This is a genomic window from Embleya sp. NPDC005971 (assembly GCF_040629175.1).
Taxonomy (GTDB): Bacteria; Actinomycetota; Actinomycetes; order Streptomycetales; family Streptomycetaceae; genus Embleya.
Map to the genome: position 1 here is coordinate 1 of NZ_JBEXUX010000048.1, position 56,075 is coordinate 56,075.

The window sequence follows — 56,075 nt, forward strand, 5'->3', positions numbered from 1 at the left end:
CTTCTTGCGGACCAGCAACTGGGCCTGGCCGCTGTTGCCGTCGGCGTCGGTCACCGTGAGGGTGTGCGCGCCGTTGGCGACGTTGTCGGCCAGCTCGCGGCCCCGCCGTCTCGTTTCGCACCGGTGGCCCCGGGCCCGTTCCGGACTCAGAGGTGATGCGGCGGCTTGTCGTCCAGGAACCGGCGCAGGTCCGCCGGGTCCGAGGCCGGGCGTTCGTCGCCCCAACCCGCATCGGTCTCGTCCGAACTCACCTCGGGAAGCAGGTCGTCCCAACCGAACCGGTCCCGCCGCCTCGGTTCGCCCGGTCCACTCGTCGCACGCACATCCGCCTCGGCCATCGCATCAGTGTGCCGGCGCTCCGGCGGCAACCCGCTCACGCGGCTTCGAGCCCCTGGGCGGTGGCCAACTCGCGCAGCTCGACCAGGGCCTGCTTCTCGATCTGGCGGATCCGCTCACGGGTGAGCCCGAGTTGCTTGCCGACCTCGGTCAGCGTGTGCTCCTTGCCGTCCGCCATGCCGTAGCGCGCCCGCAGGATCGTGGCCGTGCGGCCGTCCAGCCGACCCACCAGGCTCGCTATCTGCTCGCGCCGCAGCGTCGCCAGGGTGATGTCCTCCGGCGTCAACGGATCGGTCTCCTGGACCAGTTCGCCCAACTCGGTCTCGCCGTCGTCACCCACCGGGGTGTCCAGGCTGATCGGATCGCGCGCCCAGCCGATCACGTCCACGACGCGCTCGGGCGTGGAGCCCACCGCCTCGGCGATCTCCGTCATCTCGGGATCGCGCCCGTGGTCACGGGCGAACTCCCGCTGCACCCGGCGGATCTTGCTCAGCTCCTCGACCAAGTGCACGGGCAGTCGCACGGTGCGCGCCTGATCCGCCATCGCCCGGGTGATCGCCTGCCGAATCCACCAAGTCGCGTAGGTGGAGAACTTGAAGCCCTTCGCGTAGTCGAACTTCTCGACCGCGCGGACCAGGCCCACGTTGCCTTCCTGAACCAGGTCCAGGAACGGCATCCCGCTACGCGGGTAGCGTCGGGCGACGGAGACCACCAGTCGCAGGTTGGCCTGGATGAACAACTCCTTGGCCGCCGCGCCGCGCTCGATCAGCCGCTCCAACTCGGCCCGGTCGACGCCCTCGGGCACCGCGTCGTCGTCGATCAGCCTGCGTGCGTACAGCCCGGCTTCGATGTCCTTGGACATTTCGACCTCGCGCTCCGCGTCGAGCAGCTTCGTGCGGCTGATCTCGTCCAGGTACACACCGACCGTGTCGCGCTCGACGTCGGCAGCCTTCCGCGTGCGGGAAGCCGCCACTCGCTCGGCGCCCTGTCGGGCCACACCACGTGTAGTCGGCATGCTCTAGCCCTCACTTTCATTCGCATTCGTCAATATTTCGAACGAACGAGAAGCCTGTGATATTCCGTCCGAAGATGTAGTGTTGAAAGGTTGGCCGATAGCGGCCCTTGAGAGCGCCTGCCCGGCGTCGGGCCCCGCATGCACATTCGGTGTGCCTACGTCCCGCTCAACGGTCGACGAGGCCCGGATGTTCCGATCTTCCGGACCCGACGCCCCCGCGCACCCCCGGGAGGGACCGCTTTCGGCCGGCCGTCAGTGCGCGTCCGGCGCGGGCTCCAGGTCGCGCGGGATCAGCCGCCAGGCCAGTACGGCGGCGACCAGCGCGACCACGCCACCGACCAGGAAGGTCGGCGTCATCGCGGCCGTGAAGGCGTCGCCGGCCCGGCCCAGGAGAGCGCTCGCGCCGAGTCGATCCGCGACCACGGACGCGTCCCCGATCGACTCGCGCACCGCCGCCGCGTCGGCCGAGTCGAGGTCGAGGTCGGGCAGGTCGGCCCGGTAGAGCGCGGACGCCATGCTGCCCAGGATCGCGACGCCGAGCGCGGCGCCGAGTTCGTACGCGGTCTCGTCGATCGCCGCCGCGCCACCGGAATCGGCGGCGGGCGCCGAGGACATCAGCACCACCGACGCGACCGTGGCCAAGGTGCCCACACCCAGCCCGACCACCGCGAGCGAGGTGCCCACCAGCGCATAGTCCACCTCCCGGAAGTGCTGCCCGATCCACGGCAGCGCGAGCCCCAGCGCCATCAGCGCCAGGCCGATCGCGAGCACGTTCCGAGGTGGGAAGCGGTGCATCAGCGAGGGCACGAACATCGACGCCAGGATCAGCGCGATCGGCGCGGGCAGCAGGTGCAGACCGGCGGAGACCGGGCTGTAGCCCTGCACGTACTGGAACCACTGGCTGAGCAGGAACAGCGCCGCACCCAGCCCGAGCATGCCCAGGAAGATCGCGGTCGCGGCCATGCTGAACGCCCGATCGGTGAACAGCCGGACCTGGAGCAGCGGATTGGCCAGCCGCAACTGGCGACGGACGAACACGGTCAGCGTGAGCGCGGCCACCACGAGCAGGACCCACGCGACCGGATCGCCGACGCCACCCTTGCCGAGCTGCTTGACGCCGCCCGCGAGGGTGCCCATGCCGACGATCGACAGGCCGACACCGGGCCAGTCCCACGCGCCGGAGCGCGGCGAACGCGACTCGGGCAACAACCACAGGCCGAACCCGATCACCGCGACCGCGATCGGCACGTTCAACAAAAACGCCGACTGCCAACCGTGCGACTGCACGAGCAGCCCGCCGACCACCGGCCCCAGCGCCATGCCGCCGCCGAAGACCGCCGACCACACGGCGTAGGCGAAGGCCCGCTCGCGGGCGTCGGTGAACACCTGGCGCAGGATGGTCAGCGTGGACGGCATGATCGCCGCACCGCCCACGCCGAGCAGCACCCGGGCCGCGATCACGTGCCAGGCGGCGGTCGCCGCCACGGCCAGCAGCGAGGCCAGCGCGAAGATCGCGAAGCCGACGAGCAGCAGCCGCTTGCGCCCCCAGCGGTCCCCGAGCGCGCCCGCGGTGACCAACAGGCCGGACAACGCGAGCGCGTACGAGTCGATGATCCACAACTGCTCGACCGAGCCGGGCCGCAGATCGGCGACCAGGGACGGGAACGCGACGTTCAGGATGGTCGCGTCCATCGAGATGATCAGCAGGCTCCCCGACAGGATCGCGAGCACGGCCCAGCGCAACGGGTCGGGCGCGGGGCGAAGGGCGGTGGAGCCGGCCATGAGACATCCTCAATCCTTGTGAGACACAAATGTCTCACGTCATCGAAGGACTGTCTACCGCTCCCCTCCCGGCAGCACGATTGTCATGAACGACTCGCCCGGCCGGAATCCGAGCCGCTCGTACACCGCCCGGGCCGGATTGCCCTCGGTGACCGCGAGCCCGATCGAGGGCAGCCCGTCGAGCAGCGCCAGGCCGAGCGTGTGTCGCAACAACCGGCCGCCGAGCCCCGCGTACTTGGGATCCGGGTCGCGAAAGACCTCGGTGATCCACGGGCCGAGCAGTTCGGCGTCGTTGACCAGCACCGCGCCGACCACCCGCCCCTCGTCGAACGCGACCGTGCTGAACCCGAACAACGGCCCGAGCGCGCGGCCGTCGAACAGACCCGCCAGGTTCTCCGGGCTCGCGTCGTCACCGCCGTCCGGGTGCTCCGGCGGATAGGCGGCGATCCAGGTGTCGTACAACTCCGAGGACGGCACGGACGCCGCCGCGCGCACCTCGATCCCGGGCTCGGCCCACGTGGCGTCCCCGAGATCCGGACCCAGATCGCGGAAGTACTGATGCAGATGGCGCATCAACCGGCCGCCCGCGGCGACCAGCACCGCGCCGGTGTCCGCGCGGGCCGACACCACCCACCCGGGCAGCGCGGTCAGGATGGCGGGCGCGGCGAGTTCGGCCGGAAGCCGGTGCAGGCGCAGGTCGAGCGCGGCCGGGCGCCCCGAACGATTGCCCAGCCGGTAGTCGGCGACCAGTGCCCCGTCCCGATCGAACACGGTCCCCCGCGTACGAACACTTTCGTCTGTGGTCATGAGCTTCATTCTTCGATGCCCGAGCAAGTGGTTATCCCCTCTCAGCGGCCTCGATCCCGACCGCCGGGCAGCGCCCGCGGCGGCCATCGTGGGCGTCTCGGCACAGGCCACGCCCATCCGCCCAGCATCGCCCGACCCGCCGAACCGCGCACGCCCGGGCGCATCCAGAACATGCGCGGAGAGTGATCGCCCGCGAAACTGGCATACATGGACAAAATCTCGCTCCGGACGGCCACCAAGGAGCAACTCGCGTCGGCCCGCAGCACCTCGTCCGGCCGCAGCTCGGTCACCATGCTCGGCGGCTCCCGCCAACACCTGCGGCAGACCCTGATCGCCTTGACCACCGGCAACTCGCTGGCCGAACACACCAGCCCCGGCGAGGCGTCGCTGATCGTGCTGACCGGCCGGGTGCGACTGACCGCCGACGACGAGTCGGTCGAGGGCAGCTCCGGCGACCTCCTGGTCATCCCCACCGAGCCGCACACCCTGGAGGCCCTCGAGGACTCCGCCGTCATCCTCACCGTCGGCAAACCCTGACCGGCCACAAAGCCGCCGGCCACCCCGGCAACCGTTCCGCTACCCTGTCCTGCGGGACCACACGGCCCCGAAGCCTCCATAGCTCAGGGGATAGAGCACCGCTCTCCTAAAGCGGGTGTCGCAGGTTCAAATCCTGCTGGGGGCACCGTGCCCGTACGGGTGGGAAACCCCGGCTTCGGCCGGGGTTTCGGTGTTTGTGGGGTCGCCTCAGGTCGTGGGGCTCACCTCGGCGGTGCCGGCTCGGTCGTACAGGGCGGCGATGTCGGGGCCGAAGTAGCTGCTGTACGAGGTGAGGTCGTCGCCGCCCTGCTCGTAGCCGCCGATCACGCCGATCACCGTGCCGCGGTCGTTCGCGGGGTCGATGTCCGTGATCATCGGGCCGCCGCTGGTGCCCGCCGGGAAGCCCGCGCAGTCGAAGCGCAGTTGGGTGTCGGAGTAGGCCGCGGTGGTGTTCTGGCAGCCGATCGGCTCGTCCTCGTCGTCCGGGTAGCCGACCAGCCGCGCCGGCCGCGAAGGCGAGGAGCCGAAGGCGAGTCGTTCGGCGCCCGTGACGGTCTCGATCCGCTCGTCCGAGCCCGGGCGGCGGACCTGAAGGAAGGCGACGTCGTAGGCCGGGTCCCCGTCGGTGACCCAGCGCGGATCCACGTCGATCCGGGACGGGACCCACACGCCGTACGGCATCACGCCGTCGTGATAGCCGGGCGCGAAGGCGATGTCGGTCGTGAAGGCGTCGCCGTACACGCAGTGCGCGGCGGTGACCACCAGGTTCCGATTCGGCGACTGCACCACGGTCGCGGTGCAGAAGTGCTCCGGGTCCTCCCCGTCGCCCGCACGCAACAGCGCGCCGATCGCCGGAGTCGCCGCGATCGTGCTCGCCTGGAGCGGTTCGGACGCCGGCAGCGGCTCGACCTCGGTCGAGGACTCGGTGGGCACCGGGGGCGCGGGCGCCGAGGGCGCATCGGTGGGCGCCGCGCCCAGCAGGTTCGCCGCGGTCCGGTCGCCCTCCGCGGGGTCCGGGAGGTGGTAGCCGCGGGAGGTGTCGCCGGTGCCGCGCGCTCGCGGATGGCCGGAGATCCGCCCGCCCGACGCCAAGGCGACCGCCACCAGCACCGCGAGCACACAAAGGGCGATACCGATCGCCGGTCGACGCCTGCGCGGGTTCGCCCGGGCATCCGCAGCCAGTCGGGACACTCGACCACCAATCTCAGCGGGTTACGGCCTCGGTTGTGGACGCTACCGGCTGGGTGGATACCCCGGTGGGGAGGAATCAGACCGATTGCCCGCACGGTCACCGGGTCGTGACGAAGTGTTCCTCCGACCGTCGCCCCAACGGGTGGGAGGTGGGCGACGGTCGCAGGAATCCCCCGCTTTTCTTCGTGTGCCGGCCCGGCGCCGTCTCTCCAAACGCGCCTGGCGACCCTGCGACCGTATCCCGAGGGCCGGCGACATCGGCACCCCGGTATGGGTGATTTATGACTGCCTTAAGAAACTTCCATGGTCCGTGCACCCTTTTCGAAGGCGCGTCCGGACCGGCCCGCCCGCATCCGGGCGGCCGGATCATGCCCTCGTGCCCCGGGCCCGGCGCTGCCACACTTTCCTTGTTCCACGAGGGCGGCCGGAGAGGCGGGGGTACCGATGGCTGGGTCCGAGGACTCGTGGTGGACGGTGCGTGCTCGGCTGCGGCTGATCTGGGTGCCGTGCGTGGCGGTCATGATCGCCACCGTCGCCGCGCTGGTGGTGGGCCTGACCCTGGACGGCGACGCGCGCTCACGCGGCCTGCTCCTGGTGCTGGGCATCGATCTGCTGCTCGTGGTCGGGTCGACGGTGCTGATCGAGAGCGCCTTGCGGCGTACGGTCGAGCAACCGCTCGCCCGGTTGGCCGATCCGACCCGGGAGCCGCCGGCCGGGCGCTACGACAGTCGCGAGTTCGACCGGATCGCCGACGTCATGGCGGCCCTGCGCGACCGGGCCAGGGACGGCGAGGACCGGGCGCACCGCGACCGCGCGAGGGTCGCCCGGCTGACCGAACTGCTCGCCGAACGGGACCGGACGCTGGACGGCGAGCGCGCGCGGTCCCGCGAGCTGGTCCGCGAACTGGCCGAGCTGCGCGGCCGGGTCGAGGAACACGCGCGGCGGGCCCGGCTCGCCCAGGCCGACCTGGATCGCTTCGCGTACGCCGCGACGCACGACATGCAGGACCCGCTGCGGCGGATCGTCTCGTTCGGCCGGATGCTCCAGGAGCGCTACGAGGACGTGCTGGATCGACGCGGCCGGCAGTACATCGACTTCACCATCGACAACGCCCGCCGGCTGCAGATGCTGATCGACGAGATGGTCACCCTCACCGAGGTGGGCCGCTCACGCGCGGAGAACGCCGAGGTCGACCTGGGCGAACTGGTGCGGCAGACCTGGCTGGACATGGCGGACCAGGTGGAGGACACCGGCGCCGAGCTGGAACACGGGCGACTGCCGGTGGTCGAGGCCGATCCCGGGCTGCTGGCCACGCTGATCCGGCATCTGCTCGGCAACGCGGTGAAGTTCCAGCGCCCGTACGAGCAGCCGCGGGTGCGCGTCGACGCCGAGCCCGCCGCCGCCGGGTGGCGGATCACCGTGACCGACAACGGGATCGGCATCCCCACCGAGGCGGCGGAACGGGTGTTCGCGGCCTTCCAACGCCTGCACCCACGCGAGACCTACACCGGCAGCGGCATCGGGCTCGCGATGGCCAAGCGGATCGTCGAACAGCACGGCGGCCGGATCGCCGTGGACACCGACCACACCGAGGGCGCCCGAATCGCCTTCACCCTGCCGGGCCACGTCGACGAACCCGACGGACCCAAGTCGGGCGGCGCCGGCCCGGACCCGAACGCGGTGCCCGGCCACCCGGTGGATCCGGCCGAAATCGCCGAGCCGATCGGGCCCGCCGAACCGGTCGTGGCGAACTCCGCACTCGTTGAACCCGTTCGCTTCACGGATCCGTCGAACCACGAGCCGCTCGCGTACGTTTCCGTTGCATCGGCGCCGCGTGACCGGCCGGCGTCGGGGACGACGACGGAGGCACCCGATGCGAACGACCGACCCGAACACCGAGCCGACCGGCACCCCACCGACGACCACGGTCGCCCGGACCGGTAGGGCCGAGCCGACCCGGCGGGTCCTGGTCTGCGGCGCCGTCGTGGCCGCCGCCGGAGCGACCCTGGTGGCCTGCGGCAGCGACGACGGCGACTCGAAGGACAAGTCCTCCGACGGCTCCGGCGGCGACAAGACGCTCGGTCCGGTCGGCGACGTGCCGGTCGGCGGCGGCAAGATCTACGACGACGCCAAGGTCGTGGTCACCCAGCCCACCGCCGGCGACTTCAAGGCGTTCACCGCGGTGTGCACCCACCAGCAGTGCCTGGTCGGCAGCGTGGCGGCGGGCAAGATCAACTGCCCGTGCCACGGCAGCAGTTTCGACGCGAGCACGGGTGCGGTGCTCGGCGGCCCGGCCCCGCGCCCGCTCGCCGCGAAGCAGATCACGGTCACCAACGGCCAGGTCGTCCTCAAGCCCGCGTAGGTCGGGGCGCCGAGCCCGGTGGGCCGGTCCGCGCCGCGCGGGTGGTGGACCGCCCGCGCGGCTATGGTTTCCGCTCCCGCTTCGTGATTGCGTACCCGAGCCCGTCCCGGGCCAGGACGCGATGCGGAGGACCCCACCCATGACGACGACACCGCCGACCCCGCGGCCGAGCCTGGATCTGCTCGACGGCGACTGGTACGCGAACGGCCCCTATCCGGACTACGCGTGGTTCCGCGAGCACGAACCGGTCGCCTGGGACGCGGGCAACGAGCTGTGGGGCGTCTTTCGGTACGCGGACGTCAAGGATGTCGAGGCGCGCAGCGACCACTTCGTCAACTCCGACCGGAGCAAGGGTGGTTACCGCCCGAACCTGCCCGCCGACCCGGCGATCATCGGCCTGGACAACCCGCTGCACAACAAGCGGCGCAGGCTGGTCAGCAAGTGGTTCACCCCGCGCGGCGTGCGCGAGTGGGAGGAGCACGTGCGCGCGACGTGCGTGGAGATCCTGGACGCCGCCGTGGCCAAGGGCACCGTGGAGGTGGTCGGCGACCTCGCCTCGGTGTTGCCCGCGAAGATGATCGGCCGCCTGCTGGGCTTCCCGGACGAGGACTGGCCGCGACTGCGCGACTGGTCCGAGCGCACCATCGCGCTCGGCGGCGGCCCGCGCTACCTGAGCGAGGACGGCCGGGCCGCGGCGGGCGAGTTCATCCGGTCGGCGCTGGGGCTGTACGAGGCGAAGAAGGCGTGTCCGGCCGACGACGTGATGTCGGTGTGGACCACGGCCCACATCGACGGCGAGCCGGTGGGGCCGGCCGACGTGGCGAGCGACTGCCTGCTGCTGCTCGACGGCGGCGCGGAGACCACCCGCACGGTGATCGCGCGCACCTTCCTGTATCTGCTCGAACACCCGGAGCAGTGGGAACTGCTGCGCGCGGGCGCCGACCTCGCGGTCGCGACGGAGGAGTTCATCAGGTACAGCACGCCGATCCACAACATGTGTCGGGTCGCGGTCGGGGACCAGCGCATCGGTGACACGGTGATCCCGGACGGACACCAGGTGGTGCTGATGTACGGCTCGGCCAACCGCGATCCGGCGGTGTTCGCCGAGCCCGAGCGGTTCGACGTGACGCGCACGCCCAACGACCACATCACCTTCGGTTTCGGCACGCACTTCTGCCTGGGTGCGCCGTTGGCCCGGCTGGAGATCCGGGTCTTCTTCGAGGAATTGCTCGCCCGGGTGCGCGAGCTGCGGGCGGTCCCGGACAGCGCGGTGGTCCAGATGCCGAACGCGTTCGTGTACGGGATCCGCGAGGCGCACGTGGAGCTGATCGGCTGAGTCGCCCGCCCGCCCGTCCGCTTGGGGCGTCGAACGAGTCGCGTGCGGCGTCGAACGAGGCGCGCGGGGTCGAACAAGTCGCGTGCGGCGTTGAACGAGTATTTCCGGGAAAAGGGATAGAGGGGAGTTTTCACCACAAAATTAAGTGTTGGGAGGCGACCATGACGGGCTTGTTGGACGAAGGATTGCCGGTCGATCACCGGCTCGGACAGGTCTACCGGTACGGCGGCGGGTTCATGGGGCTCGTGCTGATCACGTTCGGTGTCCTGGGCTTCACGAACAACGTCGGTTTCTTCTCCACCACCGGGCGCCAGGTCGCCGGGATGTCCACCAACGGCGCGCTGAGCCTGATCTCGGTCGTGGTCGGCGCGATCCTGATCATCGGCGCGATCATCGGCGGCAACACCGCCTCGACCGTGAACATCGTGGTGGGCGCGCTGTTCGTGATCAGCGGTTTCGTCAACCTGGGCCTGATCGGCACCCCGGACATCAACTATCTGTCCTTCGAGATGCCGAACGTGATCTTCAGCTTCGTGGTCGGCCTGCTGGTGATGACGTTCGGTTTGTACGGGAGGGTGAGCGGCCATCTGCCGCACGACAACCCGTACTGGCGCTCGCGCCACCCGGCGCAGGCGGCGCGCGAGGACGCCTTCCGCAATCGGGCCTCGGTGCTCTCCCGCGACGGGGCATCGGCGCTCGGCGGCGGCCCGACCCGACCCGGCGTCGCGGGTGGTCACCGGTAGGACCGCGGCGGGTCCGGCGGGTGGGCAGCGGACCGCATGTGCGTCGGCGCCGGATCGGCTCCATCGAGCCGATCCGGCGCCGATCCGCGTCCGGTGGCAGCGCCGGCTCAGTGGCCCGCGCCGCCCTCCGCGCCGAGCGGACGCTCCCACCGCGGCATCAGGAAGGCGAGCCCCCACGCCGCGGCCAGCGCCAGTGCACTGGCGGTGAGACCGATGGTGAACCCGTCGTCGAACACCGCCCGCACCGCGTCCGCCCCGCGCGCCGCGCCCACGTGGTCCTCCACGTGGCCGAAGAACAGCGTGCCGAACAGCGCCACCCCCAGCGCGCCCGCGAGCTGCTGGACCGCGTTGAGCACGCCCGAGGCGGAGCCGATCTCGTGGTCGTCCACCCCGGCGAGCGCGATGCCGAAGAACGGCGCCATCAACAGGCCGAAGCCGAAGCCCGCGAGCGCCGTGGCCGGCAGCAGGACCCAGGCGTTCACCGGGCCGTCGTGCATCGCGATGGTGCCGCCGATGCCGATCACACCGAGCAGGCCGAGCAGCAGGCCCGCGTGCAGGACCCGACGGCCGTACCTGGCGGCGAGCACCGCGCCGGCCAGCCCGGCGCCGACGGTCGAGCCGAGCGACCACGGGATCAGCGCGAGCGCCGCGTGGGTGGCGGTCCAGCCGAGGCCGACCTGGAGGTAGAGGCCGAGCACGAGCATCAGGCCGATCATCGAGCCGAACATCATCAGGCCGACCGCGAGGGCGCCGGTGTAGGCGCGGTTGCGGAACAGGCTGATCTCCACGAGTGCGTCGCGGCCCGCGCGGCTGCTGCGCACCTCGTACCAGGCGAACAGCGCGAGCACCGGCAGCGAGCCGGCCATGCAGGCGAACGTCCAGCCGGGCCAGCCCTGTTCGCGCCCCTGCACCAGCGGATAGACGAGCAGCACCATCGCCGCGGTGACCAGGATCATGCCCACGACGTCCAGGCCCGGCCGGCGCGCACCGGCCGCCTCCGGGGTGGGTCGGGGCACCACCGCGGCGCCGGCGAAGAAGGCGAACAGCCCCAGTGGCACGTTCACCAGGAACACCGCGCGCCAGCCCAGACCGAACAGGTCGGCGTCCATCACCACCCCGCCCAGGATCGGCCCGAGCACCGCGGCCAGGCCCATCGCCGGCCCGAACACCGCGAACGCCGCGCCCACCTCGCGCTCGTCGAACATCTCCCGGATCAGCCCGAACGCCTGCGGCACCATCAGCGCCGCGGCGAGCCCCTGCAGGCCGCGGGCGCCGATCAGCATCTCCGGTGACTGCGCCAGGCCGCACAGCGCCGAGGTGAGGGTGAAGGCGAGCACCCCGCCCAGGAACATCCGTCGCCGGCCGAGGATGTCGCCCAGTCGGGCGCCGGTGATCAGGAACATCGCGAACGCCAGGGTGTACGCGGCCGAGAACCACTGGAGGTGGGTCGAGGAGCCGCCCAGGGCGTCCCTGATGCCGGGGCCCGACACGTTGACGATGGTCGCGTCGAGCAGGTCCATGATGTCGGCGCCCATGACCACGGCGAGGCCGATCCACCGGAGCGGGTAGGCCGGCCGGCGCTCCCCCGGCTCGGCCTCGATCGGCACCGCCTTGCTGGTGTCGGTTTCCATCGTCTCCCCCTGCTGCTCGAACACCGTTCGCACATCGAACGGCGTTTCATCCACGAACACTGTTTTAGCTACGAACACTGTTCGCGTCAAGTACAGTGTTCGTAAAGCCGAGTGACGCGATCGGCGAGGGTTGGTCGAGGAGGTGGCGCCGTGTCCGAGGTTCCCGAGGTTGCCGAAGTGCCCGTGCCGCCGTGGCGCACGTCGCCCAGGAGTCGGTCGCCGCGCAAGCCGACGCTGACCCAGGAGGCGATCGTCACCGCCGCGCTGGAGATCATCGACGCGGAGGGCATGGACGCGCTGAGCATGCGCCGGGTCGCCCAGCGCTTCGACACCGGCGCGGCCTCCCTGTACGCGTACGTCGCGAACAAGGAAGAGCTCGTGGAGCTGGTGGTGGACCGGGTCAACGGAGAGGTGCGGATTCCGCTCGCGGATCCCGATCGCTGGCGCGAGCAACTACGCGAGGCGATGTTCGCGATCCGCGACGTCTACGCCGCACACCGCGATCTGGGTAGGGCGTTGATCGGCGCGGTGCCGATCGGGCCGAACTCGCTGGACTCCAGCGAGCGGCTGCTGGCGATCCTGCGCGCGGGTGGACTCTCCCCGAAGGTGAGCGCGTTCGCGGCCGATCTGCTGTCCATGTACACGGTGATGTCCGGCCTGGAAATGGGCGGCCAGAACACCATGCACGGGGCGACCGACGAGGAGCGCGGGGCCTATTACACCGCCCTGCACGACTACTTCGCGTCCTTGCCCGCCGCCCGCTTCCCCACGTTGACCTCGCTCGGCGACGCGCTCACCTCGGGCGACGGCGACGAGCGCTTCGCGTTCGGCATCGACGTGTTGTTGCTCGGCATGATCGCGTACACCGACCGGGAGTCCTGACTCGGCGTCAGGAACCCGGCCAGGATCGGGATCACCGCACAGATGGTGTACGCGACGGGATAGCCGCCCGGGCCGCCGATGAGCGCGCCGAACACCGGCGGCCCGGCGGCGGCGGTCAGGTTCTGGCCGGTGTTCTGGATGCCCATCACCCGTCCCGCCCACGCGCTGCCCGCGAGTTCGGCGACCGCGGTGAAGGCCAGTCCGTTCCAACTCACCGTGGCCACCGAGGCGAGCAGCAGGAAGACGATCGCCGACGGGCCGCCGATCGTCGAGGTCACCGCGAGCGCGCCGACCACCACGGCGTTGACCACGCACAGCGTGCGCATCGGCCGCAGCCGGGAGCCGACCAGGTCCGACCAGCGGCCGACCGCGATCCGGGAGCCGGCCGCCACCAGTTGCACGGCCGCGAGCAGCCGGCCGGCCGCGGTCGCGGTCCAGCCGTGCTCGGACACCAGATAGTCCGCGGCGAAGGACACCACGACGAACTGGGACACCACCAGCAGCGCGCTGGCCGCGTGTATTCGGTACAGCACGGGCGAGTCGTACGGCGAGGCGGTTCGCACCGAGCCGGCCGCCGGCGCGGGTCGGGCCGGATCGCGGACGAGGACCGCGACCAACGCCGCGCCCACCACACACAACACGGCCGGGAAGACCAACGCGGCCCGGAAGCCCGCCTGGGTGCCGATCGGCGGCAGCACCAACGCGCCGGCCACCATGCCCAGCGGTTGCGCCATCTGCCGGATGCCCATGGCCAGTCCGCGCTGCTCGGGCGCGAACCAGCCCAGCACGACCCGCCCGCTGGCCGCGTTCACCGCCGCCGAGCACGCGCCCGCCACCGCGAGCCAACCCCCCAGCCACACCGCGCCGTCGCCGGCCAGGGCCACCGCGATCGCCGTGCCGGCCAGCACCAGACCGGTGGCCATCACCCGCCGCTCGCCCCAGCGATCCGCCGCCGCGCCCCACAACACCAGGGTCAGCAGCAGACCGAAGGTCGGACAGGCCACGACGGTGCCGGCCTGCGCGAGCGACATGCCCTCGTCCACGCGCAACACCGGAACGAGATAGGCGAGGCCGTACAGGAACACGCAACTCGCCAACTGTGCGCACATCCCGATGGCCAGCATCAGCCAGCGCCGGCTCTCCCCCATCGCGCCACCTCCACGTCAATATCTGTGCACCATACAAGCTTTCTCAGGGACTGAGACGAGAATCTCGCACTTCGAGACATGCGCCATGGAGCAGCATGGGAACAGGACCACCGCAACACGTTCCACCACTCTGGGGAGAGACATGTTCGATGTCGAGGAATGCACGGCCGGGCCCCGCAACGCGATCACCGACGTGGCCGGCCTGCGGGTCGGGCACGCCGCCTACACCGATGCCGGTGCGATGACCGGAACCACCGTGCTGCTCGGGCCGGTCGGCGGCTTCGTGGCCGGCGTGGACGTGCGTGGCGGCGCACCGGGCACCCGCGAGTTGCACGCGCTCGACCCGCGCAACCTGGTGCCCCGGATCGAGGCGATCGTGCTCGGCGGGGGCAGCGCGTTCGGCTTGGACGCGGCAAGCGGGGTGGTGGCGTGGCTGGCCGAGCGGGGGCGGGGGTTCCCGGTGGGCACGGAGCCGCACCAGGTGGTGCCGGTGGTGCCGGCCGCGGCGTTGTTCGACCTCGGGCGCGGCGGCGACTGGGCGCGGCGTCCCGACGCGGCGCTGGGCCGGGCGGCGATCGCGGCCGCCGACGCCGAGCCGGAGCACGCGGTGGTGACGCAGGGCAGCGTGGGCGCGGGCACCGGTGCGATGGTCGGCGGACTGCGCGGCGGGGTGGGCACGGCGAGCGTGGTCCTGCCCGGCGGGGTCACCGTCGCGGCGCTCGCGGTGGTCAACGCGGCCGGGTCCGCGGTGGACCCGATCGGCGGCCTGCCCTACGCGGCCGGCCTCGGCCTGCCCGCCGAGTTCCCGCTCGCCGCGCCCGAACACGCCGAGCACGCCGCCGCGTTGCACCGCGCCGCGGCCGCCGCCCAGGCGCCGCCCACGCTCAATACCACGATCGGGATCGTGGCCACCGACGCGGTGCTGACCAGGTCACAGGCGCAGAAGGTGGCCGGCGTCGCACACGACGGGCTGGCCCGGGCGATCCGGCCGGTGCACACGCTCTACGACGGCGACACCGTCTTCGCCGTGTCCACGGCCCGGGTGCCGCTGCCCGCGACCGATCCGGACACGCCCTACGGGGTGAACGCGGAGGCCGCCGCACTGACCATGATCCACGCGGCGGCGGCCGACGTATTCGCCCGGGCGGTACTGCACGGCGTGTTGACCGCGAAGGGCGGCGGTGAAGTCCCGGCCTACCGAGATCTTTATCCGAATTCCAGCTCCGCATACGGGCGGTAACGATCTTGATCGCTGTTCACGAATAGGGAAACCCGCCCGAGAGACGCCAACCGGACTGCCCTATCATCGGCGATTCGACGATGAGGTTTCCCCGCTTCAGAAGGGGCCCGAAGCAACGGAGCGGTTCGCCGACATGGGACACGTTGATCATTTTGCATACGGAGCCGTCACTCCCGGTATCGCCTACCTCATGTCCTGCGTCGGATCGGCTCTCGGGCTGCTCTGCACGACACGGGCGCGGGCGGTAAGCGGTTGGGTGCGCGCCCGTTGGTTGGTACTGGGCGCGACCTCGATCGGTGGTACCGGAATCTGGGTCATGCATTTCATCGGCATGCTCGGATTCTCGGTGCGCGAGACCCCGATTCGATACGACGTGGCCAAGACGTTGACCTCGCTGGTGCTCGCGGTGGTAGTGGTCGGCATCGGCATGGCGGTCGCGGGTCGGCGCAAGGCGGGCGCCGTGGGGCTGGTGCTCGGCGGGATCATCACCGGCGGCGGCGTGGCGATCATGCACTACATGGGCATGGCCGCGATGAGCCTGGACGGCTCGGTCGAATACGACTCGTTCCGAGTCGGCCTGTCGATCCTGATCGCGGTGGTCGCGGCCACCGCGGCGCTGTGGGCCGCGCTCAATGTGAGCGGATTCGCGGCGACCGGGGGCGCCGCGTTGATCATGGGCCTGGCGGTCAGCGGAATGCACTACACGGGAATGTCCGCGATGAGCGTGCGCACCGAGGGTCGGCACGGGATGGTGCACGGGGTGGAGGCGTCCCAATTCCTCGCGCCGTTGATCACCGGCATCAGCCTTTTCACGGTGATCACGCTGTTCATCGTCGCGCTGTCGCCGTCCGCCGACGAGATCAAGGAAGAGGACGAACTCAACGCCAGGTTGGCCCGGTTGGAGGACAACCGGATCGGCGCGACGCCGACCGACCGGGTCGGCACGCGCCCCTCGCACCGCCGCACGGAAAACGACCCGCGCGATTACTTCCACTCGGGTCGCTGATCCGGAATTTCGAATTCCGAATTCCGGCGCACTCCGCACGACGGCCCCGTACCGGCGCAGAGCGGCGGAGCGACACGGGAACGACCCGGCGCGGAGCGACCGGCCCGCGGTGCCGCGCCGCCCGCTCCCGCCGGGCCGTGCCGTGCTCGTTATTGGGTCGGTTCGAGGACCGGGCCCAGGGCGGCGACCGCGTCGAAGGGGCGTTCGCGCCGCTCTCGGCGCCTGTCCGCGAGCCGTCGGCGCAGGCCCGGTCGCGGTTCCTCGTCTCCGCGTGCCCGCTTTCGGGCGGTGCCGAGGTTGTCCCGGGCCTGGCCCTCGCGGTCGTGGTCGCCGAGTTTGCCGAACAGGGTCGCGGCCTGCTCGTGTGCGACGGCGGCCTCGTCGAACCGGCGCACCTGCTGGAGTGCGGCCCCGAGGCTGTTGAGGGCCTGGCCCTCGCGGGGCTGGTCGCCGAACTTGGCGAACAGGGCGGCGGCGTGTTCGAGCGCGGCGGCCGCCTCGTCGAACCGGCGCACCTGGTGGAGTGCGGCGCCGAGGTAGTCCAGCGCCTGGCCCTGGCGGTGCGGGTCGTCGAGTTCGGTGAACAGGGCGGCGGCCTGCTGGTGGACCTCGATCGCCTCGACGAATCGGCGCATCTCCCGAAGGGCGACGCCGAAGTTGTTGAGGGCCTGGCCCTCGCGGTGGTGATCGTCGAGGTCCGCGAACAGCGCGGCGGCCTGCCGGTGCACCTCGATCGCCTCGACGAATCGGCGCACCTCCTGGAGGGCGATGCCGAGGTTGTTCAGCGCCTGGGCCTCGCGGTGGTGGTCGTCCAGGTCCGCGAACAGGGCGGCGGCCTGGCGATGGGCGTCGATCGCCTCCTCGAACCGGCGCAGTTCCTGGAGCGCGGTGCCGAGGTTGTTGAGGACCTGGGCCTCGCGGTGGTGGTCGTCCAGGTCCGCGAACAGCGCGGCGGCCTGCCGATGGGCCTCGATCGCCTCGTCGAAGCGCCGCACCTGCTGGAGCGCGGTACCGAGGTTGCCCAGCGCCTGACCTTCGCCGTGGTGGTCGGCCTGCTCGCGGCACAGGGCGAGATCCTCCTGATGAGCATCGATCGCCTCGTCGAAGCGCCGCACCTGCTGGAGTGCGGTACCGAGGTTGTTCAACGCCCGACCCTCGCCATTGCGGTCGCCGAGTTCGCGGCAGATGACGAGGTCTTGCTGGTGACTCATGGTCTCTCCCGACGCGTCGCGGACTTCCGCCCCGACCGCCGTTCCTTCGATGGGTGGAAAGCGGCGTGGTCCGGCGGTGCATCCCTTCACATGGACACCTTCAGTAACCCGCTTATCACGGAGCGTGGCAACCGCACGGAAGTCGGAGCGGCCAACCGGGTGGCTGATTGAGCCGCATGGACGGCACGCCCGAGGGGCACGGGCCGGTGCGACCGACCCACCGACGGCCCGTCGAGACGCTTGATTGCGTCAATGATTTGGCGCAGACTCGCACGACGTCTCAACCAGCGCCTACGCGTCGGCGGGTCGCCGGCGCGTGGTCAGGAGGAACCGATGCCGATCCCCGTACCCCTGGACGAATACCCGGTCCACCAGGTCCCGTTGTTCCACAGCGAGGTCGGCTCGACCGACCGGAACTTCTACGACCGCTGCATCATGCACGCCTACGACCGTGCGGGCGGCGTCCAGATCGCGACCGGCCTCGGCGTCTATCCGAACCTGGGCGTGATCGACGCGTACGTGGTGATCCGCAAGGACGGCCGCCAGCACGCGGTGCGGATGTCGGGCGCGCTCGGCCCGGATCGGCTCAAGCAGGAGGTCGGCCCGTACCGGATCGAGGTGTTGGAGCCGCTGGCCAGCGTGCGCGTGGTGTGCGACGCACCGGAGCAGGGCATCTCGCTCGACCTCACCTTCACGTCGCCGTTCGCGCCGCTGCCGGAACCTCGACACGTGCAGCGCAGCGACTTCAAGCCGCTCCTGGACGCGTCGCGCTTCGTGCAGATCGGCGACTGGACCGGCACGGTGACCCTGGACGGCGAGGAGATCGCGGTCACCCCGCAGACCTGGTCCGGCTCGCGCGACCGCTCCTGGGGCATTCGCCCGTCGGGCGAGGCGCCGCCGGCCGGGCGGCCCGCGCAGACCGCCGGATTCTGGTGGAACTGGATCCCCATCCACCTCGGCGACCAGGCGCTGATGATCATCGCCCAGGAGTCGGCCGAGGGGCACCGCTTCCTGACCGAGGCGATCCGGATCTTCCCGATCGCCGACGGCAGGGCGCCCGAGCAACTCGGCTGGCCGGAGTTCGACGTGCGCTACACGTCCGGCACCCGGCTGCCGGAGGGCGCCGCGATCCATCTGACCGACCGCAAGCGCAACGCGTTGACGCTGCACCTGGACAACCACGGCTACATCGCGCTCAACGTGGGTGCGGGTTACGGCGGCGACCCGGACTGGGGCCACGGTCAGTGGAAGGGCGCGGACTACCTCGACGGCGCGGTGTACGAACAAAAGGACCCCGAGGTGGCCAAGCGCATCCCGTTCAGCGTGATCGACCATGTGGCGACCGCCCGACTCACCGGCCCCGACGGCGCGTTGCTCGCCGAAGGGGTGGGCATCTTCGAGCACGGCACGTTCGGCCGGCACGACCCGTCGGGCTTCACCGGGTGGGATTCGGTCGCCCCGTAGGGGTCACATCGGGCGAAGCCGGCGAATTTTAGCGGATATCCGTCGCCGACATTCCAAAAACGCATAAGTTGCGGAAGTACCGGGACAGTTCGCGATACCCATAGGCGCGGGACCGGTGTCACTCACTCCCGTGACCCGCCGACCGCCGGGCCGTGCACGCGAGTCCTCCCGCGCGCCCGGCCCGGCAGGTCCGCGCCCGCGCGGGTGTCGGCCCGCGTGGGTCTGCGCCGGATGCGATCCGGTGGGCTCAGTCCTCGGCCAGGAACGCGTTCAGCCGCTCCGTGGTCTCGATCCACTCCTCGACCAGGGACAGGACGACCTCCTGGGTCGGCCGCACCTTGTCGAGCATGCCCACGACCTGGCCCACCGGCCAGCCGTTGAGCTCCTTGTTCCTGGTTCGGGTGAACCGTCGGGACGCCGCGTTGAAGATGATGCCCTGGAGCGGCATCGGCAGCGGGTCGGGGTTGGCCGGGTCCTCCCACGCGTCGGTCCACCCGGACTTGAGCTGACGGGCCGGCTTGCCGGTCATCGCCCGCGAGCGCACGGTGTCGGTGGACTTGGCCTCCAGCAGGTTCTGCACCGACACCTCGTGGGTGTCCGCCTCGGCGACGGTCAGCCACAGGCTGCCGGTCCACACCCCCTGGGCGCCGAGCGCGAGCGCCGCGGCCATCTGCCGGCCGCCGCCGATGCCGCCGGCCGCGAGTACCGGGACGTCCGGGCCGACCGTGTCCACGACCTGCGGGATGAGCACCATCGTGGAGATCTCGCCGCAGTGCCCACCGGCCTCGGTGCCCTGCGCGACCACCACGTCCACGCCCGCCTCGACCTGCTTCTGCGCATGCCGCGGGCTGCCGCACAACGCGCCGACCAGGACACCGGCCGCGTGGCACGCGTCGATGATGTCGGCCGGCGGCGGGCCGAGCGCGTTGACGAACATCTTGACCAGCGGGTGCTTGAGCGACACCTCGATCTGCGCGCGCGACTCCAGGTCCACGTTCAGCCCGGCGGCCTTGACCGGCTTGTCCGCCAACTCGGCGGGCAGCGGCGGGATCCCGTGGCGCTCCAGGAGTTCGTCGACGAACTTCCAGTGCTGCTCCGGGATCAGCTTCTCCAGGTTGCTCGGCAGCGCGGCCTCGCCACCGCCCTTGCCGATGTACGCCATCGGGATCGCCAGGTCGACGCCGTACGGCTTGCCGTCGGTGTGCTCGTCGAGCCAGGCCAGTTCGACCTCCAACTGCTCGGGATCGAACGCGAGCGCACCGAGCACGCCGAAGCCGCCGGCTCGACTGACCGCCGCGACCACGTCGCGGCAGTGGGAGAACGCGAAGATCGGGAAGTCGATCCCGAGCTTCACGCAGATGGGGGGCTTCATCGCCAGAACCTCCGGTCACCGGGTGAAGGCCCCAGACTAGGAAGGCTCCTTGACCAAATCAAGGTCAAGGAGCCTTACCATTTTTCGCGCGAGCGCCGCAGCAGCGGGCGCACGCGCGCCGAACCGGGCGGCTACGGCTTGTCCGACCCCACCGCCCACATCGCGAAGTACTGCGCCGCCGCGCCGTACGCCTGCGCCAGCGCGACCTTGGCCCCGTCCACCTGATGCTCCCCGGCCGCGCCCCGCACCTGGAGCGCCGCCTCCAGGAACCGCAACATGCCGGAGGCGCCGATCGGGTTGGAGGACAACACACCGCCCGACGGGTTCACCGGGAAGTCGCCGTCGAACGCCGTCTCGCCGCGGTCGACCATCTTCCAGCCCTCGCCCACGGGCGCGATGTCGTGGCCCTCCAGCCACATCGGCTCGTACCAGGAGAAGGGCACGTACAGCTCGGCCACGTCGATCTGCCGCCGCGGGTCGGTGATCCCGGCCTGCTTGTACACGTCCCACGCGCAGTCCACGCCGGCCTGCGGGCGGATCGGGTCGCGGCCGTTGAAGGACGACGGCTCGGAGCGCATCGAGGTGCCCAGGATCCAGGCCGGGGCCCGGCCGTCGGCCGCCGCCGCGTCGCCGCCGGCCTCGTCGGTCAGCACGATCGCGCCGGCGCCGTCCGAGGACGGGCACGACTCCAGGAAGTGCAGCGGGTCCCACATCATCGGCGACTCGCGGACCTTGTCGATCGAGATGTCCTTGAGCTGGAGGTGCGCGTACTGGTTGCGCAGCGCGTTCTGCCGGTCCTTGACGGCCACCTGCCAGCCGATGTGCTCGGGCGCCCCGGACTTTTGGATGTACGCCCGAATCCACGGCGCGAAGGCGCCACCCGCGCCGATCGACCCGGATTTGCCGCCGCCGAGCCCGAATTGCGCGTTGCCCTCGGACTGCTTCTCCCACGCGACGGCCAACACCCGCTTGTGCACCCGGCTGCTGACAAGGTGCGAGGCGACGATCGCGGTGGATCCGCCCACACTGCCCGCGGTGTGCACGCGGAACACCGGCTTGCCCGCCCCGCCGAGCGCGTCCGCGAGGTAGAGCTCGGGCTTCATCACGCCCTCGAAGATGTCGGGCGCCTTCCCGATCACCACCGCGTCGATGTCGCTCCAGGTCATCCGCGCGTCGTCCAACGCGCGCTGGGCGGCCTCGCGGACCAGGCCCGCGATCGACAGGTCGTCCCGCCGCTTCTTGTGCTTGGTCTGGCCGATGCCGACGACGGCAACGCGCTCATGGGTCATCGGTTGTCACCTTTCGCGGCGGAGTCGCCTTCCAGGACACAGACGAGGTTCTGCTGGAGTGCCGGGCCGGATGTGGCGTGCCCGAGCGTGCGCGAGCGCCCGTTGATCAGGATCTGGTCGGCCGCGGCGGCGATCCGCACCAGGCCGGTGGCCATCAGCGGGTTGCCGGTGAGCGCGCCGCCGGAGGGGTTGATCACCACGTCCTCGGCCAGGCCCAGCGACTGACGCAGGATCACCTCCTGGGCGGTGAACGGCGCCATCAGCTCGGCCACCTCGACGCCGGCCACGCCGCCCGCCCGCTGCCCGGCGATCCGGGTCGAGGACGAGTCGGTCAGGTCGCGCAGCGCCGGGTTGTGCACCTCGCTGCGGTGGTCCAGGCCGGTGATCCAGGCCGGGCGCTCGGTCAGTTCGGCGGCGCGCGGGCCGCGCACCAGCACCACCGCGCACGCACCGTCCGAGATCGGCGGCAGGTCGCTCTTGCGCAGCGGATTGCGCAGGTAGCCCTCGGCGAGCAACTTGTCCACGTCCTGCTCGGCGCCGCGCACCTGCTGCTTGGGGTTGCCGGCCGCGTCGCGACGCGAGCGGGCGGCGATCTCGGCGAGTTCGCGTTCGGTGGTCTTGCCCGACTCGATCAACTGCCGGGCCTGGAGCGCGGCCAGCGAGACCGGGTCCAGACCGAGCGGCGCGAGGTAGTACGGGTCGAGTTCCTGCGGGTAGATCGCGGCCGGGTCGCCGGTGGAGGACTTGCCCGAACCCATCGCGACCGCGATGTCGATGTCGCCGTGCTTGAGGCGCACCCACGCCTCGTACATCGCCCACGCGCCGTCCATCTCGACGTGCGACTCGTGGATCGGCGGCCACGCGCCCATCGCGTCCAGGTTGGGCACGAAGGAGAACGTGCCGCCGGAGATGTAGTCGCACGACCCCTGGCAACTGAAGCCGATGTCGGAGCGCTTGAGCCCGACCTTGCCCAGGGCCTCGTCCACGACCATCAACAACATCTCGGTCTCGGTGAGCTCCTGCCGGCGCACCGCCGGGAGCTGCGCGGTCGCGACGATCGCGATGTCGCTGTCCTGCCGCACTGCCGTCTCCCTTGTCTCGCCCGCGTTTCGACGCGCCGTCATCAGAACACCCGGTTCATGTACTGCTCGGCGGGCTCGTCCGGCTCACCGGTGGGCCGCCAGCCCTTGACGAAGCCGGAGACCGTGCCCCAGCCCTTGCTGGTGATCTCCGCCGCGTCCCGCTCGGCCTCGGGCATCCATTCCGCCCGGACCCGCATGCCGACCCTGATCTCGGACACCGGGATGTCCAGGATCTGCTGCTGCGCGATCACCATCTCGTCGCCTTCGAGCACGACGGAGGCCCGCGCGAACGGCTCGGTTTCCTTCTGTCCGGGATAGGGCGTGGGCGTGATGATCGTGTAGTTGGACACCACGCCGCGGTCGGGCAACACCTCGTCCAGCTCGGGTCCGAGCAGGATGGCGTCCACCGAGCAGTAACCCCGGCCCAGGAAGACCCGGTTGCACTTCGGACAACGCTGCCCGGTCAGTCGGCCGGCCCGCAGGTTGCTCGCGTAGCGGACCAGCGTGGGCGAGAGCACGTCGGTGTAGGTGATCTTGGAGAAGTACTCCATCGTCGTCACGTCCTGCGCCTCGCCGGGCTCCCCCTCGGGGCTCTCGGCGTGCTCACCGGGGACGAAGCAGACGATGTCGTCGATCCGGCCGACCGGCTCGTCGCGCCAGCGCGGGGCGACCCGCATGCCGGTGCTCACCGCGTCCTCGCTGCCGGCGTCCAGCACGTGCACCAGGTCGGTGTCCGCACCGTCCAACCGCACCAGTACGAAGGCGAACGGGCGGTCCAGCGGGTGCGATTCGATGGGTTCGGCGACCCAGGTCCAGGACCGGACGGTGCCGGCCGGGCCCACCTCGACGAAGTCGTGCGCGAGCTCGTTCCCGGTCTCCGGGTCGTACTCCATGGGCGGCACGATCACCCGCTCACCGGACCGGATCCCGACGATCCGACGGGCGGTCAGCTCCGAGAAGAAGCGACCCATGACCGGTCCGAGTGTGCGCTTGTAAGGGAACTGGATAGTACTGACGGTCTGTGTCGACACGGTCATCCTCTCGGCCTGGGAACGAGGTCGGCCACCGGCCGAACGATAGGTAAGGTTCCTTGACGAGGTCAATGGATGGCGAAAACATGTTGTCGTTTGGGTCGTATGGCGATGCCTTCGGCATCCGCCGCGGTCCACCACCATCCGCCACCTCCGAGGGGAAGCCGCAGATGTCGTACGACCTGCCCGCCGCGCTGCACCGCCCGGTCTTCGTCCCCGATCTGCTCCTGCACGCCCTGACCAGGCACGCCGACAAACCCGCGATGTACATCGGCGACCGGGTATTGACGGCCAGTCAGGTGCGCGACGAGATCAGCCGATACCAGCAGGCGTACGCGTCGCTGGGTGTGGTCAAGGGCACCATGGTCTCGGTGTTGTCGGCGAACCGACCCGAGGTGTTGTTCGCGACCGGCTGCAACATGTTGACCGGCTGTCGCGCGACACCGCTGCACCCGATGGGCTCGCTGGAGGATCACGCGTACGTACTGGCCGACGCCGGCGTCGAGGCGCTGATCTACGACCCCGGGCCGTACGGCGAGCGGGCGGCGGCGCTCAAGGAGCGGCTGCCGCACCTGAAGTTGTTGGCCTTCGGGCCGGCGTCGGACGACCTGGGCGTGGACCTGCTCGCGCTGGCCGCGAAGTTCGAGCCGGGGGTGCTCACGCCGCCGGAGGTGAACGCCGAGGACGTCTCGGGCTACGCGTACACCGGCGGCACCACCGGGCGACCCAAGGGCGTGATGTCCACCTACCGCTCCGGGGTGACCCTGCCGACCGTGCAACTCGCCGAGTGGGACTGGCCGGACGAGGTGCGCTTCCTGGTCGCGACGCCGCTGTCGCACGCGGGCATGTCGGCGTTCATCCCGACGCTGTTGCGCGGTGGTTCGATCGTGGTGTTGCCGCACTTCGACCCCAAGCAGGTGCTCGCGGCGATCGAGAAGTATCGGATCACCGCGACGATGCTGGTGCCGACGATGTTGTACGTGCTGCTGGATCACCCGGACCTGGACAAGCACGACCTGTCCAGCCTGGAGACCGTGTTCTACGGCGCCTCCGCGATGTCGCCGGCGCGGCTGAAGGAGGGCATCGAGCGGCTGGGGCCGATCTTCTTCCAGTACTACGGTCAGGCCGAATGCCCGATGACGATCACCGTCATGCGCCGGGACGAGCACGACCCGAACGACCCGGCGCGACTCGCCTCGTGCGGTCGGCCGGTGCCGTTCCTGACGGTGAAGCTGCTCGACGAGGAGCTGAACGAGGTGGCCCAGGGCGAGCCGGGCGAGATCTGCGTGCGCGGCCCGTTGGTGATGGCCGGCTACCTGAACAAGCCGGAACAGACCGAAGAGGCGCTGCGTGGCGGGTGGTTGCACACCGGCGACATCGCCCGGGCGGACCCGGACGGGTTCCTGACGATCGTGGACCGCAAGAAGGACATGATCATCACCGGCGGCTTCAACGTCTTCCCGCGCGAGGTGGAGGACGTCATCTCGGCCCACCCGGCGGTGGCCGCGGTCGCGGTGGTCGGGGTGCCGGACGAGAAGTGGGGCGAGGCGGTCAAGGCGGTCGTGGTGCTGCGGCCGGGGCACGAGGTGGATCCGGCCGAGCTGATCGCGCTGGTGAAGGAGCGCAAGGGCGCGGTGCAGGCGCCGAAGTCGGTCGACTTCGCCGACTCGATTCCGCTGTCGCCGCTGGGCAAGCCGGACAAGAAGACGTTGCGGGCGCGGTATTGGGCGGAGGGTGAGCGGCAGGTGCACTGAGGCGGGGCGGGGGTGGGGCCTTCCGGGCCGGTCGCGTGGGTCGCGTGGGTTTTGTAGGTCGCGCGGGTCGGTGCGGGTCGGTGCGGAAGGCCCCGTTCGGGGGCGGGTTCGGGTGGTGGGCCCGGTCACGGGCTACTTCGCGGTTACGCGCTCGGCGAGGAAGTCCTCCCAGGTCCGGGTGCCGACGGTGGCGCCTTGCAGGGTCAGGTTCTCGCCGGCGCGGTAGGCCCGGCCGGCCTTTCCCGGGAAGCGCACCGGCATCATCGGCCGCCGCCGGCCGCGCGCCTGGAGGTAGGTCCGGCTCAGTTCGCGCATCCCGTACACCTTCGGCCCGGCCAGGTCCGCCACCAGGCCGGCCGGGTCCCCGAGGGTCAACTCCACCATCCGCGCGGCCACTTCGCGCACGTCGACCGGCTGGAGCCGAACCCCGCCCGGTACCGGGACGACCGGCAGCCTGGTCATCTTGTCCACGGCGGTCAGCATCAGGTCGTGGAACTGGGCGGCGCGCAGGGTGGTCCAGGGCAGGCCCGACTCGGCCACGGCCTGCTCGGCGGCGAACTTGGCCTTGAAGTAGCCGAGCGGGACGCGGTCGGCGCCGATCACCGAGATGTAGACGAGGTGTCGTACGTCGGCCGCCCTGGCGGCCCGGACCAGGTTGCGGGCGGCCTCGTCGTCGCCCTTGGGGCCGCCGGCCAGGTGCAGCACGGTGTGGATGCCGGCGACGGCGGCTTCGACGCCCTTGTTCTCGACCAGGTCGGCGGTCACGTACTCGACGCCTTCCTCGGCCGCGCCGCCGCTGCGGCTGAGCACCCGGACGCTGTGACCCGCGTCGCGCAGCAGCGGGACGACCAGGCGGCCGAGGGTGCCGGTACCGCCGGTGACCAGGATCGACTTCGTCATGACTGCTCCCGTTGTTCGGACCGGGGTTTCGGTTTCCGGTCTCGGCCGGGGCCCTCGCCGGGCTCCTGCTTCCCTGACGGACGAGCCGAAAAAAGTGTGACGGGCGGTGGGAGACATGGCCGGGTGTCCACAGGGTGTGCACGACGGCGGGTCCGGCGGCGGTGGGATCCGGAGAGAGGCGTCAACTCCCACGGGAAGTTGTCCACAGGCTGTGCACAACACCTGGGATTCGAGCGTGCCCCGAGCGGGCGGGGGCCGATACGGTCGTGGCCTCCGCCCGCCGGTGGCGGTGAGTGGGTCGGGGGTCAGCCGGCGATGGGTGTGTCGATCAGGCTGATCCACCAGGTGTCGCGGCCCGATGTGTGGCCGATCATCGCGTCCGCGAGGGTGCGGCGGGCGGCTTGTGGGGTGCGGCGCCACTCCGGGAATCGCCACATCCAGCGACGGATCTCGCCGAGGTTGTGGCCTTCGTGGTGGAGGACCGCACCGAGGTGGCCGACCTCCACCCAGCGTGGGCCGAGGGCCACCTGGCCCCAGTCCAGGACGGAGAGTCGGCCGTCGGGTCGGATGATCATGTTGGCCGAGGTCAGGTCGGTGTGCAGGAGGCGATTGCCGCACAGCGGGCCGCTCCGGGCGGGCGGGAGGTGTTCCCGGAGCCGGCCGACGAGGGTGGGCAGGCCGGCGCTGCGGCCGGGTCGGATCCGCCCGATGCGGTCCATGGCCCCGACGACCTGGGCCAGGTCGGGCGAGTCGAGGCACATCCGCACCGGCCGCCCCTCGACGTGCTCGAACACGAGGAAGCGCCACCCGTCGACCGCCCCGTGCTGCAACAGGCGCGGCGACAGGACACCGGTGACGGCGCTCGCGGCGATCTCACTGGTCTGCGCCCGAGCGGACAACGGCGCGGTGGCTTCTTCGGCGGCTTTGACGAACACGAGTCCGGTCGGGGTCGTGACGGTCGCCGCGAAGGAACTGGTGTGCGGCCCGACGACGGGCTCGACCGACTTGACGCCCCCAACTGCCTTGCCGACGAACTCACGTACGCGTACCGGGAGTTCACACCACGCATAACGCCGACTCACGACGCCCTCCGCACGGACTCCGCCGCACCCCGAGCCGGGACACCCGCCATGGGCAACCGAACCGTGCCCACGTCCCGCCCGAGCGCATCGACCCGCATCAACTCCCGGACGCAGCCGCTCAATTCGCTCTCCAGATCAAGCACCTCAAGATGCCCGATCGGACACAGATACGGCGACCGGCCGCCCTCACGCGGCTGCACAACGGCAACCCGCTCGGACGCCGCCGGCAACGCAACCACGGTCCCCTCCGGCAACTCGGCATGCCCGTCCACATGCCGCACCCGAGAACCCACAACCAGCCACGGCCGGCCGTCGGATCGATATTCTTGAATCTCCATCACTGCCTCACGGTGGATCGATGGAGACAGCGGCCGGGCTCACGCCTGGAATCGAGACGCCCGGCTGCTGTCGCTTGAAGAGGGCGGCAAAGTCCCCAGCCGCCCGCGTACTTGCCTCGCCGGCTATGAATCGCGCTCACGAGGCGCAAGGTTTGTAGGTCCCGCCTTGAGCGGCGGCACGTAGACGGACGCTGGAACACCTTCCGAAACCACGGTCTCGACACCGACGAGCCAGGCGCAACACCACCTGCCTGACACGCCCCTCGCAGCCGAAGGGCGCATCGCGCAGGATTCGACACCCACCTGAAGTCCCAAACAGCCTCCGGCTCCTCGCCTTTGGGGAAGTGGGAACGTCTTTCACCGGTCATGTAGTCGACAGAGCTCAGTCACACGGTCGGCCCTCCGTCCGGAGCACGAGCAGATGCGAGGAACAGAGACGAAGTCACCTTCCGTGGCCGTGTGATCACATTGACACGCAACACTTGTTCCGGCAATGTCGCATCAGAAAGTGCGTATTGAGAAGGGCGTCGAAGATGGAGCGCGTCATGGACGCGGCCGCAACGTTGCGAGCACTGCGCCGAGAGCGGGGCATGACTGTGGACGCCGTCGCCGCGCAGGCGGGGTGGGCCAAGTCGTCACAGTCAAGGCTGGAAACCGGTCACATGGCCATCGCGTGGAGCCACGTGGTCGCGCTTACCGGTCCACTCCAGTTGACGCCTGTGATGCTCGCGCGGTTGGCGCGAATGATCGGTGCCGAAGACACAAGCGGGCCACACGCATGGTGGACGCAGTATGAGTCCGTACTGAGCACACAGTACGAAGAGTTGATCCACCTCGAATCGCAAGCCTTGGGCATGGTTGCTGCATCCACCCTCGTGCCCGGCATCATGCAAGCCGAGGAATACGCCCGCGAAACCATCATGAGGTCTGCCTTCGTGCCCGACCCCGACGACGCCGAAGCTCTGTTGGCCGTGCGTTTGCGGCGCCAGGAAACCGTGAGCACCGGGCAAGCCCATCTCGCTGTAACGCTCTCGGAAGCCGCCCTGTGGAATGCCTTCTGCGGTCGGCTAGCCTTGCGCCGACAGTTGCGATATCTGCTCGAACTCGGCCAGTTGACGAACGTGAGCCTACGAATCGTGCCATACGACGCGCGCTCGCTGCCGTTCCTGGGGGCGGTCACGATTCTGGACCTGCCCGCGCCCTCGACCTCCGTCACACATGTGGAGTACGAAGCAGGTGCCCAACTCATAAGAGGTGAACGCGTCGTCAAGCGATACCGGCGTGATCTCGCGCTCTACCGGGACACTGCGGCTTCGGAAGATGTCTCGGAACAGATGATCCTTCAGAGAGTGGAATCACTATGACTTCTATCGACCAACACTCATGGCGCAAGGCCACCGGCTCTCAGGCACAGGAGGCATGTGTCGAGGTGGCGCCTCTGCCTACCACGACCGCTGTGCGCGACACCAAAGAACGAGCCCGCGGCCACCTCGAAATCGGCCCCAACGCGTGGACCGCGCTCGTGCGTGGGCTCAAGAACTGACCGACGGAAGATCGCGAACCTCGGAGCCTCGGCCCGGAAACTCGGGCGGTGCGTCCAGAGCGCCCATGTGGGGCACAACCATGGTGCAACAAGCGGGCATGCTGCGGGCAGGGGGCAACGGCCCGGAGGCGTAAAAGGTATGCGTGGAGCTGGTGGCAGTCCCACAAAGTCGCCTGTGCGCAACATCCCGGGAGGACACGGATATGACCGGCATCGACGCCGCACCGTGGCGAACTGCCAGCTACAGCATCGACAACAACGGGTGCGTCGAAGCGGCCCCCCTGGCGACCAAAACCGGAGTCCGCGACACCAAGAACCGAGCGTGCGGCCACCTCGAAATCGGCCCCGCCGCGTGGACCGCGCTCGTGCGTGGGCTCAGGAACTGATCGGCACGAGATCGCGCGGTGCCCGGAGCCTCGGGGACGGGTAACTGCGCGGTATCTGAACGGGCTTGCTCAGGTGTCGAGCATCGTAATGGCGCTGCTCCACGGCTATCTGCTGCAGCGCGTCGCCTTCGGGCCCATCGACGCCGGCCCCTTCGCGCAAGCCGCCCGCACGCTGCTGTCCCTGCCCTGAGCATCCCCGCACCGAGGGGACGAGGATGGCAGCGTGCATCGGTCGCGGTCGGCGAGAGAACACATTTCGCCACGCATTGGCCTCGTCGAGGAATCGGATCGATCGTTCGCGCGGTGACGACCGTCCGAGACGACCGGCACCCGCACGGCCGCTCGGCGCCGACTCCATTCGGCGCGTGGAGCAATCCGCAGCGTCCGCTTCTTCCGGGATCGACCCTCGAGACGCAAGCGTCTACGTGGAGGCCGCAACTGCGCTGGTCACATCTCCAGGACCGTCTGGCGATCCAGACGACCCGACGAGTGCGCTCGCACGAGGTCGCCGACGCTTGCGTGGCAATCCAGGCCCGCCTGCTCCAAGGGCACGCCCCCCCGGGAGGGGCACGGCGCTCAATCCGAGTTCCCACACGTCTCCGTCGTCGCCGACCGACACTGCGACGACTGCCAACTTGCCGCCGAGCGGGAGTTGCGACATCACCCAGGCGAGGGAATCGGAACAGACGGCGCATACGACCAGGACGGGCCCTCCGTCGTAGGTGTCGTCATCGGAGATGCGACCGGCAAGAGCCACGGCCTTGGCCATCAAACGACGAGCGACCTCATGACGCTCACGTTCATGCTCGTCGGCGGCGATGTGGAGTTCCAGCGTCAGGCCGAGGTCCTGCCGTGGGAAGGCGAGAGCATAATCGATGGCGGCCATTTCTTCGCGGCTCGGCAATTCGATCGGATCGCCAAGGTCGATGGTGCGTAGCCATGTGTTGACTTCCGACCACAACCAGACGCGAGAACAGCCGACCACGCCATCGGGCGACGGGAACGGCTGTTTCGAATGGCGGGTGCCGTGCGTCCACTGGGTGACATTCTGGCGCGTTCACTTGGTGCGTTCGGCGATGTCGGCAATTCCGACCAGATCGCGATCCAGGCGGATCACCCGCATGCCGGGCGCGACGGTAGCCGGCGCTGCGACGGCGGGGCCGCTCTGATCGCACCCGGCCCCTCGGCGCTCAGGGTGACGAAATGCCGGCCTGCGGTTCGAACCAGCATGGCGTCCAGAGAGTCCCCGTGAGGCGTCAGGCGGTGGGCGGTGGGGGTGCGAGGGCGGTGGCGACCTCTGTGGCGATCTCGATGGCTCTGGTCGTGAGTGGGGATTGGGTGCGGCCGGCCTGCCAGTGCAGGTAGATCTCGCGTGGCGGCACGGCGGGTCGTAGTTCGTGGATGCGCAGTCGGTCGTCGGATGCGACGTCGGCACCGCGGATGGCGAGCCACGGGAGTATCGCCGACCCCATGCCGGCGCGCACCATCGACAGCAGGGTGTCGTTGACCGCGCTGCGGAAGACGATCTGCGGACGGGCGCCGCTCCGGGCGATCGCCTGCTCCATTCGGGGCTGATCGCAGGTCAGCGGCCAGGCCACCAGCGGCACACCGTCGAGCCGGGCCGGCGAAACCGGGCCGTCCGGGAAGGTGCCGACGCCTGCCACCAGCAGGTACGGGTCGTCGAGCAGCTTGAGGTGTTCGGCGTCGCCGTCGATGCGGCCGTCGTAGAACAGCAGGTCGAGGTCACCGATCCGCGGCTGGTCCGGCTCGTCTTCGGACAACCGGATGTCGCAGCCGGGGTGCTCGTCGCGCAGTCGGCGGACCAGCGGCGGCAGGATCGCGTTGGACACGCTCTGGAACGTGCCGATCTCGATGCGGCCTTCCCCGGCCTGGAATCGGTCCACGGCGTGGGCCAACGCCTCGGCCCTGGCCAGCAGTTCGCGACCGTGGCCGAGGACCACGGAACCGAGTGGGGTGAGTCGTACCGGCTTGGGACCGCCCGGCCGGTCGAACACCAGGCCGCCGACGGCCCGTTCCAGCGCGGCGATCTGTTGGCTCACCGTCGACTGGGTGTACCCGAGACGGGTGGCGGCCCGGCCGAACGAGCCCTCCTCGGCAACGGCGGCCAACGCCGCCAGGTGGCGCAACTCGACGTCGGTCATGTCCGCCAATCTAGCGAGGAGCATCGCGATTCCCGATCGATCCGATCGAAAATCATCGCTTTTCACGATTGAGCCATCGACCCTAACGTTCCGGACATGACCTCTTCTCAAGCACACGGCGAGCAACTCCTCCACATCAACGGTGTCGAACTGTGCGTCGAGACCTTCGGAGACCGCACGGCCCCCGCGGTCGTACTGGTCGCCGGGTCGTCCGCCTCGATGTTGTGGTGGGACGCCGATCTGTGCGAACGCATCGCCGCCCACGGCCGGTTCGTGGTCCGCTACGACCACCGGGACACCGGCCGGTCGACCACCTACCCGCCGGGCCGACCCGCCTACTCGTTCACCGACTTGACCCTGGACGTGGTCGCGCTCCTGGACACCCTGGGCATCGAACGCGCCCACGTGGTCTGCCAATCGATGTTCGGCGGGGCCGGACTCATCCTCGGCGTGGACCATCCCGATCGGCTCGCGTCGCTGACCTTCCTCTCCTGCTCGACCGGCGCCGACGACCTGCCGCCACCGTCCGCCGACCTGGCCATGCCGGCCGAGCCGGACACCTCCGACGCCGCCGCGCTCGCCGAATACGTGATCGCCGGCGCGCGGGCGTGCGCCGGCGGCTCGCCGTACTTCGACGAGACCGCGATGCGAGCACTGGCCGAACACGATGTGGCACGCACCAAGAACTACGCGTCGACGCTGGTCAACCACTACGCCATCGACCAGGACGGCCCGACCCGAGGCGGCTTCGGCGACATCGCGGCGCCGACGCTCGTGGTGCACGGCGATCACGACCCGCTGCTGCCGCTGCCGCACGGCGAGGCGCTGTGCGCGGCGATCCCCGGGGCAAAGTTGCTGGTCCTGGCGGGAGCCGGGCACGACCTGCCGAGGCCGGTGTGGGACGAATTCGTCTCGGCCCTGATCCGGCACACGCAAGGCGGCCGATCGTGAGCCGGTTGCGGTCGGCACTGTGGTTGCCGCTCTTCGACGACCTGGCCGACCCGAGGGTGGTGGCGGGGCTCGCCGCCGACGCGGAGGAGGCCGGGTGGGACGGCTGCTTCGTGTGGGACCACCTGTCCTGGCAGGCGCCGGTAAGCCGGGTCGCCGACCCGTGGATCGTGCTGGCGGCGATCGCGACCGCGACCGAGCGGCTGCGGCTCGGCCCGATGGTGTCGCCGCTCTCCCGCCGACGGCCGGCCAAGGTCGCCCGGGAGACGGCGACGCTGGATCGGCTCGGCGACGGCCGCCTCACCCTCGGCGTCGGCCTCGGCGGCGACCGGTTCGGCGGCGAGTTGTCCAAGACCGGCGAGCAACTCGACGACCGGCGGCGCGGGCGCATGCTCGACGAGTCGTTGGCGATCCTGGCCGCCGCCTGGTCCGGCGAGCCGGTGCGCCATCACGGCGAGCACTACACCGTCGACGACCTCACCTTCCTGCCCAGGCCGATCCAGCGGCCCGGCGTGCCGGTATGGGCCGCCGGATTCCCGGGCCGCCCCAGGCCGATCCGTCGGGCCGCCCGGCTCGACGGCTTCTTCCCGATCAACCTGGAACACCCGGACCGGCTCGCCGAGACGGTCGCCACCCTCACCGAACTACGCCGGGGCGAGATGGCCTCGTACGACATCGCCGTCGCACTGCCGCCCGGTGTCGATCCCGAGCCGTACGCGCAGGCCGGCGCAACATGGTGGCTGCCGGAACTCGACCCGGGCGTACCGCTCGACACCGTGCGCGGTGTGCTCCGCGACGGCCCCGCACGGTAAGGAATCGATCGCCTTGTTCGACTACGACGCGGAACTCGCCCGGTACCACGAACACCTTTGGGAGGCCCTCGACGTCCGCCCCGGCGATCGTGTCCTCGACATCGGCTGCGGCACCGGCCAAATCACCCGCCGCGCCGCCCGAGCCGCTTCCCCGGGTACCGCGCTCGGCATCGACATCTCGGACCCGATGTTGACGCAGGCCCGCCGACAGGCCGAAACGGAAGGACTCGCCAACCTCGACTTCGTCCGGGCCGACGCCCAGACCCACCCCTTCCCGCCGGGGCAGTTCACCGTAGCCGTCAGCCGATTCGGCACGATGTTCTTCGCCGACACCACCGCCGCGTTCGCCAACATCGCACGCGCCCTGCGCCCGGGCGCACTCTTCGCACAACTCGTCTGGCAGCCCCGCGACCACCAGCAGTGGGACACCGAGATCCGAGCGGCACTCGCGCCCGGCCGATCGGCGACCACCTCGACCGACAAAACCGAAGCCGCCTTCACCCTGGCCGATCCGGACGTCGCAACCAGCGCCCTGACCACGGCCGGCTTCACCACCGTGCGGGTCACCGACGTACGCGAACCCGTCTACTACGGCCCGGACGCCGACCACGCGCAAGCGGCCGTACTCCACCTGCAACCGGCCCGCGACCTGCTCGGCGGCCTGACCCCCGCCGCCACCGAACACGCACTCGCCCGCCTGCACACGATGCTCGCCACCCACACCACCGCCGCCGGCGTATGGCTCGACTCCCGCGCCTGGCTGATCACCGCCCGCCGACGTTGACGCCGGGGTTCACCCCTGGGCGGTGAGGTGTTCGGCGCGGCGGCGGTGGAAGGTGCGGCGGTAGGCGTCCGGGGGAACGCCCACGGTGCGGTTGAAGTGGCGGCGGAGGGTGGCTCCGGTGCCCATGCCGGTGGCCTCGGCGATGGCGTCGACGCTGTCGTCGGTGGTTTCCAGGAGTTCCTGGGCCCGGTGGATGCGCTGGGTCAGCAACCACTGCAGCGGGGTGGTGCCCGTCATCGATCGGAAGTGCCGGCCGAGGTGGCGTGAGCTCATGTTCGCCCGGCGGGCCAGGTCCTCCACCGTCAGCGGCCGGTCCAGCCGTCCGGTCGCCCACGCGAGCAGTTCGCCGAGTGGATGGTCGGGCTGTTCGGGCATCGGGGTGGCGACGAACTGGGCCTGCCCGCCCGCCCGGTGCGGCGGTACGACCAGCCTGCGGGCAACCGCGTTGGCCACCACCGAGCCGTGGTCGCGGCGGACCAGGTGCAGGCACAGATCCATCGCGGCGGCCTTGCCCGCCGAGGTGAGCACGCTGCCGTTGTCGACGTAGAGCACGTCCGGGTCGACCTCGACCCCGGGATGGCGCGCGGCCAGCACCTCGGTGTGCGCCCAGTGCGTGGTGGCCCGCCGCCCCTCCAACAGACCGGCCGCGGCCAGCACGAACGCGCCCGTGCACAGCGAGGCCACCCGCGCGCCCGCCTCGTGCGCGGCCCGCACGGCGTCGACCAGGTCCGCAGGCGGCTCCCGGTCGACATCGGCCCACCCGGGGACGATCACGGTGTCGGCCACGAGGAGCCGGTCGAGGCCACAATCGGGTTCGAGCAGGAAGCGCCCGTCGGCCCGCACGCTGCCCGCCCCGCAGATCTCGAGCCGGTACCAGTCCTCCACCGGAACCGGCGGCGCGGTGCCGAACAGCTCGCAGGCCAGGGCCAGTTCGAAGTGCAGGATCCCGTCGGCGACGGCTATCGCAACTGTTCTCACGTCCGGAATTGTATACATCATGTCGTTCCGGACGCTCGTCTCGGCGTCGACCCGGCCGCCACGATGTGCGGGTGGATCCTTCGGACCGGGAGAGAAGTCGCATGCGCGCTGTCAGTCAGGACGTTCTGGGCGGTCCCGAGGTGCTGAAGGTGATCGAACCGGAGCGCCCGACGCCCGGCCCGAGCGAGGTGCTGGTCGAGGTGCGCGCGGCAGGCGTCAACCCGACCGACTGGATCCACCGCGCCACGGGTCTGATCCTGGGCAGGCCACCGTTCGTACTCGGCTGGGAGGTGTCCGGTGTCGTGGCGGCGGTCGGCCTGGGAGTGACGATCCACCGGCCGGGCGACGAGGTGTTCGGCATGCTGAAGTACCCGTACGGAAACGGCGCGCACGCCGAGTACGTGGTCTCCGCGGCCCGCCACCTGGTGCGCAAGCCCACGAACATCGACCACGTGCAGGCCGCGGCACTGCCTCTGGCCGCGACCACCGCGTGGCAGGCCCTGGTGGACACGGCGGATCTGCGGGCCGGACAGCGGGTGTTGATCCACGCCGCGGCGGGCGGGGTCGGTCACCTGGCCGTACAGATCGCCAAGGCGCGCGGCGCCTACGTGATCGGCACCGCCCGCGCGGCCAAGCACGACTTCGTCCGCGAGTTGGGCGCCGACGAGATGATCGACTACCCGACGACCGACTTCGCCGCGGTCGTACGGGACGTGGACGTCGTCCTGGACGGCGTCGGCGGCGAATACGGCCCACGCTCGTTGCCGACCCTGCGCCGGGGCGGCATCCTCGTCTCGATCGTGAACCAGGTCGGAGACTTGGAGGTCGGGCGATACGGGGTCCGCGCCGCGGAGATGCTGGTCGAGGCCGACCACGCTGCCATGCGGCAGATCGCGGCCCTGGTCGAGACGGGGCGGCTGCGGGCCGCGATCGACTCGGTGTTCCCCCTGGCGGACGCGGCCAAGGCACACGAACGCGGGGAAACCGGCCGGGTCACCGGCAAGATCGTCCTGACGGTCTGAACCGCAAGGGCCGGCCGGTGGCGCACATCACGACACGCACAACCGACCGGCCCCGCGCCCGCAACCGCCCGCTACCCGCGTCGGTACGGCGAACCCCGGTGCGGGCAGGGCCGATGCGGGCGGGCGGCCACGAAGCTCCGGCGGCCCGTACACACCGACGACGTCGACGCCGGCGGCCGATCCGGGGCGGTGAGCATCGGGTCCTGGCGCAGGATGGCCGCCTGGAGGTCACGCAGCCGCGGGCCCGGATCCAGACCCAACTCCTCCGCGCACAACCGCCGACCGGCCTCCAGCGCCGCCAACGCCTCCGCCTGCCGCCCCGATCGGTAGAGCGCCAGGGCGAGTTGCGCCCGGGGACGCTCCCGCAGCGGATGCTCCCGGACCAGGGTCATCAGCTCCCCGATCACCGACGCGTGCGCACCGAGCGCGAGTCGGCACTCGGCCGCCTCCTCCGACAACGCGGTGTGCTCCTCGGCCAGTCGCGCCCGCTCGGCCTGCGCCACCTCGTGATCGCCCAACTCCGCGAACGCGTCCCCGATCCACAACGCCAATGCCGCACGCAACAATTCGTCCGCCCGGCCGTACGCGCCGGCGGCGCTCGCGGCCCGGCCCGCCTCGGCCAGCGCATGCCACCGCCCGGTGTCCAGCCGGCCGGCCGGCACCTCCAGGGCGTACGAGTCATCGCGCGTAGTCAAGACCCGATAGGGCGCCCGCCGCCCCGGCTCCAACACTCGGCGCAGGCCGGACAGATAGGCATGCAACGTCGATCGTGCGCCGGGCGGCGGGCGGCCGTTCCACAGCTCCTCGGCCAAGCGGTCCACCGGCACCGCGACCCCCGGCCGCAACAACAGCAGGGTCAACAGCTCGCGCTGCCGCCTCGGTCCGATGTTCAGCACACTTCCGTCGGGACCCAAAACCCGGGTCGGTCCCAACACTTGGAAGGACAAGCCCCCCGACTCATCGTTGCGCGGTGGCTCCCCAACCTGCCCGCGCGACGGAATCCCCCTCGTCATATGGAAAGTGACGACACATCACCAGATGGGGTTCCGCTCCGCCGCGCAGTCGAGGGACCCTCAGGCTCTCCCGTCCCGCCGCCCGGCTTCCCGGGAAGGCGCGGGCCCGGCTCCCGGGAAGGCCCGGAGGCGGGCTCCCGTAAGGCCCGGGCCCGGAAAATAATCCCTTGTCCCGCCCGATGGACCGACATACATTGAGCCCCGCGAATCGCGGCGTGTAGCTCAGCAGAAGAGCACCGGGCTTGATACCCGGAGGGCGCGGGGGCAGGACCCGCCATGCCGGCCATGGATCAAACGAACAAGCCCGACGCCGTGCGCGTCGGCGAAGCGTATCCGCAGCTCCGATCCGCCCGTGCACTGCACACGGCCCTGACCCACGAGGATCCCGACACCCGGGCCGGCGCGGTTGAGCGCCTACGGCGTTGGCAGGACGTGGTTCGCGGCATGCGCGACGGCGTGCTGGACATCGGCTCGCGCAGGCCCGTGCGCGAGTTCCCCGAATGGGTCACCCCGGAAGTGGTCCGGGGCGGCTTCGCCACCGGACACCCGGCCGCCGGCGGCGAGTTGCGGCCGCACGAGATCGACCTCGCGGGGCGGATCGGGCTGCCCGCCGAGCGCGGCGCGCTGTTCGCGCACCACCTCTCCGTGGCGGGCCTGGCCGAATTGACCGCGCTGTTGGAAAGCGGCACCTACGACGCGGAGTTGCCGGAGGAGACGGCGCTGCTCGTGGTCGCCTGGCTGCTCCGGACCGGCGACACCGACGGCGCGCTCGAACTGGTCGAGGCCATCGCGCCGTTCGCCGATCGACTGCGGTTCGCGCCCAGGCCCACGGCCGCGCCCGTGCCCGATCCGTCCGACACCTTCCGCACCAGCGTCGGCGAGGCGCACGCGCGGATCGCCGCCCGCCCGCCGAACCCGGCCGTGGCCGCCATGCGTGAGGCCCTGACCGTCTGGAACCCCTACGCCGACGCGCTCCTGGCGCACTGGCTGGAGACCGTCGAGGCCGGTCGCGTCTTGGCTCGCACTCCGGACACCCGCTGGGCCGAGCGCGGCCACGCCCTCCTGGCCCGCCATCGCGTACTGGCCGCCGAGCATCCGCTGTGCACCAAGCACCGCCGGCCCAAGGAGAACGCGGCGATCCTGCGCACCGCACTCGCCGACCACCTCGCCGGCCGCGCACTCGACGCCCGGCGCCTGGGCCTGCTCGCCCGGGCGATCGAGGCGATGGTGACCCGACGCGGCGCTCCCGCCGGCGCCGCCCACGAGGCGCTGCGGGCCCGGCAGACGGCCGAGGCGGCCCTACCCACCCAACACGCCCTGGCGGCGGTGGTGCTGCGCCGGCTGGCCGAGCGTCCCCAGGACATCGGCACCGAGGACGTCGACGCGCTGACCGCCCCGGTGGACCCGATCGAGGCGTCGACCACGGGTCTGCCCGCCGGAACGGCGATTCCGCCGGCGATCCGGCGCATCCTGGAGGGCACGCTGAGCGCCCCGATCGACACGCTGATCGAACGCGGTCTGGTGCCGTCCGCCGAGGTCCTGGCCGAGTTGGTACCGCAGTTGGTCGCCGCGAGCAGCACGCGGGCGTACCCGGACGACGCCCTGCGCACGCTGATGGCGGCGCATCACCGGGCGTTCGGTCGGCGTCGTTCGTTGTTGCTGCTGGACCTGGCCCACCAGGTGCGCGCCGAGGAATTGCCCTGGGTCGCGGCGGTGGCCCGGTACCGGGACGGCGCCGCCGCCGAGGGCCGGGGCGCCGCCCGGCGCACCCTCGTGCACCTGGGGGAGTTGGCCGTGCACGGCTTTCCCGGGACGATCCTGCCCAATCCGCTGGTGGGCGAGCTGTCCACGCTGAGCCGGGCGGCCGAGACCGGGCTGCCGTGGGTCGAGGAACTGGCCGCGGACATCTTCACCGGCCGCTTCGCACCGAAGTTCCTCGCCGCGGCGAAGATCGCCGCGGAGCTCTTGGCGGGGAGCCTGTACGAGGTCTACTACGACATCGACTACGCGGCGATCGCTGAGCTGGGCGACGTGGCCGCGACCCGGATCGCACCCGCGCGGACCGCCGCGGAGCGCTTCGCCCTGCTGTGTCGCGAGCGGGCCGACGTGCCTGCCGGCGGACGACGATCGCCGGCCGCCAACGGCATGGTGATCGAGCAGGCGCAGATCCTGACCACGCACAACCTGGCCACGCTGGCCGGACCCGTCGGGATCACGCCGCGGGCCGGGTGGGCCGAGGCGGCGCACCGCGCGTTCGTCACGGTGTGCCGACTGACCGAGCACGCCGAGTGGCAGATGCGGCCGTTGGCCACCATCAAGGACGCCGCGTACGCGTGGCGCCAGGTGGTGTTCCACCTCTCGATGCTCGACGAGGACGCGGAAATCCGGGCGCTGGCCCGGCTCGACGAGGAGATCGCGCTCTGGGGCGACCCGGTGGCCGGCCGACTGGCTCCCGTGGTGTTCGGCCTGCGCGCCATCGCCGAGGGCGACCGCTTCGACCGGTACGAGGCGGTCGGCGGCGGGCGAGGCCGCCGCCTCACCGGCTGGACGACCGGCGGGCACTTCCTGCGCGGCTGAGGCGGTCGCGGTGCGGGCCGCACACGTGTCCGCGCCACACAGGTCTGGGGCACACGGGTCCGCCTGCCGGCAACCCCCGTTCGCCGCGCCCACCGTGTCGGTGCCCACCCGTACGATCTTTGGTCCGGTCGTGTCCGTCCCCGCCCACGCGCGATCGTTCCGGGCCCGTCGAGGCCCGCCGTCGACCAGCTACGGAGCCGCATGATCAACGACATCGTCATCACCGGCGCGCGCGAGAACAACCTCAAGGACGTCTCGCTGCGCATCCCGAAGGACCGGATCGTCGTCTTCACCGGTCCGTCCGGGTCCGGCAAATCGTCGATCGTCTTCGACACCGTCGCGGTCGAATCGAAGCGGCAACTCAACGAGACCTTCTCCGCGTTCGAGCGCAAGTTCCTCCCGCGTCACGAACGCCCGCACGCCGACGCGATCGAGAACGTGTCGCCGGCCATCGTGGTGGACCAGAAGCCGATCGGGTCCAACTCCCGCTCGACGGTCGGCACGATGACCGACATCAATCCGCTCCTGCGGGTGCTGTTCTCCCGCATCGCCCAACCCTCGGCGGGCACCCCCGGGGCGTACTCGTTCAACGACCCGAGCGGCATGTGCACCACCTGTGACGGCATCGGCCGGACCGTCCGGGCCGACCACTCCCGCCTGTTGGACCACTCCCGATCGCTCAACGACGGCGCGTTCGTGCTCGGTCTGCTCGCGGTCGGGATCTACCAGGCGTCCGGACTCTTCGACAACGACAAGCCGATCGCCGACTACACCGATGCCGAGTTCGCCCTGCTCACCCGAGGCGACCCGGACCGGGTGATCAAGTTCAAGTGGGTCACCCCGGACGGCACGGCCAACGTCACCTTCGAGGGCCTGTACACCCGCTTCGACCGGCTCTACGTCAACCGCGACGTGTCCACGCTCGGCGCCAAGACCCGGGAGGCGGTCGAGGCGTTCCTGACCGAGGGCCCCTGCCCGGACTGCGCCGGCGCCCGGCTCAACCCGGCCGTACTGGCCGCACGGATCGACGGGCGCAACATCGCGGACCACTGCGCGCTCGAAGTCGGCGATCTGATCGAGGTGTTGGCCGGGATCGACGACCCGATCGGCGGCCCGGTGGCCGAGGCCGCCTCGGCCGCACTGCGGCGGATCGTAGGCATCGGTCTGTCCTACCTCAGCCTGGACCGGGAGACCTCCACGCTCTCCGGCGGCGAGGGACAGCGGCTCAAGATGGTCCGCCACCTCGGCTCCAGCCTCACCGGCATGACCTACATCTTCGACGAGCCCAGCGTCGGCCTGCATCCGCGCGACGTGCACCGACTCAACGAACTCCTGGTCGCGCTTCGGGACAAGGGCAACAGCGTGCTCGTGGTCGAGCACGACCCGGACGTGATCGCGGTCGCCGACCACGTGATCGACATGGGCCCGCAGGCCGGGTCGCACGGCGGCGAACTCGTCTTCGCGGGCACCGTCAAGGAATTGATCGACTCGGACACGCTCACCGGCCGCTTCCTGAATCGGGGCACGGTGGTCAAGACCGACTACCGCACCCCCACCGGGCACATCCCGGTGCGCGGCGCGAGCCTGCACAACCTCAAGCATGTCGACGTGGACATCCCGACCGGGGTGCTGACCGTGTTCACCGGCGTCGCGGGTTCCGGCAAGAGCACCCTGGTGTCCGAGGTGTTCACCGGCGCGCACCCGGACACGATCGTCATCGACCAGGCCGCCATCGTGGCCAACTCCCGTTCCACGCCCGCCAGTCACCTCGGCATCATGGACCCGATCCGGGCCCTGTTCGCCAAGGCGAGTGGCGAGCGGCCGGGCCTGTTCAGCTTCAACTCGGCCGGCGCCTGCCCGGCCTGCCAGGGACGCGGCTCGATCACCGTGGAGATGGCCTTCATGGATCCGGTGACCACGATCTGCGAGCGCTGCGAGGGGCGGCGCTTCGACGACAAGGTGCTGGGACATCCGCTGCGCGGCAAGTCGATCATCGACGTATTGGCCCTCACCGTCGAGGACGCGCACGAGTTCTTCACCGAGAAGCGCATCCGGCCGCACCTGGCCGCGCTCGCCGAGGTCGGTCTGGGCTACGTCACACTGGGCCAGCCGCTCGGCACGCTCTCCGGCGGCGAACGGCAACGGCTGAAGCTGGCGGGCGAGTTGCACAAGACCGGCAGCGTCTACGTGCTCGACGAACCGACCACGGGACTGCACATGTCCGACGTGGACACCGTGATCGCGCTGATGGACCGGCTGGTCGACGGCGGCAACACGCTCCTGGTGATCGAGCACAACCTGGACGTGGTCGGTCGCGCCGACTGGGTGATCGACCTGGGTCCGGACGGCGGCAAGCACGGCGGCACGGTGGTCTTCGAGGGCACGCCCGAGCAACTCCTGGCCGCGGAACACTCGTTGACCGGCGAATACCTGCGTCGCAACCTCGACCGGGACGCGAACCGGCGGTAGAGCCGAGACGGGGTGGGGCGTGCGGCCGACCGCCGCCCCACCCCCCAGGCTCAACGCCGGTCGCTGAAGCGGATGTCCAGGCTGCGCAGATAGGTCTGCAGGCCCGCGTCCTGAATCGGGATCAGGTGCGCGGGACTACCGGACTCGTTGTGGTGGGCATGCCACTTTCCCGGCGGCGTCACGAACGCGCCCCCTGGTTGCCAATCCACTCGCTGGGGATCGACGATCTCGCCGTGCTCGTCGAGCCGATCGCCCAGCAGCGTGAAGCAGCCCGGCTCGCAGTCCAGGATCAGGTCCAGGGCGACCGACTGGTGCCGGTGCGGGCGTTGGATCTGGTCCACCGGAAGCAGGCCGAACATCGCCCACAGGGTGTGCGTGACGGTCAGCGTCTGGTCCTGGTCGACGGTGTTCAGCAACACACTGACCCGGTTCTTGGCGTTGGCACCGGGGGCTTCGGCGATCCGGGTGAGTTCCTCCACCGCCCGATGCCGGGAGAACTTGGTCGGCCGGAATCGGGCCTGATTCGGGGTGACCCCGAGGTAGCGCAGCAACGGCTCGTCGTGCACCCAATAGAAAACCGAATCCTGCGCCGCGTGGTGGGTGATCTCGCCCAGGTCCGGCAGCACCAGGAAGTCGCCCTTCTCCCACTCCACCGCCTGGCCGCCGACCAGCGACATGCCCCGTCCGTACATGACGTAGTAGAGCTGCGAGGTCGCGTTCGGCCGCACCGCGAGCCGGTCGCCCGCGTTGATCCGGACGAAGTTGGCCAGCAGCGCCGGGCTGGTCGCCGGGCCGCCCGCGATCCGCATCGGCTCGGCCAGATCGAGCGGGATCACCCGGGTGACTCCGCCGGCGTGCAGTTCGGCCGGGAAACGCTCCACCGGGACGGGCGTCGTGTATCCGGCGCCGATCGGGTTGGCCGCCTTCGTGTACTCCCAGTAGACCGCGTCCGCACTCCACGCGGCGGCGGTCGCCGCAAGCGGCCCCTCGAAGCCGAATCGGGCCACGTCCACCAGTGGCGGCGCCGCGACGGTGGGGTCGAAGAGCGCGGATTCCCGCTCTCCGGACCGGTGCTGATCGGCCGTCACCTCGGGCTGCGCGGTCATCCGAAATCCCTTCACGAGCGACTCCCCCGGTCCTGCCATGGTGCCACCGGACCGGTTGTCGCAGGGAGCGGGAAGTCTCACACCGGCAACGCGATACACCGCACGCCTGCCCCGGACGACCCCGCCGACCCGTCGGCCGACCGCACACACGCCCGCTCCGCGTCGACCACCGTCGACGGATGGGCCCGAGGCCGACCGCGTCCGCCCGGTCCCGCGCCGGCTGTCCACCGACCGACGGACAGCCGGCGTCCGTCGTTCGTACGACCCGCCGCCCGACCCGCACCCGCCATCGTCGAGGCATGACGACACAGCGCCGGCGCCCGACCCGCACCCACCCCGACTCGGTGATCACGGTGCGCGGGTTGCGCCGGAGCCACCGAGGCCGCCCGGCGGTGGACGGCCTCGACCCGGACGTGTACCGAGGCGAGATTTTCGCGCTGCTCGGCCCGAACGGGGCGGGCAAGACCACGACGACCGAGATCCCGAGGGCTACCGCTCCCGGGACGCGGGCGAGGTCGCGCTCCCGGGCCGGCATCCGGCGAGCGCGGGTTCGCGCCGGCGGACCCGGATCGGCATCGTGCTCCGGGAATCGGCGGACGTGGCGGAGCTGACCGTGCGCCCGGGCGGCGAGATACCGGAGCCGACCATCACCCGACCGCCCTGGAAGACGTCGGCCTCGACCTGAACGAACCACCGGCCGGTGTGCGACGGTTCGCGGCGCTGTTCCCGCTCGAACGGCTGATCCAGGGGATGCGTTCGGTCTTCCTGCCGGACACGTTCCAGGCGATCGAGCCGGCCGGAAGCCGGGAACCGGCCGGGTGGCGCTGGTGCTCGCCGGGTGGGGTGTGCTCGGCTTGGTCGTGTGGATCGGGACCTTCGACTGGAGCGGGAACGAGCGTTGAACGCGGCACATGCGGTTGATGCGGTAAATGCGGCGAACCCCACCGGTGCGGTGCCCGGGGCCGGTGCGGTGAGCACCCCGATACCCGCCCCGATCGACGAGGAGGAGATCCTCTTCGGAAACAAGTTGCTCACCGCGTACCGCTACGCCTACTTCATCCTCGCCGCGACCACCGCCGCCGAGTTCGGCGCGGACCAACCGCCGTGGTGCCTGGTGGTGCTCGTACTGCTGCCGGTGTCGTTCCGGCTGCTGCTCCCGCCCGGGGTGGATCCGTACACGTGGGATCGGCGTGGGCAGATCCACCTGGTACTCGCGTATGGCGGAGTGACCGCGCTGAGCACGGTCGATCCCGACCGGATCGCCCTGATGTACGTATTGATGCCGCTGACCTTCACGTTCATCGAGCGCATGCTCCCGGCGATGGCGGCGGGCGTCTACCTCTTCGGCGTGCACGGCGCGTTCCAGGCCCGGGAGGCGCACTGGGCGCACGATCGGGTGATCAGGATCCTGGCCGAGATGGTGGTCGCGCTCGGCTTCAGCTTTCTGATGGCCCGGATCATCAACTGGCTGGCCGCCAAGGTGCAGGAGCGCGGACGGCTGCTGCGCGAGTTGGAGGCGACCCGGGCCGAGCTGGCCGCGACGCACCACGAGGCGGGAGTGCGGGTCGAGCGCGAGCGCATGGCGCGCGAGATCCACGACACGCTCGCACAGGGCTTCACCAGCATCCTGATGCTGCTCCAGGCGGCCGGGATCACCGTGGACTCGGACGCCACCGCCACCCGCAAACGCCTGGAGCTGGCCGAGCGGGTGGCCCGGGACAACCTCGCCGAGGCCCGCGCCCTGGTCGCCGCCCAGGGGCCGGCGGGCGGCGCGGAGCGTGCCGAGCCGATCGGCGAGTTGCTCGGTCGCACGGTCGCCGGACTCGGCGAGGAGTTGGAGGTGTCCGCGACGTTCCAGGTCGCCGGCGTCGAACACGAGCTGTCCTCGACGATCCAGGTGGTGTTGGTACGAGTGCTTCAGGAGTCGCTCGCCAACATCCGCAAACACGCCGACGCCCGTTCGGTGACGGTGGAGTTGGCCTACCGTCCGTTCGCCACCCGGCTGACCGTGGTGGACGACGGACGAGGCTTCGAACCGGGGCGGGGGAAGGGGGGATACGGTCTTCCCGGAATGCGGGCGCGGCTGGCGCAGGTCGGCGGCGAGGTCGAGTTGCTCTCGGCACCCGGCCGAGGCACGACCGTACGGGTGGAGGTACCGCAGTGATCCGGCTGCTCATCGCCGACGACCATCCCGTGGTGCGCGAGGGCCTGGCGGGCATGCTCGCGGCCGAGGCCGACTTCGAGGTGGTCGCCTCCGTCGAGGACGGGGAACGGGCGGTGGCCGGCGCCGCCGAGTTGCGGCCGGACGTGGTGCTGATGGACCTGCGGATGCCGGGCACCGACGGCGTCGCCGCGACCCGGCGGATCGTGCGCGAACTGCCCGGAGTGCAGGTACTGATCCTGACCACCTACGACACCGACGGCGACATCGTGCGCGCGGTCGAGGCGGGCGCCACCGGCTACCTGCTCAAGGACACCCCTCGGCTGGAACTGGCCGCCGCGATCCGCGCCGCCGCCCGGGGCGAGACCGTGCTCGCCCCGCCGGTGGCCGCGAAGTTGGTCACCCGGTTGCAGGCACCGGTCCGCGACGCGCTGAGCCCGCGCGAGACGCAGGTGCTCGGCCTGGTCGCACGTGGGATGACCAACGCCGAGATCGGCCGCGAGTTGTACATCGGCGAGGCCACCGTCAAGACGCACCTGCTGCGCACCTTCAACAAGCTCGGCGTGGCCGACCGCACCGCCGCCGTCACGGTGGCCATGGCGGACGGGCTGCTGCCCGGCGCCGGCAGATAGGCCGCGCTACCCGGCGATCAGGCGCGCGTACCGGCCCTTGTGGAACATCAGCGGCGCGGTGTCCCGCAGCAGGTCCAGGGCGGTGACCGCGCCGATCACGATCACGTGGTCGCCGCCGGGCAACTCGTGCGCGATGTCGCACTCGATCCAGGCCACCGCGCCGGCCAGGCGCGGAGCACCGTTGTCGGCGGGCGCCCAGTCGACGTCGACGAACTTGTCGCCGCCGCTGCGGCCCATCGCACGACACACGTCCTGCTGGTCCTCGGCGAGGATGTTGACCACGAACCGGCCGGCCGCGCGCACCCTCGGGTAGGTCGTCGAGGTGAGCGCCGGAGCGATCGAGATGTACGCCGGCTCCAGCGACAACGACGTGAACGACTGGCAGGCCATGCCCACGGGCGCGCCGTCGTGGATCGCGGTGACCACCGTGACGCCGGTGGCGAAGTGGCCCATGACCTGACGCATCCGCGCCTGATCGATCCCGGCCGACGGCGTCGTTGCGCTGGACATGGCTGCCCCCAGGGGTCCGAAGCTGGATTTCTTGCATATGACTAATAGTCGTATGCCTTTTTGTCCCAGCCATTGAACGGCGGAACTGACGAACCGTCAATAACCTGGAGCGGGCTTCCGCCCCGTGATCACCGCCACCTTGACGGCCCCTTTCGGCGCGTTCGGGAACTTACGTGTGCCTGCTGCACGTCCGGATCAGTAGCAGTAGCGTCGTCCGCGACGTCATACATCCTCTGGAAGGAACACCCATGGCCGTGAGCCTGAGCAAGGGCGGAAACGTCTCCCTGACCAAGGAGGCCCCTGGCCTGACCGCGGTCGTCGTCGGCCTCGGCTGGGACCTGCGCACGACCACGGGCGAGGACTTCGACCTCGACGCGAGCGCCATCGTGGTCAACGCGACCGGCAAGGTCTACTCGGACCAGCACTTCGTGTTCTTCAACAACATGAAGACCCCGGACGGCACCGTCGAGCACACCGGCGACAACCGCACCGGTGAGGGCGAGGGCGACGACGAGCAGATCAAGGTCAACCTCGCGCAGCTCCCCGCGGACGTCGACAAGGTCGTCTTCCCGGTCTCGGTCTACGACGCGGACAACCGCAAGCAGTCGTTCGGCCAGGTCCGCAACGCGTTCATCCGCGTACTGAACGCGGCCGACAACGTCGAACTCGCCCGCTACGACCTCTCCGAGGACGCGTCCACCGAGACCGCGATGCTCTTCGGCGAGCTCTACCGCGCCGGCACCGACTGGAAGTTCCGCGCCCTCGGCCAGGGCTACGCCTCCGGCCTCGCCGGCATCGCCAAGGACTTCGGCGTCAGCGTCTGACCCCACCCCAAGCAACCCCGAACGCCGGCCGGGCCACACCCCGGCCGGCGTTTCCACACCCCGACCCCGGGACCACCCCACCCACCTTCAAAACCACCCAGCCCCACTCCTCCTTGAGCCAAACCCAGCCCACCCAACGCACAAGCACAACCAGCCCGACCGGCGCTTGAGGCCACCCAGCCCGGCCGGCGTTTGAGGCCACCCAGCCCCGCCGGCGTTTGAGGCGAACCCAGCCCGGCCGGCGTTTGAGGCCACCCAGCCCCGCCGGCGCTTGAGGCGAACCCAGCCCGGCCGGCGTTTGAGGCCACCCAGCCTCGCCGGCGCTTGAGGCGAACCAGCCCGGCCGGCGTTTGAGGCCACCCAGCCCCGCCGGCGCTTGAGGCGAACCAGCCCGGCCGGCGCTTGAGGCCACCCAGCCCCGCCGGCGCTTGAGGCGAAACAGCCCGGCCGGCGTTTGAGGCCACCCAGCCCCGCCGGCGCTTGAGGCGAAACAGCCCGGCCGGCGTTTGAGGCCACCCAGCCCCGCCGGCGCTTGAGGCGAACCCAGCCCAACCGGAATCCCCGCCACACGCAAGGAGTTTGGCCCGCCCACTCCCGGCAAGTCATGTGTGCACGAGCAAAAACCGCCAATACACGAAGTGCCTCCAAGGTTCCACCGAAACCGCACGATCCAAGCCCCGACCCACCTGGGAGTCCCCGTGAACCCGACAGCGACCGTGATCCTGGCCGTGGTGATCGTCGTCGCCCTCGCCGCCGCAGCCTTCGCAGGCCGTTCGATATTGCGACGCAGGCATCTCCAAACGCGATTCGGCCCCGAGTACGATCGGGCCGTCGAGCAGTACGGCGACCGACGCGAGGCCGAACGCAATCTGGTCGACCGCGAGCGTCGGCACAACGAACTCAAGCTCGAACCGCTGGACCCGGCCGCCCGAGAGCAGTACGCGACCGAGTGGACCGAGGTCCAGGAACGGTTCGTGGACGCTCCGGACGACGCGGTACAGGCGGCGGACGAGCTGATCAGCCGACTGATGCGCGAGCGCGGCTACCCCACCGGTGCACACGACAAGCGGATGGAACTGCTGTCCGTCGAACACGGCCACACGCTGAACCACTACCGCCAGGCGCACGAGATCGCCCGACGCAGCGAGGCCGGCCAGGCCGAGACCGAGGACCTTCGCCAGGCGATGATCCACCACCGCGCCCTGTTCGACGACCTGCTCGGTCAGCCCTACCGGCCGCGCCGCAGCGAAGGCACGAGGACCGCTCCCCACCCGACCGGCGCGACCGACCCGACCGACACCGCCGGCGCCCCCCGCACCACCGGCTCGACGCGGAACGAACGAACCGACGCGTGGCAGGCCGACCAGGACGCCAAGGGCCCCCGCCTGGATACCACGAAGCCGGAAACCCGCTGACCGAACGCCCGCCCGGGCGCCCCCGGACACCGAGTGGTCACGGACAACGGAAAGAGCGGTCCTGAACGGGGGAACGCTCGGAGGAACGGCGCCACCGCCAGTCGTACCGGACGAGAGGACCCATACCGATGCGCAAGCAGAATTCCCCGAGCGGACCGGGCACCGCCGGTCCCGGCCGGGACGACGCTCCCGTCGTCGAACGCGACGAACGCGACCGCGCCGCCCGCCAGGCCCGCGTCACCGACGGCGCCGGTCCGGGTTCCGGCGGGATCCCGCCGGCGCCCACCGAGCCGCCGTCCGTGGCCGGCCTCCCGCACCGCCGGCACGACGACGTGGAGCCATACGGGACGTCGGTCCTCCCGGTCCGGAACGCGGCCGACAGCGCACCGCCGGCGCCCTCGGCGGGAGCCGGTGCACGGAGTTCGTCGAACCGCACGCCGACCGCGCGCAAGACGTCGCGCCGGACCGGCCCCGCCGCGGAGCCGCTGTTCGACCGGGAGACCGGCGAAGAGTTGCACGCGCGCTTCCGGGACACCCTCGCGGCCTTCGTGGACAGCCCCGCCGACGCGGTCTCCGACGCCGACGAGGTGGCCGCGCGGCTCACCAAGCTGGTGACCGACGCGATCCAGGCCCGACGCGACGAGTTGGAGCAGGTCCGGCGCGCGGCGGGAGACGACACCGAGCAACTGCGGCTGGCGCTGCACAAGTACCGCTCGTTCGTGCAGGCGATCTTGAAACTCTGACCGACGCGCTACCGGGGACTGTCACCCACGTGGGTGAGAGTCCCCATCCGCGCGCCCACCCGTGCCCCAATCCGCGTCACCGCCGATGTCCGCGCTGCCGCTCCAATGTTGGGCCACGTCCCGCGACAGCGCCCGCGCGGCGGTCGTCACGGTCGGGATCAGCCGCCGCAGGTCGGCCGTACGGCGTCCGGTCACCAGCGACAGCGCGGCGACCACGGTGTCGTGCCGGTCCCGGACGGGCGCCGCCACCGAGTGCGCGCCGACGGTCATCTCGCCCGACGTGGTGGCCACACCCGTGCGACGGACCTCGGTCAGGCACTCGCGCAGCCGGTCCGGATCGGTGATGGTCCGCGACGTGTGCGCGGCAAGCGGCTCGGACAGCGCCCGCTCGCGCAACTGCCCCGGCGCGTACGCGAGCAGCACCTTGCCGACACCGGTGGCGTGCAGCGGCAGTTCGGTACCCACCCGGGTGACGATCGGCATCGAGCGGGTGCCGCGCAGCCGCTCCAGGTAGAGCGCCTTGCCGTCGCGCAGCACCGCGAGCTGGACGTTCTCGTGCGTCGCCTCGTACAGGTCCTCCATATGCGGCAACGCGAGATCGCGCAGGTCGGTCGCGGCGTGCGCCTGGGTACCGATGTGCCACAGCTTGACCCCGACCCGATACGACCCGTCGTCCAGCCGCTCCAGAAACCCGCCGGCGACCAACTCGGCCATGAGCCGATGCCCGGTGGCCGGCGCAAGATCCGCCCGCCGACACACCTCCGTCAGCCGCAACCGCCCATCCCCCGCCGCAAACGCACCCAGGATGGCCATCACCTTCCCGGCAACCGTGCCCGGCGTCATCCCGACCTCCAACCGAACAACCTCCCCCACCCAATCCCCGCCCCCACCCCCACCAACCCCCTCCAGCCCGTCCCCCACCCGAGGAAGACCAAAGCCCCCACCAACCCCAACCCACCCACCGAACCGACCACCCCCTCAGCCGTCCGGCGTCCGAGGAAGACCAAAGCTCCCCACCCGCCGAACGCCTGCCCCCTTCAGCCCGTCCGGCGATTGAGGACGAACAAGGCCCCCACCCACCAACCGCAGCCCCACCCACCGAACCGACCGTCACCCCCAGCCCGTCCGGCGTTCGAGGACAAAATCCGGCCGCAGGCCAGGATTCACCCTCCCGCGCGCCCCGCCGCCACATGCGCGGAGATCGCCGAAGTGACCACCTCGGCCTGCTGGATGTTCACCAAATGCGCCGCATCGCCGACCTCCACCAGCGTGGCCCCCGAAATCCCCGCAGCCAGTTCCCGCGCCTGCTCGATCGGCGTCGACGGATCCCGCTCGGCACCGATCACCAACGTGGGCACGTCGATCCGCCCGAGCTCCGACCGCAGGTCGTACCGCGCCAGCGCCTCGCAGCACCCCGCGTAACCCTCCGGCGGACACCCGTACAGCATGTCCAGGATGCGCCGCACCTCGGCCGGCTCGCGCGTGGCGTACTCGGGCGTGAACCAGCGCCGGATCACCGTGTCGGCCAACTCCCGCATGCCCCGCGAGCGCACCGTCGCGGCCCGCTCCAGCCACGGCTCCGGCTCGCCGAAGCGCGCCGACGAGGAGCACGAGACCAGGGCGGTCAGCCGCTCGGAATGATGCACGCCCATCCACAGACCGACCGCCCCGCCGAGCGAGATGCCCGCGTAGGCGAACCGCTTGATGCCGTACGAATCGGCCAACGTGAGCACGTCGCCGACCAGATCACCGACCGAGGCCGTACCCGGTACCGGGTGGGATGTGCCGTGTCCGCGCAGGTCGTAGCGCAGCACCCGGTGGTGCCGGGACAGTTCCGGGATCTGTGCGTCCCACATGCCCAGTTCGCTGCCCAGCGAGGGGCCGAGGATCAACACCGGGGCGTCGGCCGGGCCGTCGAAGCGGTGGTTGAGCGTGGCGATCGTCATTGGTCCTTCTCTTGGAACACGGTGCGATGGTGCGCGAGCGCCCGGCCGAGCAGAGCCGGGGCCGAGCCGAAGCAGGCGGCCGGATGGAAAACCGCCTCGTCCAACGACCCCAGCAGATCACGAAGGTGCCGGCCGTTTCGCGCCGAGGTCCGACCTGCCCCGACCGGCCGGCTTCCGCGTCGCGCGCCGCCACCGAGCCGGCTCGTACCCACACGGTCTCCGGTCGCCCGCCACCAACGGGCGCCCGACTTCCGCCCAGCGGAAGCCCAAGGCCCGGGCGCCGGATCGGACCGGGATTCTTTGCCCGACCGCGACCACCGGGCCCGAGCACACCGTTAGCCTCTGATCGCCCTGCCGCAATCGCGGTGGCGGCCTCACGGGGAGGCGACGCACATGGCGGTCCGCAAGGCAACGATGCAACGGCAGGTCGCGGAGGCGGTGGCCGCCGCCAACCCGGGCGATCAGCCGCTCGCCACGATGTTCGTGGTCCGCGGCCCGAACCCGATGTTGTTCGCGTTGTTCGGCGGAATCGGCGCACTGATCGGGGCGTCGATGTCCGACTACTACTTCTTCACGGTCACCCAGCAGGGGGTGATGTTCCATCGGGCGAGCGCGCTCTCCAGCAGGCCCAAGGAGGTCGCCTACGCGCTGACCCACGCCCAGGCCGGCGCACTGCTCTCCGAGCTGAAGATCAACACGACCTGGAGCCGGATGCACTTCTGGTTCCCGGGCCGGGACCGCCCGGCCAAGCTCAACTTCCCCCGCCCGTGGCGCGCCGAGGGCGAATGGATCTTCCGCTTCCTGATCGACGCGTACACCGCCTCCGGCGGCCAACAGCAGCCCTACGCCGCCCAGGCGCCCAACCCGTACGCAGCACAACAGAACTCGTACCCCGGCCAAGCCCCGCCGACCCCGAGTCCGTACCCGGCCCAGGCCCAGGCCCCGCAGCCCACGAACCCGTACCCGGCCCAGCCCCCGCAGCCCCCCGTCGGCTACCCGCCGCAGGCCCCGAACCCGTACGCGCAGTATCCGCAGCAGGGCGGCCCGCACCCCGGCTGACCCGCCCGCGCCCGCTCCTCCCGGAGCCGCCCGGCCCGACGACCGGCTAGCCGCGCGACGGGAGGGGCAGCGGGACGGCGGGGAGGCCGTCGATGCTCGCCACGTTGTAGGGCTTGCTGCCGGTGTACTCGGCGAACTCCGCGTCCGTCTTGCGGGCCAGGAACTCCTCGTGCAGCGTGCGCTCCTCGCGGTAGTCCATGAACGGGACCGCGTAGCCGCACGTGTCGCTGATCAACGTCGCGCGCACCACCACGACCGCGCGCAGCCCGCTCGCGTCCGCGTCGCCGAACCGGGCCACCAGGTCGGCGAAGCGCGGATCGTCGCGGAAGACCGCTTCGCCGATCCCGTGCACCCGGACGATCTTCGGCGGGCCCTCGAACGCGCACCACATCAGCGTGATCCGGCCGTTCTCCCGCAGGTGCGCGATGGTTTCGGCGTGGCTGCCGCCGAAGTCCAGGTAGGCCACCGTCGTTTCGTCCAGCACGACGAGCGTGCCGGAGCGACCCTTGGGCGACACGTTGACATGCCCGTCCTCGGCGAGCGGCGCGCTCGCCACGAAGAAGACCGGCTGGTCCTCGATGAACTTTCGCAGGCGGCCGTCCATGCGTTCATACGTCTTTCCCATGTCCGCATTATCCGCGCCGCCCCGTTCGGCCCCCCTTCGGCACCCCCGACGGCGCCGTCAGCATGCCCGCACCGCCGCCCGTACCCGCGACAGCGCGGCCGGCGCCACCGACACCGCGTCGCAACCGAGCCGGACCAGATGCGGCAACACCGCCGGATCCGCCGCCGCGTCCCCGCACAGCGACACCGCGCGCCCCCGGGCGTGCCCGGCCCGGATGGTCTGCGCGATGGCGTCCAACACCCGCGGATGCGCCGCCGACGCGGGGGTCAGCCGCGGGTCGTCCCGGCTCAACCCGAGCAACCGGGAGGTCAGGTCGTTGGTGCCCAGCGACAGGAAGTCGGCGTGCTCGGCGAGGTCGTCCACCTGGGCGAGCACCTGTGGCAGTTCCACCATCGCGCCCAACGGCGGCGGGGCCAGGCCCAGTTCACCGCACGCGGCGGCGAGCAGACCCCGAACATGCTTGATCCGCCGGGGATGGTCGACCATCGGCAACAACAGCGCGACCTCCACCCCCGTCTCCGCCGCCGCGCGCATGATCCCGCGCAACTGCGCGGTCAGCGCCTCCGATCCGGGCAGCGTCATGCGCCGGTCGCGCAGGAACGGCGGTCGTTTGTCACCGGTGAAATCCAGGGTGCGCACCACGACCGGCCCCGGCGGCACCGAGGCCAACACCGGCGCCAGCACGGCCACCTGCCGTTCCTCGTCCGGCCAACCCGACTCCTCGGCCAGGAAAGGAAGTTCGGTACGCAGCAGGCCGACTCCCTCGGAGCCTGCCTCGGCCGCGGCGAGCGCGTCCGAGACGGTCGCCACGTTCGCCCGCACCCGGATCCGCCGCCCGTCCCGGGTCATCGCCTGTCCCGCGCCGCCACCGGGCACCCGTCGAGGCGCCGGAATGGTACGCACCCGCGCACCGGCGTTGGCCTCGACCGTACCCGCCTCGCCGTCCACCAGGATCAGGTCCTCGGCCAGGTCGGCCAGCGCCGCCACCGGGATGCCCAGCACCAGCGGTATCCCCAACGACCGCGCCACGATGGCCAGATGCCCGGTCGGCCCGCCCCGCTCGGAGACCGCCGCCGCCGGCCGGGGGCCGCGCAACAGGTCCATCGCCGCGAGCTCGGCACCGACCAGCACCGCAGGTGCCCCGCCCGGGAGTTGCCCGCCGGTCGGATCCTCGCCGCGCAGCAGCGCCTCGGCCTGTCGGCCCACATCGCGTACGTCCACCGCACGCTCGGCGATCAGTTCGTCGTCGAAGCCGGCCAGCAGGTCGGCGAAATCGTGTACCGCCGCCGCCAGCGCGTCGATCGGCGCCAGACCGCTCGCCAGATGTAGTGCGACGCCGTCCCGCAGTTCGCGGTCCCGCGCGATCAGGGCGGCGAAGTCGACGATGTCCGCCTCCGCCGACCGCCCGCGGGTACGCAGCGCGCCGGCCAGATCGTCCATGTGCCGGGCCACGGTGTCCAGCGCCTCCGGGATGTCGGCCGGTGCCGCCGGAGCCGGTACACCGCCTGCTCCGACCCGGGCCACCACGAGCCGACCGACCGCGGAACCCGGTGCGACCCCCGTGCCGCGCAGTACCGTGCTCATGCGACCCGGGCACGGTCGCGGTCGGCCCAGTGCAGCTCTCCCACGCTGTGTCCCCTTCTTCCCACGTCGTCCAACCGCCGCACGTCGACCCGCGCCGGTGGGCGCGCGGGTGCCGTGAGCGGTAACGGTTGCCGGCACGACACCGGTTCGACCCGGCACAAGACAACCACCCGGTCCCGCGACACAGTCTGGTGGACACACGGACCGTGTCCAGCCGGGTTGTGCGCAAAGGGGGCGGATGGGGACGGTGGGACGCACAAAAGGGGAAGTGGGGGACCCGAACGCGGAGTCGACGTTCGCCGACACCGCAACAGGCATCTCGACAGGCACCCGCCGGCCACCGCAACAGCCACCGCGCCGGCCACGCACCGGCCGCGCATCGAGCACAGCGCAACCCCGCCCGGCGGTCGCACCGGCGCGGACTCAGCCCGTCTCGTCGGCCTCGCGATAGCGAACCGCGGACAGGTCGTCCACGAAGCGCCCCATCAGCGCGCCGAGCGTGGCGAGGTCGTCGTCCGTCCAGCCGGACAGCGCCTCCTCGAAGTGCCGATCGCGCACCCGGCGCAGCCGACGGACCACACCTCGGCCCTTGGGAGTCAGTCCCACCCGGGTGATCCGACCGTCCCGCGCGTCGGTGGTCCGGGTGACCAGTTCGTCGGCCTCCAGCTTGCGCAGCTCCCGGCTGACCAGCGACATGTCCATCCGGGCGAGCTTGGCCAGATCGCCGATGGCCAGCCCGCCGCCGCCCGCCTGCAACCGGGCCAGCAACACCACCGCGGGTTGCGAGACCTGGGCGCGCGAGGCGGAGGTGAGTTCGCCGTGCACGCGACGGCTCTGCTGGAGTCGGATCAGGCGTTCGAGCGCGGTCTGGACGTGCTGCCGCGCCTCGTGTCGATCCGAGGAGGGCGTGGGCGACTCGGCTGACGGGGGCACTGGACGATTCCTCCGAAGGGGAAGCAGCGCCGTACGGTTTCGTATGGCGGAGGCGGGCGTTCCACAGTCTAGGTGTGCATCCCGACGCACAGAAGGTAATTGATGGAGTCCAGCATTGACACGTGTAGGGGCCGATGGTTGGCTGCGCGCGTCAAGATCGACGCGGTGCGCGAGCGCCGTCGTCGAACCCATCGATCATCCCGGGGGACCCCGTGTTCGCACTCGACGGCAGGTCGGCACTGGTCACCGGCGCGGGGCAGGGCGTCGGCGCGGGCATCGCCCGGCTGCTCGCCGCGCGGGGCGC

General features: G+C 70.8%; 50 protein-coding genes, 2 tRNA genes and 1 pseudogene (1 of these 53 running past the window's edge). 29 read left to right on the forward strand and 24 right to left on the reverse strand.

The genetic code is table 11. The annotated features are described in order from the left end of the window. Positions 1–146 precede the first annotated feature (146 nt). From ABZ374_RS33015 to ABZ374_RS33030, 4 genes are all read right to left on the reverse strand, one after another. Entirely contained in the window at positions 147–338 is a 192-nt protein-coding gene (locus tag ABZ374_RS33015) for a hypothetical protein (protein ID WP_360318153.1), read from the reverse strand. A 35-nt stretch (positions 339–373) separates the two neighbouring features. Beyond that, the gene (locus ABZ374_RS33020) at positions 374–1,351 is read right to left on the reverse strand and encodes a sigma-70 family RNA polymerase sigma factor (protein ID WP_360318157.1); all 978 of its coding nucleotides are present in this window, start codon (positions 1,349–1,351) and stop codon (positions 374–376) included. Positions 1,352–1,603: 252 nt separating this feature from the next. Then, positions 1,604–3,133 (reverse strand): MFS transporter, encoded by a 1,530-nt coding sequence (locus ABZ374_RS33025; RefSeq protein WP_360318160.1) that lies wholly within the window; start codon positions 3,131–3,133, stop codon positions 1,604–1,606. A 54-nt stretch (positions 3,134–3,187) separates the two neighbouring features. Then, positions 3,188–3,940: a GNAT family N-acetyltransferase gene (locus ABZ374_RS33030; RefSeq protein WP_360318163.1), complete on the reverse strand. Its 753-nt coding sequence runs from the start codon at positions 3,938–3,940 to the stop codon at positions 3,188–3,190. Between the two features lie 207 nt (positions 3,941–4,147). Between ABZ374_RS33030 and ABZ374_RS33035 the strand changes: the two genes are divergently transcribed. Both ABZ374_RS33035 and ABZ374_RS33040 read left to right on the forward strand, forming a co-directional pair. Next, positions 4,148–4,477 (forward strand): cupin domain-containing protein, encoded by a 330-nt coding sequence (locus tag ABZ374_RS33035; protein ID WP_360318165.1) that lies wholly within the window; start codon positions 4,148–4,150, stop codon positions 4,475–4,477. A gap of 72 nt (positions 4,478–4,549) precedes the next feature. Further along, positions 4,550–4,622: transfer RNA gene (locus ABZ374_RS33040), tRNA-Arg, on the forward strand. Positions 4,623–4,684: 62 nt separating this feature from the next. On the opposite strand, the gene ABZ374_RS33045 is transcribed toward ABZ374_RS33040, so the two are convergent. Beyond that, entirely contained in the window at positions 4,685–5,668 is a 984-nt protein-coding gene (locus ABZ374_RS33045; RefSeq protein WP_360318168.1) for a serine protease, read from the reverse strand. Positions 5,669–6,112: 444 nt separating this feature from the next. Here ABZ374_RS33045 and ABZ374_RS33050 point away from each other — a divergent pair, with 444 nt between their 5' ends. From ABZ374_RS33050 to ABZ374_RS33065, 4 genes are all read left to right on the forward strand, one after another. Next, the gene (locus tag ABZ374_RS33050) at positions 6,113–7,612 is read left to right on the forward strand and encodes an ATP-binding protein (RefSeq protein WP_360318171.1); all 1,500 of its coding nucleotides are present in this window, start codon (positions 6,113–6,115) and stop codon (positions 7,610–7,612) included. After that, entirely contained in the window at positions 7,542–8,030 is a 489-nt protein-coding gene (locus ABZ374_RS33055; protein ID WP_360318174.1) for a Rieske (2Fe-2S) protein, read from the forward strand. The genes ABZ374_RS33050 and ABZ374_RS33055 overlap by 71 nt, the downstream gene beginning before the upstream one ends. A gap of 139 nt (positions 8,031–8,169) precedes the next feature. Beyond that, positions 8,170–9,366 (forward strand): cytochrome P450, encoded by a 1,197-nt coding sequence (locus tag ABZ374_RS33060; RefSeq protein ID WP_360318176.1) that lies wholly within the window; start codon positions 8,170–8,172, stop codon positions 9,364–9,366. Positions 9,367–9,527: 161 nt separating this feature from the next. Further along, on the forward strand, positions 9,528–10,109 hold the full coding sequence (locus ABZ374_RS33065) for a DUF4383 domain-containing protein (RefSeq protein ID WP_360318179.1): 582 nt from the start codon (positions 9,528–9,530) through the stop codon (positions 10,107–10,109). 107 nt (positions 10,110–10,216) lie between these two features. Here the strand turns inward: ABZ374_RS33065 and ABZ374_RS33070 are convergent, their stop codons facing one another. Next, on the reverse strand, positions 10,217–11,794 hold the full coding sequence (locus ABZ374_RS33070) for an MFS transporter (protein WP_360318182.1): 1,578 nt from the start codon (positions 11,792–11,794) through the stop codon (positions 10,217–10,219). Positions 11,795–11,923: 129 nt separating this feature from the next. Here ABZ374_RS33070 and ABZ374_RS33075 point away from each other — a divergent pair. Continuing rightward, a pseudogene (locus ABZ374_RS33075) lies at positions 11,924–12,535 on the forward strand (TetR/AcrR family transcriptional regulator); the annotation flags it as partial. Here ABZ374_RS33075 and ABZ374_RS33080 read toward each other — a convergent pair. Next, on the reverse strand, positions 12,475–13,770 hold the full coding sequence (locus ABZ374_RS33080; RefSeq protein ID WP_360318185.1) for an MFS transporter: 1,296 nt from the start codon (positions 13,768–13,770) through the stop codon (positions 12,475–12,477). The pseudogene ABZ374_RS33075 and the gene ABZ374_RS33080 overlap by 61 nt on opposite strands. A gap of 142 nt (positions 13,771–13,912) precedes the next feature. Between ABZ374_RS33080 and ABZ374_RS33085 the strand changes: the two genes are divergently transcribed. Both ABZ374_RS33085 and ABZ374_RS33090 read left to right on the forward strand, forming a co-directional pair. Continuing rightward, a complete protein-coding gene (locus tag ABZ374_RS33085; protein WP_360318188.1) occupies positions 13,913–15,010 on the forward strand; it encodes a P1 family peptidase in 1,098 nt (365 codons plus the stop codon). Positions 15,011–15,143: 133 nt separating this feature from the next. After that, on the forward strand, positions 15,144–16,016 hold the full coding sequence (locus tag ABZ374_RS33090) for an MHYT domain-containing protein (protein WP_360318191.1): 873 nt from the start codon (positions 15,144–15,146) through the stop codon (positions 16,014–16,016). Positions 16,017–16,165: 149 nt separating this feature from the next. On the opposite strand, the gene ABZ374_RS33095 is transcribed toward ABZ374_RS33090, so the two are convergent. Beyond that, entirely contained in the window at positions 16,166–17,227 is a 1,062-nt protein-coding gene (locus ABZ374_RS33095) for a tetratricopeptide repeat protein (RefSeq protein WP_360318194.1), read from the reverse strand. Positions 17,228–17,560: 333 nt separating this feature from the next. Here ABZ374_RS33095 and ABZ374_RS33100 point away from each other — a divergent pair, with 333 nt between their 5' ends. After that, entirely contained in the window at positions 17,561–18,691 is a 1,131-nt protein-coding gene (locus ABZ374_RS33100) for a hypothetical protein (protein ID WP_360318197.1), read from the forward strand. A 247-nt stretch (positions 18,692–18,938) separates the two neighbouring features. On the opposite strand, the gene ABZ374_RS33105 is transcribed toward ABZ374_RS33100, so the two are convergent. The 4 genes from ABZ374_RS33105 to ABZ374_RS33120 all read right to left on the reverse strand — a co-directional run bounded on the left by ABZ374_RS33105 (position 18,939) and on the right by ABZ374_RS33120 (position 23,405). After that, entirely contained in the window at positions 18,939–20,063 is a 1,125-nt protein-coding gene (locus ABZ374_RS33105; protein ID WP_360318199.1) for a nitronate monooxygenase family protein, read from the reverse strand. 131 nt (positions 20,064–20,194) lie between these two features. Beyond that, positions 20,195–21,352 (reverse strand): thiolase domain-containing protein, encoded by a 1,158-nt coding sequence (locus tag ABZ374_RS33110; protein WP_360318202.1) that lies wholly within the window; start codon positions 21,350–21,352, stop codon positions 20,195–20,197. Beyond that, positions 21,349–22,434, reverse strand: a complete 1,086-nt coding sequence (locus ABZ374_RS33115) for a lipid-transfer protein (RefSeq protein ID WP_360318205.1) — start codon at positions 22,432–22,434, stop codon at positions 21,349–21,351. Before ABZ374_RS33115 ends, ABZ374_RS33110 begins: the two co-directional genes overlap by 4 nt. Before the next feature lie 41 nt (positions 22,435–22,475). Beyond that, the gene (locus ABZ374_RS33120; protein WP_360318207.1) at positions 22,476–23,405 is read right to left on the reverse strand and encodes an OB-fold domain-containing protein; all 930 of its coding nucleotides are present in this window, start codon (positions 23,403–23,405) and stop codon (positions 22,476–22,478) included. Between the two features lie 230 nt (positions 23,406–23,635). On the opposite strand from ABZ374_RS33120, the gene ABZ374_RS33125 reads away from it, so the two are divergent. After that, positions 23,636–25,219, forward strand: coding sequence for an AMP-binding protein (locus ABZ374_RS33125; RefSeq protein ID WP_360318210.1), 1,584 nt, complete (start codon positions 23,636–23,638; stop codon positions 25,217–25,219). Between the two features lie 132 nt (positions 25,220–25,351). Here ABZ374_RS33125 and ABZ374_RS33130 read toward each other — a convergent pair whose 3' ends face one another. Beyond that, a complete protein-coding gene (locus ABZ374_RS33130; protein WP_360318213.1) occupies positions 25,352–26,119 on the reverse strand; it encodes an NAD(P)H-binding protein in 768 nt (255 codons plus the stop codon). A gap of 305 nt (positions 26,120–26,424) precedes the next feature. Continuing rightward, entirely contained in the window at positions 26,425–27,201 is a 777-nt protein-coding gene (locus ABZ374_RS33135) for a phosphotransferase (RefSeq protein ID WP_360318216.1), read from the reverse strand. Positions 27,202–28,084: 883 nt separating this feature from the next. Between ABZ374_RS33135 and ABZ374_RS33140 the strand changes: the two genes are divergently transcribed. From ABZ374_RS33140 to ABZ374_RS33155, 4 genes are all read left to right on the forward strand, one after another. Then, positions 28,085–28,903 carry a helix-turn-helix transcriptional regulator gene (locus ABZ374_RS33140; RefSeq protein WP_360318219.1) on the forward strand — a complete coding sequence of 273 codons (819 nt, stop codon included), beginning with the start codon at positions 28,085–28,087 and terminating at the stop codon, positions 28,901–28,903. Then, positions 28,900–29,082 (forward strand): DUF397 domain-containing protein, encoded by a 183-nt coding sequence (locus ABZ374_RS33145; RefSeq protein WP_360318222.1) that lies wholly within the window; start codon positions 28,900–28,902, stop codon positions 29,080–29,082. Before ABZ374_RS33140 ends, ABZ374_RS33145 begins: the two co-directional genes overlap by 4 nt. A 203-nt stretch (positions 29,083–29,285) precedes the next feature. Beyond that, positions 29,286–29,468 carry a DUF397 domain-containing protein gene (locus ABZ374_RS33150; protein ID WP_360318225.1) on the forward strand — a complete coding sequence of 61 codons (183 nt, stop codon included), beginning with the start codon at positions 29,286–29,288 and terminating at the stop codon, positions 29,466–29,468. A 787-nt stretch (positions 29,469–30,255) separates the two neighbouring features. Further along, complete coding sequence (locus tag ABZ374_RS33155; RefSeq protein ID WP_360318228.1) at positions 30,256–30,405, forward strand: hypothetical protein; 150 nt, start codon at positions 30,256–30,258, stop codon at positions 30,403–30,405. Positions 30,406–30,724: 319 nt separating this feature from the next. On the opposite strand, the gene ABZ374_RS33160 is transcribed toward ABZ374_RS33155, so the two are convergent. Further along, positions 30,725–31,630 (reverse strand): LysR family transcriptional regulator, encoded by a 906-nt coding sequence (locus tag ABZ374_RS33160; protein ID WP_360318231.1) that lies wholly within the window; start codon positions 31,628–31,630, stop codon positions 30,725–30,727. Between the two features lie 96 nt (positions 31,631–31,726). Here ABZ374_RS33160 and ABZ374_RS33165 point away from each other — a divergent pair, with 96 nt between their 5' ends. The 3 genes from ABZ374_RS33165 to ABZ374_RS33175 are packed head-to-tail and all read left to right on the forward strand — an operon-like array spanning position 31,727 to position 34,174. Further along, positions 31,727–32,581, forward strand: coding sequence for an alpha/beta fold hydrolase (locus ABZ374_RS33165; RefSeq protein ID WP_360318234.1), 855 nt, complete (start codon positions 31,727–31,729; stop codon positions 32,579–32,581). After that, on the forward strand, positions 32,578–33,390 hold the full coding sequence (locus ABZ374_RS33170) for an LLM class flavin-dependent oxidoreductase (protein WP_360318237.1): 813 nt from the start codon (positions 32,578–32,580) through the stop codon (positions 33,388–33,390). The genes ABZ374_RS33165 and ABZ374_RS33170 overlap by 4 nt, the downstream gene beginning before the upstream one ends. Positions 33,391–33,403: 13 nt before the next feature. Continuing rightward, entirely contained in the window at positions 33,404–34,174 is a 771-nt protein-coding gene (locus ABZ374_RS33175; protein ID WP_360318240.1) for a methyltransferase domain-containing protein, read from the forward strand. 9 nt (positions 34,175–34,183) lie between these two features. Here ABZ374_RS33175 and ABZ374_RS33180 read toward each other — a convergent pair whose 3' ends face one another. Beyond that, the gene (locus ABZ374_RS33180; protein WP_360318243.1) at positions 34,184–35,152 is read right to left on the reverse strand and encodes a helix-turn-helix domain-containing protein; all 969 of its coding nucleotides are present in this window, start codon (positions 35,150–35,152) and stop codon (positions 34,184–34,186) included. A 101-nt stretch (positions 35,153–35,253) separates the two neighbouring features. Between ABZ374_RS33180 and ABZ374_RS33185 the strand changes: the two genes are divergently transcribed. Then, positions 35,254–36,174, forward strand: a complete 921-nt coding sequence (locus tag ABZ374_RS33185) for an NADP-dependent oxidoreductase (protein WP_360318246.1) — start codon at positions 35,254–35,256, stop codon at positions 36,172–36,174. 71 nt (positions 36,175–36,245) lie between these two features. Here the strand turns inward: ABZ374_RS33185 and ABZ374_RS33190 are convergent, their stop codons facing one another. After that, entirely contained in the window at positions 36,246–37,070 is an 825-nt protein-coding gene (locus tag ABZ374_RS33190; RefSeq protein WP_360318248.1) for an AfsR/SARP family transcriptional regulator, read from the reverse strand. A gap of 328 nt (positions 37,071–37,398) precedes the next feature. Between ABZ374_RS33190 and ABZ374_RS33195 the strand changes: the two genes are divergently transcribed. The 3 genes from ABZ374_RS33195 to ABZ374_RS33205 all read left to right on the forward strand — a co-directional run bounded on the left by ABZ374_RS33195 (position 37,399) and on the right by ABZ374_RS33205 (position 42,233). Beyond that, positions 37,399–37,473, forward strand: a tRNA-Ser gene (locus tag ABZ374_RS33195). Next, on the forward strand, positions 37,473–39,764 hold the full coding sequence (locus tag ABZ374_RS33200) for a hypothetical protein (RefSeq protein ID WP_360318251.1): 2,292 nt from the start codon (positions 37,473–37,475) through the stop codon (positions 39,762–39,764). Before ABZ374_RS33195 ends, ABZ374_RS33200 begins: the two co-directional genes overlap by 1 nt. 201 nt (positions 39,765–39,965) lie before the next feature. Then, entirely contained in the window at positions 39,966–42,233 is a 2,268-nt protein-coding gene (locus ABZ374_RS33205) for an excinuclease ABC subunit UvrA (RefSeq protein ID WP_360318253.1), read from the forward strand. 50 nt (positions 42,234–42,283) lie between these two features. Here the strand turns inward: ABZ374_RS33205 and ABZ374_RS33210 are convergent, their stop codons facing one another. After that, complete coding sequence (locus ABZ374_RS33210) at positions 42,284–43,339, reverse strand: cupin (protein ID WP_360318256.1); 1,056 nt, start codon at positions 43,337–43,339, stop codon at positions 42,284–42,286. Positions 43,340–44,309: 970 nt separating this feature from the next. Here ABZ374_RS33210 and ABZ374_RS33215 point away from each other — a divergent pair. Continuing rightward, complete coding sequence (locus ABZ374_RS33215) at positions 44,310–45,503, forward strand: sensor histidine kinase (RefSeq protein ID WP_360318259.1); 1,194 nt, start codon at positions 44,310–44,312, stop codon at positions 45,501–45,503. Continuing rightward, the gene (locus tag ABZ374_RS33220; RefSeq protein WP_360318262.1) at positions 45,500–46,132 is read left to right on the forward strand and encodes a response regulator transcription factor; all 633 of its coding nucleotides are present in this window, start codon (positions 45,500–45,502) and stop codon (positions 46,130–46,132) included. The genes ABZ374_RS33215 and ABZ374_RS33220 overlap by 4 nt, the downstream gene beginning before the upstream one ends. Positions 46,133–46,138: 6 nt before the next feature. Here the strand turns inward: ABZ374_RS33220 and ABZ374_RS33225 are convergent, their stop codons facing one another. Continuing rightward, on the reverse strand, positions 46,139–46,642 hold the full coding sequence (locus ABZ374_RS33225) for a flavin reductase family protein (RefSeq protein ID WP_360318265.1): 504 nt from the start codon (positions 46,640–46,642) through the stop codon (positions 46,139–46,141). Between the two features lie 248 nt (positions 46,643–46,890). On the opposite strand from ABZ374_RS33225, the gene ABZ374_RS33230 reads away from it, so the two are divergent. The 3 genes from ABZ374_RS33230 to ABZ374_RS33240 all read left to right on the forward strand — a co-directional run bounded on the left by ABZ374_RS33230 (position 46,891) and on the right by ABZ374_RS33240 (position 49,624). After that, the gene (locus tag ABZ374_RS33230; RefSeq protein ID WP_020555158.1) at positions 46,891–47,466 is read left to right on the forward strand and encodes a TerD family protein; all 576 of its coding nucleotides are present in this window, start codon (positions 46,891–46,893) and stop codon (positions 47,464–47,466) included. Positions 47,467–48,164: 698 nt separating this feature from the next. After that, on the forward strand, positions 48,165–48,881 hold the full coding sequence (locus tag ABZ374_RS33235; protein WP_360318268.1) for a hypothetical protein: 717 nt from the start codon (positions 48,165–48,167) through the stop codon (positions 48,879–48,881). Between the two features lie 128 nt (positions 48,882–49,009). After that, positions 49,010–49,624 (forward strand): hypothetical protein, encoded by a 615-nt coding sequence (locus ABZ374_RS33240; protein WP_360318271.1) that lies wholly within the window; start codon positions 49,010–49,012, stop codon positions 49,622–49,624. Positions 49,625–49,645: 21 nt separating this feature from the next. Here the strand turns inward: ABZ374_RS33240 and ABZ374_RS33245 are convergent, their stop codons facing one another. After that, complete coding sequence (locus tag ABZ374_RS33245) at positions 49,646–50,467, reverse strand: IclR family transcriptional regulator (protein WP_360318274.1); 822 nt, start codon at positions 50,465–50,467, stop codon at positions 49,646–49,648. Positions 50,468–50,787: 320 nt separating this feature from the next. Continuing rightward, positions 50,788–51,570 carry a 3-oxoadipate enol-lactonase gene (gene pcaD / locus ABZ374_RS33250; RefSeq protein ID WP_360318277.1) on the reverse strand — a complete coding sequence of 261 codons (783 nt, stop codon included), beginning with the start codon at positions 51,568–51,570 and terminating at the stop codon, positions 50,788–50,790. 393 nt (positions 51,571–51,963) lie between these two features. Between pcaD and ABZ374_RS33255 the strand changes: the two genes are divergently transcribed. Continuing rightward, complete coding sequence (locus tag ABZ374_RS33255; RefSeq protein WP_360318280.1) at positions 51,964–52,629, forward strand: hypothetical protein; 666 nt, start codon at positions 51,964–51,966, stop codon at positions 52,627–52,629. A 46-nt stretch (positions 52,630–52,675) separates the two neighbouring features. Here the strand turns inward: ABZ374_RS33255 and ABZ374_RS33260 are convergent, their stop codons facing one another. From ABZ374_RS33260 to ABZ374_RS33270, 3 genes are all read right to left on the reverse strand, one after another. Beyond that, a complete protein-coding gene (locus ABZ374_RS33260; protein WP_360318282.1) occupies positions 52,676–53,254 on the reverse strand; it encodes a pyridoxamine 5'-phosphate oxidase family protein in 579 nt (192 codons plus the stop codon). Between the two features lie 57 nt (positions 53,255–53,311). After that, positions 53,312–54,838: a putative PEP-binding protein gene (locus ABZ374_RS33265; protein ID WP_360318285.1), complete on the reverse strand. Its 1,527-nt coding sequence runs from the start codon at positions 54,836–54,838 to the stop codon at positions 53,312–53,314. Positions 54,839–55,261: 423 nt separating this feature from the next. Continuing rightward, positions 55,262–55,771, reverse strand: a complete 510-nt coding sequence (locus ABZ374_RS33270; RefSeq protein WP_360318288.1) for a MarR family transcriptional regulator — start codon at positions 55,769–55,771, stop codon at positions 55,262–55,264. Positions 55,772–55,983: 212 nt separating this feature from the next. Between ABZ374_RS33270 and ABZ374_RS33275 the strand changes: the two genes are divergently transcribed. Then, positions 55,984–56,075: the 5' end (the start) of an SDR family NAD(P)-dependent oxidoreductase gene (locus ABZ374_RS33275; protein WP_360318290.1), read on the forward strand. It continues 670 nt past the right edge of the window; the window shows 92 of its 762 coding nt (coding positions 1–92); it begins with the start codon at positions 55,984–55,986; its stop codon lies off the right edge, out of view.

What these genes read in the sequence shown, in the direction of transcription:
- ABZ374_RS33225 (WP_360318265.1), bottom strand. Translation starts at nt 46,642, where the DNA reads ATGTCCAGCGCAACGACGCCGTCGGCCGGGATCGATCAGGCGCGGATG.
- ABZ374_RS33165 (WP_360318234.1), top strand. Translation starts at nt 31,727, where the DNA reads ATGACCTCTTCTCAAGCACACGGCGAGCAACTCCTCCACATCAACGGT.
- ABZ374_RS33120 (WP_360318207.1), bottom strand. Translation starts at nt 23,405, where the DNA reads ATGGGTCGCTTCTTCTCGGAGCTGACCGCCCGTCGGATCGTCGGGATC.
- ABZ374_RS33095 (WP_360318194.1), bottom strand. Translation starts at nt 17,227, where the DNA reads ATGAGTCACCAGCAAGACCTCGTCATCTGCCGCGAACTCGGCGACCGC.
- ABZ374_RS33090 (WP_360318191.1), top strand. Translation starts at nt 15,144, where the DNA reads ATGGGACACGTTGATCATTTTGCATACGGAGCCGTCACTCCCGGTATC.
- ABZ374_RS33145 (WP_360318222.1), top strand. Translation starts at nt 28,900, where the DNA reads ATGACTTCTATCGACCAACACTCATGGCGCAAGGCCACCGGCTCTCAG.
- ABZ374_RS33030 (WP_360318163.1), bottom strand. Translation starts at nt 3,940, where the DNA reads ATGACCACAGACGAAAGTGTTCGTACGCGGGGGACCGTGTTCGATCGG.
- ABZ374_RS33160 (WP_360318231.1), bottom strand. Translation starts at nt 31,630, where the DNA reads ATGACCGACGTCGAGTTGCGCCACCTGGCGGCGTTGGCCGCCGTTGCC.
- ABZ374_RS33230 (WP_020555158.1), top strand. Translation starts at nt 46,891, where the DNA reads ATGGCCGTGAGCCTGAGCAAGGGCGGAAACGTCTCCCTGACCAAGGAG.
- ABZ374_RS33085 (WP_360318188.1), top strand. Translation starts at nt 13,913, where the DNA reads ATGTTCGATGTCGAGGAATGCACGGCCGGGCCCCGCAACGCGATCACC.
- ABZ374_RS33015 (WP_360318153.1), bottom strand. Translation starts at nt 338, where the DNA reads ATGGCCGAGGCGGATGTGCGTGCGACGAGTGGACCGGGCGAACCGAGG.
- ABZ374_RS33105 (WP_360318199.1), bottom strand. Translation starts at nt 20,063, where the DNA reads ATGAAGCCCCCCATCTGCGTGAAGCTCGGGATCGACTTCCCGATCTTC.
- ABZ374_RS33150 (WP_360318225.1), top strand. Translation starts at nt 29,286, where the DNA reads ATGACCGGCATCGACGCCGCACCGTGGCGAACTGCCAGCTACAGCATC.
- ABZ374_RS33065 (WP_360318179.1), top strand. Translation starts at nt 9,528, where the DNA reads ATGACGGGCTTGTTGGACGAAGGATTGCCGGTCGATCACCGGCTCGGA.
- ABZ374_RS33100 (WP_360318197.1), top strand. Translation starts at nt 17,561, where the DNA reads ATGCCGATCCCCGTACCCCTGGACGAATACCCGGTCCACCAGGTCCCG.
- pcaD (WP_360318277.1), bottom strand. Translation starts at nt 51,570, where the DNA reads ATGACGATCGCCACGCTCAACCACCGCTTCGACGGCCCGGCCGACGCC.
- ABZ374_RS33130 (WP_360318213.1), bottom strand. Translation starts at nt 26,119, where the DNA reads ATGACGAAGTCGATCCTGGTCACCGGCGGTACCGGCACCCTCGGCCGC.
- ABZ374_RS33210 (WP_360318256.1), bottom strand. Translation starts at nt 43,339, where the DNA reads ATGACCGCGCAGCCCGAGGTGACGGCCGATCAGCACCGGTCCGGAGAG.
- ABZ374_RS33020 (WP_360318157.1), bottom strand. Translation starts at nt 1,351, where the DNA reads ATGCCGACTACACGTGGTGTGGCCCGACAGGGCGCCGAGCGAGTGGCG.
- ABZ374_RS33060 (WP_360318176.1), top strand. Translation starts at nt 8,170, where the DNA reads ATGACGACGACACCGCCGACCCCGCGGCCGAGCCTGGATCTGCTCGAC.
- ABZ374_RS33205 (WP_360318253.1), top strand. Translation starts at nt 39,966, where the DNA reads ATGATCAACGACATCGTCATCACCGGCGCGCGCGAGAACAACCTCAAG.
- ABZ374_RS33035 (WP_360318165.1), top strand. Translation starts at nt 4,148, where the DNA reads ATGGACAAAATCTCGCTCCGGACGGCCACCAAGGAGCAACTCGCGTCG.
- ABZ374_RS33140 (WP_360318219.1), top strand. Translation starts at nt 28,085, where the DNA reads ATGGACGCGGCCGCAACGTTGCGAGCACTGCGCCGAGAGCGGGGCATG.
- ABZ374_RS33080 (WP_360318185.1), bottom strand. Translation starts at nt 13,770, where the DNA reads ATGGGGGAGAGCCGGCGCTGGCTGATGCTGGCCATCGGGATGTGCGCA.
- ABZ374_RS33245 (WP_360318274.1), bottom strand. Translation starts at nt 50,467, where the DNA reads ATGACGCCGGGCACGGTTGCCGGGAAGGTGATGGCCATCCTGGGTGCG.
- ABZ374_RS33240 (WP_360318271.1), top strand. Translation starts at nt 49,010, where the DNA reads ATGCGCAAGCAGAATTCCCCGAGCGGACCGGGCACCGCCGGTCCCGGC.
- ABZ374_RS33050 (WP_360318171.1), top strand. Translation starts at nt 6,113, where the DNA reads ATGGCTGGGTCCGAGGACTCGTGGTGGACGGTGCGTGCTCGGCTGCGG.
- ABZ374_RS33025 (WP_360318160.1), bottom strand. Translation starts at nt 3,133, where the DNA reads ATGGCCGGCTCCACCGCCCTTCGCCCCGCGCCCGACCCGTTGCGCTGG.
- ABZ374_RS33185 (WP_360318246.1), top strand. Translation starts at nt 35,254, where the DNA reads ATGCGCGCTGTCAGTCAGGACGTTCTGGGCGGTCCCGAGGTGCTGAAG.
- ABZ374_RS33260 (WP_360318282.1), bottom strand. Translation starts at nt 53,254, where the DNA reads ATGGGAAAGACGTATGAACGCATGGACGGCCGCCTGCGAAAGTTCATC.
- ABZ374_RS33055 (WP_360318174.1), top strand. Translation starts at nt 7,542, where the DNA reads ATGCGAACGACCGACCCGAACACCGAGCCGACCGGCACCCCACCGACG.
- ABZ374_RS33255 (WP_360318280.1), top strand. Translation starts at nt 51,964, where the DNA reads ATGGCGGTCCGCAAGGCAACGATGCAACGGCAGGTCGCGGAGGCGGTG.
- ABZ374_RS33110 (WP_360318202.1), bottom strand. Translation starts at nt 21,352, where the DNA reads ATGACCCATGAGCGCGTTGCCGTCGTCGGCATCGGCCAGACCAAGCAC.
- ABZ374_RS33125 (WP_360318210.1), top strand. Translation starts at nt 23,636, where the DNA reads ATGTCGTACGACCTGCCCGCCGCGCTGCACCGCCCGGTCTTCGTCCCC.
- ABZ374_RS33265 (WP_360318285.1), bottom strand. Translation starts at nt 54,838, where the DNA reads ATGAGCACGGTACTGCGCGGCACGGGGGTCGCACCGGGTTCCGCGGTC.
- ABZ374_RS33200 (WP_360318251.1), top strand. Translation starts at nt 37,473, where the DNA reads ATGGATCAAACGAACAAGCCCGACGCCGTGCGCGTCGGCGAAGCGTAT.
- ABZ374_RS33155 (WP_360318228.1), top strand. Translation starts at nt 30,256, where the DNA reads ATGACGCTCACGTTCATGCTCGTCGGCGGCGATGTGGAGTTCCAGCGT.